We start from the raw sequence: 56,311 nt of genomic DNA, 5'->3' as shown, positions 1-56,311 counted from the left end.
CCAGGCGATTGCCACCCAGGTCGGCATCACCGAGGCCCATGGCGACCTGCTGCCCGAAGACAAGCTGAAGTTCATCGAGGGCAAGATCGGCCCCGATGGAGCCGTGGGCATGGTCGGCGACGGCATCAACGACGCTCCCGCCCTGGCCCGCGCCGACATCGGCTTCGCCATGGGCGCAGCGGGCAGCGGCACCGCGATTGAGACCGCCGACGTGGCCCTGATGGACGACGACCTGCGCAAACTCCCCCGCTTCATCCGCCTGTCGCGCGCCACCCACACGCTGCTGGTGCAAAACATCGTTCTCGCCCTGGGCATCAAGGCGGTGTTTCTGGTGCTCACGTTGATGGGCTCGGGAACCATGTGGATGGCCGTGTTTGCCGACGTGGGGGCCAGTTTGCTGGTGGTCGCCAATGGCCTGCGGCTGGTGCGGTTCCGCGCATGATGCCCGGCCACCAGCCCACGCCAATGGCGGTGGCTCTTCGCCTGCTGGATGCTGGCCCTGGTGTCCACCGCAGGCAGCCTATTCTTGAGCGAGGTGATGGACTACGTGCCCTGCGTGCTGTGCTGGTACCAGCGCATTCCCATGGTGGCCCTGGTCGTGGTGTTAGCGGTCGGCCTGCACGCCCAAGACCCGGGCGTGGTGCAGTACGCCAAACCGCTAGCTCTCATCGGCGCAGTGCTGGCGGCTTACCACTGCCTGCTGTACCTAGGCTTCATCCCCCAAAGCATCCAGCCCTGCGGCAAAGGCCCGTCCTGTGCCGAGGTGAAGCTGGAACTTTGGGGCTTTGTGACGATTCCATTGGTGTCGCTGCTGGCATTTATCGCCCTGTGGATGGGCTTGTTTTTAAGTGAAGAAAAGAGACCTGTATGGCGAAAGTGATGGGCCTGATCGGCGGTGCGGTAGCGGTGGCAGTGCTGTTTGTGGCCGGCATGCGGTTGCACCAACACCAACAGGCCGCAGAGAGCGCCGATGCACTGGTACAAAATCCGGGTTCGTTGGTGAAGTTCCACTCCCCCAGCACCGGCCCCAGCGATGCCGAGGTGACCATCGTGGAGTTCATGGACCCGTCCTGCAAGGCCTGCCGTGCGTTTTACCCGGTCGTCAAATCCGTATTGGACGACAACCCCGACACAGTGCGCCTGGTACTGCGCTACACCGCTTTTCACCCGGGCTCCGATACCGTGGTCAAGATGTTGGAGGCCACCAAGGCCCAAAGCTTGTACTGGCAAAGCCTGGACGCTGTTTTTAAATCGCAACCCTTATGGGCGGTACATGGCAATCCGCAAGTGGAGATGGTCTGGGCCTTTTTACAACCTATCGGCGTGGATACCGAGAAAGCCCGAACCGACATGCAAAGCCCCACCATTGCCGCCGTCCTGGTCCAGGACATGGCCGACGTGGTGGCGCTGAAAGTCGACAAAACCCCCTCCTTCTTCGTCAACGGCAAACCCCTGCTGGAGATCAGCGAACAAGGCCTGCGCGACCTGGTGGCACAAGAAGTCAAAGCCTCCTACCGCTGAAACAAGTGCATTTTTTGCTACGGTTCGTCAGGCATCCCGTCTCCGCCACGCCACTCGGAACACCCATACCATGCCCGTCACACCGTTTCACTTCGGCCTCGGAGCCGCTGTGCATGCTGCTGCCCCAAGGCGCGTGAGCTTCATCGCCTTTTGCGCCGCCAATGTACTGATCGACCTGGAGTCTGCGTACAACCTATGGTACGGCCGCTATCCCGTACACGCTTTTTTGCACACCTATGTGGGCGCCAGTTGCATCTTCGGGGCTACGGTGGGGCTGTTTCTGTGCCTGCGATGGCTGGCATCCCGCCGCCGACTGCCCAACCTGTTTGGCTGGCAAACGCTGTCAGCACGCCAGGTGGCAGCCGGAGCGGCACTGGGCGCGTATTCGCACATCGTGTTCGATAGTGTGATGCACGAGGACATCCGGCCCCTTGCCCCATTCAGCCAGGCGAATGCCCTGCTGGACACCATTCCACTGGGGTATTTACATCTGCTGTGCGTCGCGCTGGGGGGCGTTGGCCTGGCCGTGATGGGCTGGCGTGCGGTGCGGGCGCAACGCCATCGTGCAGATTAAATTGCCTGTGCTGGTGCAATAAGCACGCAAGCCGCTCTTGATACATACCACCGCCATCAAAACGCCGGCGCATCCTCTTCAACCGTGCCCACTTCCACTGGGAAATTCGAGAAGCTCTTTTTCACCAATAAGTAACCATCAAAAATATTTAGAAGGTTACAATTTAACGAGTTAAAACCAACAACCAGAAAGCCCCCATGCACGCGAAAATACTCGGAACGTGGGCGCACTTCCCCCCGCGCATCCGGCATTTGCTGTGGGGGCAGTTGTGCATGAACGCGTCGCACTTCATGACCGTGCCGCTACTGGCGGTGTTTTTGAGCCGGGATCTGGGGCTGGGCCCTGCGGCGTTGGCCACGGTGATGGGGGCCAACCTGCTGTGGGCCCAGTCGCTGCCGCTGCTGGCAGGCCCGCTGGTGGACCGGTACGGCGCCAAACCGGCTCTGGTGCTGGGCCTGTGCCTGCGGGGCTTGGGGTTGGCCGGGTTTGCCAGCCAAAGCGACACGGCGCTGCTGGTGCTGTCTGCATGCCTGTGCGGCGCAGGGGTGGCGGTGTACGAGTCGGCGTTGTTTGGGGTGTTGGGCCGCGAGCCGCCAGAGCGGCTGTCGGCGGTGTTTGCCGCCAACAACCAGATGCTGAACCTGGGGGTCATCGTCGGCCCCATCCTGGGGGCCGTGGGCAGCGCTTTCAGTGTGCGGGCCTGCTTTGCGGTCAGCGTCGTGCTGTTTGGCATGCTGTCGCTGCGGGCCTGGCGGCAACCGGCGATGGACAGCGCACACACCCCGGCATCGGGCGACTGGTGCGGCCTGCGCACCGCGCTGACCCACCGGCCCTTTCAGCTCCTGGTGTGCGCGGCGATGCCCTGGTATTTCTTGTTTCCCCAGCTGTATGTGGCGTTTCCGATTTACCTGAAGAACCTGTCGGAAAGCGGCAGCACGGCCCCCATTTACGTGGTCAACGGCATCGTCGGCGTGGGCTTCATGGTGCTGGCCCGGCAGTGGCTGGTGCACACGCCGCCCCGGCAGTTGCTGCTGCTGGCCTACGCCGCCGCCACCCTGCTGTTTGCCAGCGTGGCGCTGACCGACAGCCTGCTGTGGTTTTACCTGTTTGTGGTGAGCTACACCGTGGTGGAAACCACCATCCTGCCCGCGCTGAAAACCCTGACCTCGACCGTGGCACCCGACGGCAGCCAGGGCACGTTCTTCGGTGTGCTGAGTGTGGCGGGCGCAGTGGCCGGTACGGCGGGCTACTACGTGGGGAGCTGGCTGGTGGTGGATGGCGCGCGGGCTACGGCCTGGCTGGTGTTTGGCACGGTAGGGGCGCTGGGCGTGGTGTTGACCTTGGTTTTGCACGCCCACACAGCAGGCCCGCTACCAAGTGAAGCCGCCACGGCCTAAGCGCCCTTCTGCCGCTCCCTGAAACTGCGTACTTTGGCGATGGTGCCGCAGGCGCGCCCCTCGGGCCCGCCCTTGGACATGCCGCACCAGCGCTTGCTGCGGTTCTTGGAGCTGTCAAAAAAGCACCACTGGCAATCGGCGCAGCATTTCAGACGCACCCAATCGCCGCGCCCGATGGCCTCCATGGCGATCACCAAAATAGCGCCCTGCGCGCTGTGGCGGGGGTTGGTGGTGTGCAGCACCGGCAGCCCGTCCTGTACTTTCACTGCCATGCCCAGCGCAGCCTTCTGCAGCCAGGCATTGAGCGTGCCTTGCAGGCAGCTGGGGTCGGCAATGGTGGCACGCAAATCGTCCCGCAGCCGCAGCATCGCGGCATGGCTGTCTTGCGCACCCAGAGCGAAGGGGAAGAGCGCATTCCACGCAGCGGAATCGCCCAGCAAACCCGGCAGCACGTCGGTGACCACACGGGTGTCGTTGGGGATGGACCAGGTGTTGACGAATTGCTGCAAATGGCCGAGGTGGCCGAGATCGCCAGCAGTTTCTAGGGTTGGCATGGGCGGAGTCCTCTGCACGGTTTACTCTATTTTTAATAGCTACTAGCGCAGGTACGACGTGCGCTAGAGCCACTTTTTATGCAGAAGTGACCGCTAGCACCGCCGACAGCACGCTGGCTCCCAATTTTTTCGATCTAGCCCCGCTCCACCCGCTACGCGCATCCGGCAAATTCGCGTTGTCCTTGAACGGCATTTCGATCGTGAAGGCCAGGCAATTGAAGTTCTGCCCCACCCAGTTGGTCGCCAAACTCAAATTGGCTTGCCCTGGCGCGGCGCGGGGGTAACCGATGGCCGTCTGGAAATCCGGGCTGGCGGCGAGCCAGGCAGCTTTGAAAGTATCTTGCAGAGCCTCGATGCGCGGGCTGTAGCCGGGGGTGGCTTCAGTGCCGACGACGAAGTTATAGGGCAGGTTTTCGTCGCCGTGTGCATCTAAAAACAGGTCCAAACCCACCTGTTGCATCTTCTGGCGTACGTGAAAAACTTCGGGCGACTTCTCGACGCTGGGCTCTTGCCATTCGCGGTTCAGGTTGGTGCCAACGGCGTTGGTGCGCAGGTTGCCCAGGGCCGCGCCGTCAGGGTTCATATTGGGCACGACGAAGAATTCGCAGTGCTGCAGCAGGCTGCGGCTGGTGGGGTCGTCGCGGTCGAGCAGGCGCTGCAAGAAGCCTTCGGCAAACCATTCGGCCATGGTTTCGCCAGGGTGCTGGCGGGCGATGAGCCAGACCTTCTTTTTTGTACCGGTGGCAGCCACGTCGCGGATGTGCAGCAGGGTGATGTCGCGGCCCTGGTGGGTGGCGCCCAGGTGCTGCACGTCCACCAGGTCGGACAGGGAGGCGGTGCCCAGCAGGTCCAGGTGGCGCTCGTACGAGTAGGGTTCGAAGTAGGCGAAGTAGATGCGGTTGGCCGTGGGCGTGGTGCGCACGGTCATGACTTGGCCGTCATAGGTGCAAGGCACGCGGAACCAGCGGCGGCGATCGGTGCTGGCGACCATCTGGTAGCCGTCCCAGCCGGGGGGGTAAGCGCTTTGGCCAGCGTTCAAAAAGCGTAGCACTACCGGCACACCTGCTGCGCCTTGCAGGCAGAAATAGAACCACTGGGCGAAGGCGCTGGCGTTGTCAGGGCGGATCTGGAGCTGGATGTCTTGCGGGTCGGCCAGGCTGACCACGGTGATCGCGCCCGCATCGAACTGGCTGGAAATGTGCAGGGTGTTCATCCAGGGATTATGTGCGCGGAGCCGATAATCGCTAGCATGGACTCCCCTTCTCCCCGCCCCTCGATTCGCCGCCCGACTGTACGGTTTTTGCTGTCGCACCCGGCCCACTTCATCGCCCTGGGTTTCGGCTCGGGCCTAAGCCCGGTGGCCCCCGGCACGGCGGGCACGCTGTGGGCCTGGCTGGCGTTTTTGGTGATCCAGCCGCTGCTGACGCAGGGGCAGATGGCTTGGCTATTGGTGGCTTCGTTCTTTATCGGCTGGTGGGCCTGTACGGTGTGCGCACGGCACATGAATGTGGCCGACCCCGGGGCAATTGTGTGGGACGAGATCATCGCGTTCTGGCTGGTGCTGTGGCTGGTGATGCCCACCGGGCTGCTCGGCCAGGTGGTGGCGTTTGGGTTGTTCCGCTACTTTGATGCGGCCAAGCCGGGGCCAGTGGCCTGGGCCGACCAGGCGTTCAAGGGGCTGAACGCGCGCGGCGGCTTCGGGATCATTTTTGACGACCTGGTGGCGGCGTTTTGCACGCTGCTGGTGATCGCGCTGTGGCGCTCTCTATAAAACTACACTTTTGATAGCAGCTCATGCATACCTTACCTGCGCTAGTGGCCGATTTGATGCTCAAACGGGGTTTATTCCTGGCCACCGCCGAAAGCTGCACCGGTGGCATGATCGCCGCCGCCTGTACCGACCTGGCCGGGTCCAGCACCTGGTTTGACCGCGGCTTTGTGACCTATTCCAACGCCGCCAAAACCGAGATGCTGGGGGTGGATGCCACACTAATCGAGCAGCACGGTGCTGTCAGCGAAGCCGTAGTGCGTGCCATGGCGGCCGGGGCACTGGCCCATTCGCACGCCCAGGTAGCGGTGGCGGTGACCGGCGTGGCAGGCCCCGGCGGCGGCAGTGCCGACAAGCCGGTGGGCACGGTGTGGCTGGGGTTTGCGTTCGGTGGTGCGCTGGCCGGACAGGTGCATGCGGAATGCCAGCACTTCCCCGGCGACCGGGCCGCCGTGCGGGCAGCCACGGTGCAGCATGTGCTGCGGCGGCTGACGGAGCACCTTACTCCGCGTCCTTAGCCAGGTGGCTAATGCGTTCGATCGCGTCGGCCATCCAGTCTGGCGGCAGCGCCGCGGGTGCGCCACCAGACCGCAAATGCACTTCCAGGCCCGCCGGGTTGGCCCGCAATTGCACGCTACCGCCCCAGTACGACAACCACGCCAGCCACGCCACCAAGGGGGGGGATGGGGGTTCGTGCGAGGCGGCATCCAGCAGCCAGGTGAGTGCGCTGCGGTCGACCACGGTGGCGGTGCCGTCCAGCAGTTCGACCTGGCCCGGCAAGGCATCGGCCAGCGCCTGTAGGGCATCAGCGGCGCTGTGAATGGCGGCAAAGCGCGGCTGCCAGCCTGCCAGGGCCTGGCCGATGGCCACGCTGCGCTGGGCTTCGTACTGCATCAGCTCGGCGTGGTCCATGCTGCGCCAGTCGATGGGCGGCAGCGTGCAGCCACTGAGTTCGGCCGCCTGCAGGTAGGCCTGCAAGCCGCGCGCGTAGTCGGCATGCAAAAAACCCGCGCAGATGATGGCCAGTTGCGAGACGCGGCTGGCCAGCAGCTGCTGGCGCTGCACGGCCATTTTTTCGCGCAGCAGGTCGTCACGCTCGCAGCGGGTTTCGGCCAGCTCCAAGGCGTTGCGCATATCTGCGCGCAGCAGCTCCAGGTCCCAGGGCTTGGTGACGTAGCGGTAGATTTCACCGGTATTGATGGCCTCGATGGCCTCGCCCAGCTCGGAGTAGGCGGTGGTAAGCATGCGCACCATTTGGGGATGGTGGTCGCGGGCGTAGCGCAGTAACTCGTTGCCCAGGGCACCCGGCATGCGCTGGTCGGAGATCAGTACGGCGATTTCTGCGCCACGCGCGCGCAACACGGCCTTGCCTTCTTCCACCGACAAGGCGGTAAGCACCGGGGCCATGGGGTTGATCAAACGCTCAAAGTATTTGAGTGCCATCGGTTCATCATCGACGTACAGAATCTTGTCGGGTCTCATAGGGGGGCCTTGCCAGGGTTGTCAACAGAAAAAGACTAGAAATACAGGGCTACGCACGCCCCTTGTCCAGCGACGGAGGTAATCGCAATGCTGGCACCCATGGACTGCAGCACGCGGCGGCACAGCACCAGGCCCATGCCGTGGCGGCCGGTGTCGGCGCGCGGGGCCGTGGGTTGCAGGGTCAGGCGCTCCAGCAGCACGGGCGCAATGCCGGGGCCATTGTCGGCAAAGCGGATGCAGGTACGCTGGGTGTCTGCATCAAAGCCTAGCCAGATGAGCAGACGCGGCTGGGGCCAGCCACGCAGGGCTAGCAAGGCGTTTTTAGTCAGGGTGCACAGCACCAGGTACAGCAGGTCGCGGCGGCCCGGCAGCACGAAATCGGCCTCGACCTGGATGCTGACGCATGTGCGCTCATCACCGCTAAAGGGGTATTCGTCCAGCAAGGCCTTGAGCAGGCTACTGGCCATCAGAGGTTGGGGAGTACCAGAGGCATCGGGGTAGGCATCGCGGGCCGATTGCACGAAGCTGGATACCAGCGACTGGCAGTACAGGGCCTGGCGCTCGGCCGATAGCAGTGCCTTCATGATTTCGCCCGGCACCCCCTCGGCAAACAACGCCACGCCGGCCTTGTCTGCCGGGGTGAACTCAGGGGCCAGGTGCCGCTCTTTCAAGGCCGCAATGTAGCCCCGCACAGTGCCCAGCGGGGTATGGAGTTCGTGGGCCAAAAAACCCAGGGTGTCGCGCATGGCGGTGACGCGGCTGGCATGCACCAGGTGCTGCAGCGTCTGCTGGCGGTACAGGGCCAGTGCGTCGCGCAAGGCTTGGCGGGTGAACTCAATGGCCAGCGGTTTTTCCAAAATACGGAACACCTGCCCCTCGTTGACGGCAGTGATGGCCAGCGATTTGTCGGCATACCCGGTGGCCAGCATGCGCACCAGCGGCCGGTAGTCCCGCAGTACTACGCGCAGCAGGTCCATGCCGTCGCGCTGGGGCATGCGGTAGTCGGTGACCACCACGGCAATCTCAGACCCGTGGGCTTGCAGTATGGCCAGCGCGGCATCTACGCTGGTGGCGGTGAGTATGGTGAATTCGTCTGCCAGGCTGCGGGCAAACCATTTGCAAGACTGGGGCTCATCATCTACGTACAAGATGGTGGTGGCGGGTGGCACGAACGGGGCAAATTCAGACATTTTTATGGGCAAGTCCTAAGTCAAACGCAAATTCGGTCCACGCGCCAGGCTCGCTGCTGACACGCAGGGAGCCGCCGTGGCGCTGCACGATGGCATAGCTGACACTCAGGCCCAGGCCCAGGCCTTTGCCCACGTCGCGGGTGGTAAAAAACGGCTCGAACACGCGGGCGAGGTGCTCGGGCTGGATGCCGGTGCCGTTGTCGCGCACGGTGACTTCCAGCCGCTCACCCACGTGCACGGCCCGCACAACGATGCACGGCGCGGCGCGGCCGGCTTTGTGCAAGGCCAGCGCGGCATTGCCCAGCAGATTGATGAGCACGCCGATGAGTGCCGGCTCGTCGCCACGCACATGGGTGTCCAGGGGCAGGTCCACCGGCACGGCGATACCCTTGAGCTCAAAGCCGGTCAGGCGCAGGGCCGACTGCAGGGCTTTTTCAAACAGGAAGATGCGGCTGTTGCTGGTGTCACCAGGCTGCTGGTAGGCAAAGGTTTTGAGGTCGGAGACGATGCTTTGCACCCGCTGCATGCCCTCTTTGGCATCGCCCAGGCTTTCTTGCAGGTCGGCGCTTTTCAGCACCCCTGGGTCCATCAAGGACATGTTGAGCGCCATCAGGCTGTAGTTGACCGGGTTGTTGACCTCGTGCAGCAAACCGGCGGCCAGGGTGCCCAGAGCGGCCATTTTTTCCTGCTGCATCATGTGGCCCTTGATCTCGGCCAGAGCCCGGTTGGTTTGCTGCAGGGCGATATTTTTCTGCTCGATTTCTTTTTTGAGCCGATACGACAGCCAGCGCCAACGCTCGTTGTAAACGGCCAAAGACACTCCGATGATGGCGTAAAAAAGCATGAACAAGGCGTTGCCCCAAAAGGCGTGAAAGTCCTGGATACCGCCTTTGCGCCAAATACAGGCCGCACAGTAAGCCACCAGGGTCAAGGTGCCAAAAAAGGTAGCTTCCAGAAAAGAGATCGGTAAGAAAAACGCCATTCCACTCAAAACAAAGGTCAGACCCACGAAATAGATCGACTGCTCGCCATCGGTTTTGAAAATCATCCAGGACACCATGGCCTGGGGAATGCAAATCCAGAAATACGTCAACGCCTTGATGTGCTCGCGGCCCCAAGCCCCCCGGTAGCTCAGCAGTACCAGCCCGATCAACGCACAGACGGCGATGCGCAACACAAAAAACTCAGGGGCAAACTGGGGGTAAAAAATATGGTCCAGCGCCAGCCCGGCCAGCACCAGAGCCATGGTCATCAGGCAGGCCGCGCGGCTGTTAAAAATCAAATACCCGTGCAGCTCTTTACGGTAGGCTGCATTTTTGCGCGGCTGGATGAATCGCATCATGTGCCTAGTTCACCCACGGTGGACTCGACAAAAACATTCACCCCCGTGACATCGGTATAGACCTGGGTATCGCGCAGCCCAGGCGGCAGGATTTTTTGCACACCGGCCTCATCGCGGTACACCAGATGCCATTCTAAAAAATGCTCCATCCAGCGCCGCTCAGGGTTACTGGAATGCACATTGGTGATCAGTAGCTTGCCACCCACGCGCGACTGGCTGGCCATGTATTTGATGAGGCGGTTGCACACCTTGTCGGTCAAATAATCAAACAAACCCGCACAGTACACGTAATCAAACCGGTCGGCATCGGCCAGGGGCTGGGTCAGGGTGGCGCGCTTGAGCAACTGGTTGACCGACGCGTGCTGCATGGTGAGGCGCAGGGTTCTGCCCGTGCCCTGCTGCAGCCCCTCCAGCAGCTTGCGGGTGTAGTCCAGGGTTTCTTCGCTGAAATCCACCAGCACGAATTCCAGGCTATCAAAATGCGGATTTTTTTGCACCAGCCGCTGGATTTCCAGGGCCGGACCGCAGCCGATATTGAGCACCCGCATTGGTCGCCCAAGTTGCACTGCCTGCGCGGCGAGTTTTTCCAGCCGTTCCAGCAGGATATCAATGCGGTTGCGGTGGGCCTGGGCCACACCGGCCTGCAAAAACATGAAGTTCACCAACTGGAAATAGCTGGTGGGGCCCTGCCGGGGGTCCCCCACGATCTGGTTCACCATCTCGTAATCACCCGCGTAGCCCATGGGCTTGGAGAAGGTGCGGTGCACAAATGGGGCCCGCAATATCAGCGGATGGATGGCGGTTTGGGCAAAGCTGCGGTGCATGGGCACCAAGTCTTCCGGCACCAGGGCGGCTTCCCGGTCAAACCACAGCAGATATTCGCGGCCCTTGTGTAGCAGCGGGGTGCCCAGTTCGACAAACACCTCGGGCTGGATCCGCCCGTCGGCATCGCGCGGCAGGCTGCCAGCCACGTCGAGCTGGTCCACCCAGCGCGACACCTCGGAAAAATAGGCCCGCATTTCGCTCACCACCACCTGGTATTCGCGCCGTACATTGAAGCGGCTGCCCCAGTCCTGCACAAAGGCACTGGCGGCCTGGCCGACGGCGGCGGAGCCGGGCTGCATCAGCCCCACCTCGTTCCACTGGTCCATCAAATTTACAGATACCACCACCATCAGGCCGGTATTGACCAAGCTGACAACCACGGCCTTGCCCTGGTACACCGTCTGCTGGGCGGAGCGCACAGTGAGGTCGTGCAGCATTTCGCTGATCTGCACCAAGGCATCCGGGTTGTACACCTCCATGACCAAAGAGCCCCGCTGGTGGCTGACGAGGGTACCGCGAACGGCTTCATGCTTGCTGTTGCGAAAACTGATAACCGGATGGATGGAGCTTAAAGACTGCACAGGGATAGGGCACTCAAAAAGGATCGGCCTGCAGCGCTGCACAGGCTATCGGTTAACGTGGACCAACTTCCCATGGGCAAAACGCAGTACGTGCCGCGCATGGAGAGCCAGGATGGATATGGACGGTCTACCGATTGGCATACGCCCCCAATACGGCGCGTGCCACACGATTTACGCCCGTATTCTTTCAGTTCACGCATTCTGCAAAGCTCCAATCAAGCCCCCAAACTCCCCGCTTGTAACAGCTGCACACAGTGCGTAAGCAATGTGTAGTCTATACAAGGCCAGAGCACTCAGAATGTAATTATTTGAAACAATAAAAGGACGCCATGCACCCTAACCAACGAACGCTGGAACGTTTTTATGCGGCCTTTGCCCAGCTCGACGCCGACACCATGGCTGCCTGCTATGCAGAGGACGCGCAGTTTGACGATGAAGTATTTTCTTTGCATGGAAAGCGGGAGCTTGGCGGCATGTGGCGCATGCTGTGCGCCGCTACCCGCACCCAGGGCCGGGATGTATGGGAGCTGGAATCCAGTGGCCTACAGGCCGATGCCAGCACTGGTAAGGCCCACTGGGAGGCGCACTACCGGTTCAGCACGACGGGTCGACTGGTGCATAACCGGATTGACAGCGCCTTCAGCTTTAACCCGGCAGGGCTGATCGTGAACCACGTGGACCGGTTTGATTTTTGGCGCTGGTCGCGCCAGGCATTGGGCACTCCAGGGCTGCTACTGGGCTGGACCCCGCTTCTGCTCACCAAGGTACGCCGACAGGCCGCCGCTAATTTAAAGAAGTTTCTGGCGAGGCCGTGAGCCTGAACTTCTACCAAGTGCCGTAGAGGCTCACTCGTAGCTCACCCAACTTTCAGACAGGACGCGCGCTCCCAGGAGGCCGTGGAACTGGCTCTGCCAGGCCACCAGCATCGCCCCTGTATGTCGTATCGGTTTTTCAAACCGATACGAAGGAGTTAACGGAAAGCGCTTGCGCTGTAGCCTGGGGGTGTGCGATCAGGTCATGCCGTGGCACTTCTTGTACTTTTTCCCGCTGCCACAAGGGCATGCGTCATTACGACCTGGCGTGGCCTCGACGCGCACGGTTTCCACCCGCGGGCCAATGCTGCGCCAGAGTCCGCGCAGGTCGTACACCGCCCACATGGCCTCGCCAAAGGCCTCCATGCGGGCCATGGACATGCTGGGGGGTGGCTCTTCGCCACCTTCTTCATCCGGACCAAAGGCGGAGACTTCGGCCGGGCCGGTGTCGTCTTCGGTGAGTGCCACGATGGCATCCAGCGCCGCATCCAGCGCCTTCACGGCTTCTTTGTCTTTGGCCGGGGCCACCCATTCTTCGGGCCAGGATTCGACCGCGAACATGAAGCCCAAGGCCCACACCTGGCCGAACGCGGGCAGCGGGCCTTCGTCTTCTTCACCCAGCATGGCTTCGGCACGTTCTTCGGGGCTCAGCGACAGCATCATGGCGCGCACGTCCAGCACCTCAGGGGTGTAAGCTTTTTCGTCCGACAGGTTGCGCACATCCTCTTCGTCCAGCGCCGTGGTCACTTCCGCAAAGCGGCGCATCCACAGGGACATGAAGGCTTCTTTTTGGGCCTCGTCGGCAAAGCTGCCTTCGCCGTCTTCACCAATGTCGAGCAGCACCGACAGGTACTCGCTGGGGGCGATGGGCTTGCGGCCACAAATGACGGCGGCCATGAAGCCCTCACAAAACTCCCACTGCGGAGTTTCGTCATAGCGCTCACGCAGGTCTTCCAGGATCAGATCCAGGGCATCAAAGTCGTCGGGCTGCAGGGGGGGTAGGGAGGTCGAAGTCATGGTGATCACTGGTAGCAAACCCCCAGTTTAGCCAGTAGCATCGCGCCCAGGAGAAATGTCTATGCTGGAATACTTGAATACGGTCTACCCCATCCGCTACACCGCCATGGGGCTGTGCGTGATGGGCCTGTTGCTGAGCCTGTTCAGCCTAGTGGCCTTCCACACCGGGCTGCTGCCGCTGCTGGTGTTTGGGGGGCTGGTGGTGCTGGGGATTTTTGACCTGCGCCAGACCAAAAAGTCGGTGCTGCGCAACTACCCGGTGATCGGCCACATGCGCTACATACTGGAGTACGTGCGCCCCGAAATCCGCCAATACTTCATCGAAGCCGACAACGATGCCAACCCGTTTTCGCGCGCCCAGCGTTCGCTGGTGTACCAGCGCGCCAAGAGCGACATTGACAAGCGCCCGTTTGGCACCCAGCTGGACGTGCTGGCCGAGGGCTATGAGTGGATCAACCACTCGGTGGCCCCCACCGTCAGCCCCACACACGACTTTCGCACCACCATCGGGCTGGACAGCCGCACCGGGCTGCAGGCCGTCAGCTCCAGCTGCACCCAGCCCTACAGCGCCAGCGTGTTCAGCATCTCGGCGATGAGCTTTGGCGCGCTGTCGGCCAACGCCATCCTGGCACTGAACCAGGGGGCCAAGCAAGGCCACTTTGCGCACGACACGGGCGAAGGCTCGATCTCGGTACACCACAAAACCCATGGCGGGGACCTGGTGTGGGAGATCGGCTCGGGCTACTTCGGCTGCCGCAACGACGACGGCACATTCAACCCCGAGCGCTTTGCCGCCAACGCCGCCAACCCGCAGGTCAAGATGATTGAGCTCAAGCTCAGCCAGGGGGCCAAGCCCGGCCACGGTGGCGTGCTGCCCGGCCCCAAGGTGAGCGCCGAGATTGCCGAGGCCCGCGGCGTGCCCGAGGGGGTGGACTGCGTGTCGCCCTCCGCCCACAGCGCCTTCACGAACCCGGTGGAAATGATGCTGTTCATCGCCCGGCTGCGCGAACTGTCGGGCGGCAAGCCCACCGGCTTCAAGCTGTGCATCGGCCACCCCTGGGAATGGTTTGCCATGGTCAAGGCCATGCAGGTCACCGGCATCACGCCCGACTTCATCGTGGTGGACGGGGCCGAGGGTGGCACCGGCGCGGCACCGCTCGAATTCACCGACCACGTAGGCGCGCCGCTTCAAGAGGGCCTGCAGCTGGTGCACAACACCCTGCGCGGCGTGGGTTTGCGCAGCCGCATCCAACTGGGCTGCGCGGGCAAGGTGGTCAGCGCCTTCGACATCGCACGGATGATGGCGCTGGGGGCCGACTGGTGCAATTCGGCCCGGGGCTTCATGTTTGCGCTGGGCTGCCTGCAGGCCCAGGCCTGCCACACCGGCCACTGCCCCACAGGGGTGACCACCCAAGACCCCGTGCGCCAGCAGGCGCTGATCGTGCCCGACAAAGCGGTGCGGGTCTTCAACTTCCACCAGAACACGCTGAAGGCGCTGAAAGAGATGGTGCAGGCCGCCGGGCTGATGCACCCGGGCGACATCACCGCCCACCACATCGTGCGCCGGGTGAACGAAACCGGAGTCAAGCTGCTGGTCAGCCTGATGCCGCCACTGCCCATGGATGCCCTGCTGGACCGGGACATCAGCGCCCTGCCAAATGTCTACAAGTTCTACTGGCCACGCGCCAGCGCCGACAGCTTTACGCTACAAATAGAATAGCCACTTGTGTAGATACGCCCTGGGCTAGAAGCCTTTTTTTCATAGAAAGTACGGCTTTATCCTTGCTCAAGAGCAGCGCCTGGTGGGCCACGGCCAGGTCGATGAAGCACTGGTCGTCCGGGTCCTTGCAGATAGCGGTGGTGCGGGGGGCCACCTCCACCAGCGTGGCGTATCGGTCGAACTGGGCCAGCACATCGGCTTTGCTGGTTTGGTAAAAAGCCAGCTTGGGAATAAGGTGCGCGTAGTCCAGCACCCGCTCCAGCTCGTTGCGCATGTGCTGCGTGGCCAGCCAGCGCAGTTGGCCGCTGGCCAGCGCGGGCTGCAAGGGTTTGGAGATCTTGTCGTCGAAGATAAAAACATCCAGGACGATGTTGGTGTCGATCACCACCGTGTGCGGGCCTGCGCCCAGCTCCAGCGGCTTATGGGGCATCGGCACCGCGCCGCGCCGACCCGGCGACCATGTCGAAGCGGAACAAACGGCATTCAATGGGGCCGTTCCACATCGGCACGCGGCGCGATTCCTTCAGGCGCATCTTGCCGGGCAGTTTCAGGTCGGGGGTGAGGATCCAACCGGTCCAGCCGGCGTAGTTGCGCTTCCAGTGGGTGGCCAGCTGGGGGAAGAATTCGCTGTTACCGGCCTCGCCGTCCTCGGTTTTTGCGGCTTCGCGGCGACCGGCCACACCGGCCACCTCGATCCGCTCGCCGTAGGGCGGGTTCAGCAGCATCACGCCGGATGGCGCGGGCGGCATGCGCTGCAAGGCATCACCGCCGCGGAACTCGACCACGCCCGTGACCCCGGCGCGCTCGGCATTGCGGGTGGCAAAATCGACCATCCGGAAGGCCACGTCGCTGCCGAAAATCTGGGTCTGTGGCTCGTGCTCGGCCTCGGCTGCCTGGTCCTGGATGGCCGACCACACATGGGGCTGGAACGGCAGCAATTTCTCAAAACCAAAGCGGCGCAGGCTGCCCGGCGCGATATTACAGGCGATCTGCGCGGCCTCGATGGCGATGGTGCCGCTGCCGCAGCAGGGGTCGTAGAAGGGCGTGGTGCCGTCCCAGCCGCTAGCGGCAATCATGGCGGCGGCCAGGGTTTCCTTCAGCGGGGCATCGCCCTTGTCTTCACGCCAGCCGCGTTTGAACAGCGCGTCGCCCGAGGTGTCGATGTAAATGGTGGCGTGCTCGGTGGTCAGATGCAGGTAGATGCGTGCGTCGGGCCACTGCACGTTGACATCGGGGCGCACACCGGTTTTGAAGCGGAAGCGGTCGGCCACGGCATCCTTGACCTTCAGGGCGGCGAAGTTCAGCGAGGTCAGCGGGCTGTGCTGCGCGGTGACTTCGATCTTGAAGCTCTGTTTGGGCGTGAACCAGATCTCCCAAGCCACGTTGCTGGCGGCCTCGTACAGGTCTTGCTCATTGCGGTAGGGCGTGCTGGACAGCTCGATCAGCACCCGCTGCGCCAAGCGGCTGTGCAAATTGAGCCGCATCGCGTCGCGCCACGACGAGCGCACCAGCACACCACCCCGGTGCGAGCGCAAATCCTCGCCTTGCAGCCCGGTAATCGCGTGCACCTCTTCGGCCAGCAGCTCTTCCACGCCAGCGGCGCAGGGTAAAAATAATTGGAGTTGGTTCATGGAGTCGGTGCCAAAGTGGGGCGCGGAGCGGGTCCGCTGGGAGGCATGGAGTATCCCATAGGGGCACCTGGGCTTGCCAGCGCCCCTGGCCAGAGCCCGCACGGACCGGGGATCGGCCAGATGCCGGTTACAGGGCCTTGCGCAGATTCGTCGGTGCAATCCGCAGGGCTTCGCGGTACTTGGCCACCGTGCGGCGGGCGCATTCAATGCCCTGCTCTTTCAGCATGTCCGATAGCTGGCTGTCGCTGAGCGGCTTTTTCAGGTCTTCGGAGGCCACGAACTGCTTGATCAGCGCGCGTACCGCCGTGCTGGACGCATTGCCGCCGGTCTCGGTGCCCAAGGACGAACCAAAGAAGTATTTCAGCTCGAAGGTACCGTAGGGCGTGGCCATGTATTTGGCAGTGGTGACGCGGCTGATGGTGGACTCGTGCAAGCCCAACTCGTCGGCAATCTCGCGCAGCACCAGCGGGCGCATGGCCAGCGCGCCGTGGCTGAAGAAGTTCTTCTGCCGCTCCACGATCGCGTTGCTAACCCGCAAAATGGTGTCGAAGCGCTGTTGGATGTTCTTGATGAACCAGCGCGCCTCTTGCAGCCGCTGCTGCAGCGCCGCGTTGTTCGACGAATCCCTGCCGCCGCCCTTGTGCTGGCGCAGGGCGTTGGCGTAGATGTCGTGCACGCGCAGGCGCGGCATCACCTCGGGGTTCAGCACCACCCGGAACTTGGCACTGGTGCCGCGCCCGACCTTGGCGACGATCACGTCAGGCACCACGATGTTGCGCTCCACATCCACAAAGCGGCGACCAGGCTTGGGCTCCAGGCGGGCAATCAGCGCGATGGCCAGCTTGATGTCGGCATCGGTGGCGTGGCAAAGCTGCGCCAAGCGCTTTACGTCGCGCCGGGCCAGCAGATCCATGGGCTGGCGGCAGATGCGCAGCGCAGTTTTGCGTGCCGGGTCGTCGCCCATGGTGGCTTGCAGCGCCTTGAGCTGCAGCACCAGGCATTCGCCCAGATGGGTGGCACCGACGCCAGCGGGCTCCAGGCTTTGCAGCAGGCGCAGGGCCACGGTGAAGCGGTGCACCAGCTCCTCCTGGGCTTCCACATCGTCGCCAGCCAGGCCCTGGGCCAGGGTGGGCAGATCGTCTTCCAGGTAGCCGTCGTCGTTCAGTGATTCGATCAGGAAGCGCAGCGCCGCCTGGTCCACCTCGCCCAGGCGCAGCGCCAGGGCCTGGCGGTGCAGAAAGCTGGTCAACGATTCCTGGTTGCGGGCCAGCTCGGTGGCATCGGCCTCGCCGTCTTCGCCCAGGTTGTTCTGGCGCGCGGGTGCGTCGCCGCCCCACTCGCTGTCGTCGGGTTTCATTTCCGAGGTGCCGTCGCCGTCCCAACTGGTGTCGTCGCCGCCGGTGAGCGGCGTTTCAGAGTCATTTGAGGCCTCAGCGCTGGATTCACCTGCGTACTCAGCTACAGAAGTAGGAGCAGACTCGGTTTCACGATCGCCCGCACTGACGGGCGTGTCGGCTTGGGCCAGGCCGAACTCTTCGCGCGGCGCGTCGTCCAGGTTACGTTCCAGAAACGGGTTGTCGTCCAGCATCTGGTCCACTTCCTGGCTCAGTTCCAGGGTGGACAGCTGCAAGAGGCGGATGGACTGCTGCAGCTGGGGCGTGAGCGCCAGGTGCTGGGAGACGCGTAGGGAGAGGCCTTGCTTCATCTAAGCACTACATCCGGAAATGTTCGCCGAGGTAGACGCGCCGCACATCGGCGTTATCGACGATCTCGGACGGCGTGCCTTCGGCCAGCACGTTGCCGTCGCTGATGATGTAGGCGTGGTCGCAAATACCCAGGGTTTCGCGCACGTTGTGGTCGGTGATCAACACGCCGATGCCACGCGACTTCAAAAAGCCGATGATGCGCTGGATCTCGATCACGGCGATCGGGTCGATACCGGCAAACGGTTCGTCCAGCAGGATAAAGCGCGGCTGGGTGGCCAACGCACGGGCGATTTCGACCCGGCGGCGCTCGCCTCCAGACAAGGCCATGGCGCTGGACTGGCGCAGGTGCTCAACCCGCAGGTCTTCCAGCAAGGCGGTCAGGCGCTCCTCAATCATCGGCTTGGTCAACGATTTTCCCGCTGCGTCGTGCTGCAGCTCCAGCACGGCGCGCACGTTTTCTTCCACCGTGAGCTTGCGAAAAATCGAGGCCTCTTGCGGCAAATAGCTCAGGCCCAGGCGCGAGCGGCGGTGGATCGGCATGTGCTCGACCGGCTGGCCGTCAATGGAGATGCTGCCACCATCGGCCCGCACCAAGCCCACAATCATGTAAAACGAGGTGGTTTTGCCCGCGCCGTTAGGCCCCAGCAGCCCCACTACCTCGCCTTTTTTGACCGCCAGGGTCACGTCTTTGACGACTTTGCGGCTGCCATAGGTCTTTTGCAGATGGCGGGCCTCCAGGCGACTTTCTACGACTTCCGCCACGGCCGTCACTTCTGCGGCCCCTCAAGCGTGGTGGTGGACCGCAGTGCGGGGCTGGTGGTGCCCGCAGGGGCGGACTCGGTTGGCACCACCACCTTGGGGGTCAGCATGGCGCGGACCCGGCCGTTCTGGCCGCCCGGGTTGTTGGCGGGGGTGCCGTTGTCTACCGTGAAAACATCGGTAGTGTTGTCGTAGACGATGACACCGCCGGTGACTTCGTCGTTGACCTTGCTGCCCAGCAGGCGGCGCATCACGGCGCGCTTGATGAACCGCACGTTGTCCAGCTTGCTGCTGTACTCGATGGTTTCGCCCTCGCCTTCGATGTATTCATCGACGCCGTCGCGCTTTTGCTTGAAGTAAGCCAGTTTGCCCGGCTCGGCGGTGACCACACCAAACTGGTTGCCCTCGGCATCCTGGCGCACATCCACGCGGGCACCCCGGATGACGATAGTCCCCTTGGTCATGACCACGCGGCCGGTAAATACATTGGTTTGCTTCAGATCGTCGTAGCGCATGGCATCGGATTCGACGTTCATGGGCTTGAGGCGATCGGCTTTTTCAGCCCAGGCAGAGCCGCCCGCGCAAGCGCACAGCAACAAGAGTAGGAGAGTGTGGTAGGCGTTTTTCATAGAGGCACGAATCTTGCACATGATTGTAGCGGTCGATTCGGCCTGCCCAGAAAAAAGCCCGCAAGAGCGGGCCCGTAGATGCAGGAAACGCACAACCGGTCAGGTTTTCTGCTGCGACACCAGATAGTCCACCACGGTCAGGCCGCGCTCCATCGACTGGGCTTGCGTGCCGTCGGTGTAGAAGCGCCCGGCCACGCCCATGGCGGGCACACCGGCCACTTTGTAGGCCTCTTGCAGTTGCGCGGCTTTGCGCACCTTGGTGGCCACCGAAAACGAGTTGTAGGTCTCCACAAACTTGGCCTTGTCCAGACCCTGCTTGATAGCCCAGTCGATCACCAGACTGTCTTTGTCCAGCTTTTGGCGTTCGACGTGGATAGCGTTGAACACTTTTTCGTGTACCGCCTCCAGCTGGCCCATGGCTTCCAGCGTGTAGTAAAGCTTTTGCGGCGGAATGAAACTATCCTGGAACACCACCGGCACGCGGCGGAAAGCCACGTTCTTGGGCAGTTTCTTGAGCCAAGCGACCAGCGCGGGCTCAAAGGCAAAGCAATGCGGACAGGCGTACCAGAAAAACTCGATCACCTCTACCTTGCCTGCCGGGGCATCGGTGGGCACGGGCTTGTCCAACACTAGGTAGTCGGTGCCCGCCACAGGCGCTTTGCCCTGCGCGTGGGCGCTGCCGATGGGCGACAGAACCAGGGCCGAACCGGCCAAAACACTGGCTGAGGTCAGCGAAAACTCACGACGTTTCATTGCAAATCACTCCTTGTGGGGGGTCAGACGGGGCTGGATTCAAAAAGTTCAGCCCAGATAGCCAACAGTCGATGTAACGCCGGACTAGCGCTGTACGCGGACCAGGGTGGTGTCGCCACCGGCACTTTCCAGCTTGTCTTTGGCGCGCTCGGCATCGTCGCGCTTGGCGTAGGGGCCCATGCGCACGCGGTAGACCGTGCGGCCCGACTGCTCGCGCTCGGTGACCTTGGCTTCCATGCCCATCATGGCCAGCTTGGCGCGCTGGGCTTCGGCATCTTCGGTGGTCCGAAACGCTCCAGCCTGCACAAAGTATTCAAACGGCTCGGCGGTCGGGGCCAGTGCAGGCGCGGCGGTGGCCACGGTGCTCGGTGCCGCCTTGGCTTTGGCCTTGGCTAGGTCGCCCAGGGGGTCGGCGCTGGTGGCGGGTGCGCTGGCGGCAGGTTTGAGCTCCGGCTTGGCCACGGGTTTGGCCGCTACCGACACCGGCGGTGTCACAGGCACCGCGGCGGGAGGCGGCACGGCCGCAGTGGACTCGGGCGCGGGTTCGGGCGTGGCCGCAGGCACAACCGGACGCACCGGGTTTTTGCCGTGCAGCGGGGTATTGGGGTCCCAGTCCTTGTTTTTCTGGGTTTCGGCGGCATCGTGGTCGGCACCACTGATCTGGGTTTTGCCGCTCATGAACGGAATCGGCACCTTGGTGACGTACACCGCCACCGCCAGCGCTGACCCCAGGCCCACCACCACCCCGACGATGAAGCCGATGATGGTGCCGCCGCTTTGCTTTTGCTTTTTCATACGTGCTGTCATTTACATTTTTTCAGGGGCATCCACGCCCAATACCGCCAAACCATTGTGCAGCACCTGGGCACAGGCGGCGACCAGGGCCAGGCGGGCCAGTTTGAGGGCCTCGTCGTCTACCAGCACACGCTCTGCGTCGTAGTAGCTATGCAGGTTGGCGGCCAGTTCGCGCAGGTAGAAGGTCACGTCGTGCGGCGCAAAGGTCTCTGTGGCCGAACTCAGCATTTCGGGGTATTTGGCCAGTTGCAGCATCAGGGTTTGGGCCTGGGGCACCAGCAAGCTGGACAGGTCCGCGCCTTGCAGGCTGGCCACATCACCCGCCCAGTCGCGCAGCATCTTGCGGATGCGGGCATGGGCGTACTGCACGTAGTAAACCGGGTTGTCGTTGTTCTGCGAGCGCGCCAGGTCGATATCGAAGGTGTATTCGGTATCGGGCTTGCGGCTGAGCAGGAAGAAGCGCACTGCGTCCTTGCTGGTCCAGTCGATCACATCGCGCAGAGTGACGTAGCTGCCGGCGCGCTTGGAGATTTTGACCTCTTCGCCGCCGCGTACCACCCGCACCATGGTGTGCAGCACGTAGTCGGGGTAGCCCAGCGGGATGCCCACGTTGGCCGCCTGCAGCCCGGCGCGCACGCGGGCAATGGTGCCGTGGTGGTCAGTGCCCTGGATATTCACCACCTTAGTGAAGCCGCGCTGCCATTTGGCGATGTGGTAGGCCACGTCGGGCACAAAGTAGGTGTAGCTGCCGTCGGTCTTGCGCATCACGCGGTTTTTGTCGTCGCCGTAGTCGGTGGACTGCAGCCACAGCGCGCCGTCTTGTTCGTAGGTTTTGCCTGCGTCTTGCAGCAGTTGCACCGTGGTATCGACCTTGCCGCTGGTGTACAGGCTGGATTCGAGGTAGAAGTTGTCGAACTTCACCTGGAAAGCCTGCAAGTCCAGGTCTTGCTCGCGACGCAGATAGGCCACGGCGAATTCGCGGATCGAGTCCAGGTCGTCGATATTGCCGGAGGCGGTGACTTCGCGGTCGTCGGCCTTGACGGTCTTCTTGGCCAGGAAGTCCACCGCAATGTCACCGATGTAGTCGCCGTTATAGGCAGCTTCAGGCCACTCGGCATCGCCGGGCTTAAAGCCCTTGGCGCGCATCTGCGTGCTGGTGGCCAAGGTGCCAATCTGCACGCCTGCGTCGTTGTAATAAAACTCGCGGTACACGTCCCAGCCTTGGGTGGCGTACAGGTTGCAGATCGCGTCGCCCAGCGCGGCCTGGCGGCCATGGCCTACGTGCAGTGGCCCGGTGGGGTTGGCCGAGACAAATTCCACCAAGATGTGCTGGCCGTTGGCGGGCTGCACGCCGAAGCTGGCCCCGGCGGCCAGCACTTCGCGCACGATTTCCTGCTTAGCGGCAGGTTTTAGCTTGATGTTGATAAAACCCGGCCCGGCGATGTCGATGGCCTCAACCCATTTGCCAAACGCAGGGTGCTCCAGCAGGGCCGCGCGCAGGTTTTCACCCAGTTGGCGCGGGTTCAGCTTGAGCGGCTTGGCCAGTTGCATAGCGGCGGTGCAGGCGAAATCGCCGTGGGCAGCCACCTTGGGGGACTCGAACGCGGCTTTGGCACCAGCGCCGGGGGCAATTTTTTCCAGCCCGACGGCCAGCGCCGCGAGCAATTCATGTTTGACTGAGAGCATGCAGCGATTTTACGGGGGCCGTCATTCGACTTGCGGGATGCGCCGTTATAGGGTGCAATCCCCCTGTCCAGCCTCAGGTTGTACACAGGATTACTTCCACCCTCTTCTACTGGAGCTTGCATGAAACGACTCTTACCCCTGATCGCTGCCCTGGGCATGGCCTTTTCACTGGGCCTGGCCCACGCCGAAGACAAGCCCAAGACCGCCCAGCAAACCAAAATGACCACCTGTAACAAGGACGCTACCGGCAAAAAGGGCGATGAGCGCAAAGCTCTCATGAAAACCTGCCTGAGCGCCAAGGCCGACGCACCTGCCGCTGCCGCCGACGACGGCAAGACCGCCCAACAAACCAAAATGACCACCTGTAACAAGGATGCCACTGGCAAAAAGGGCGACGATCGCAAAGCCTTCATGAGCGACTGCCTGAAAAAGTAAGGTTTTCCCCCGCCTCTCAAAAACCCGGTCAGCCGGGTTTTTTTACGTCCGCCCCGGTCCAAAACCCCGGCCGGCTGTAGTGCAGCTTCAAAAAATCGATCCACAGCCGCACCCGCAGCGGCAGGTGCTTGCGCTGGGCAAACACGGCGTAGATGCCGTTGGGCGGCGCGGCAAACGCGTCCAGCACCGACACCAGTTGGCCGCTGGCGATCTCGGCCTCCACCTCCCAGGTGCTGCGCCAGGCGATGCCGTAGCCCGCCAGGCACCAGTCGTGCAGCACCTGGCCGTCAGAGCAGTTCAGCGGGCCGCTGGGCTTGGCGTAGAACACTTCGGTGCGGTCTTTGTCAGGTACGGCAAAGGCCCAACCCCGGGTTTGCGAGGCCTCACTGGACAAGGCCAGGCAGTCGAACCGGGCCAGATCACCCGGCTGCTGCGGCGTGCCATGGCGCTGCAGATAAGCCGGGGTGGCCACACACAGGCGGCGGTTGTCGGCCAGGCGCACGCTGACCAGGGACGAATCGGGCAAATCCCCCACCCGCACCGCGCAGTCGAAGCCCTCGCCCCCCAGATCCACCACGCGGTCGCTCAGGTTCAGGGTGACGGTCACATCCGGGTGCTGCTCGCGGAACCACGGTACCAGCGGGGCCACGTGGCGGCGGCCAAACCCGGCGGGCGCGGTGATGCGCAAGTGGCCGCTGGCCTGTACGCCCCCGGCAGACACGCTGGCTTCGGCATTCGCCAGGTCGGCCAGCACGCGCTGGCAGTCTTCCAGAAACGCACTGCCCTCATGGGTGAGGCTGATGCGCCGGGTGGTGCGCAGCAGCAGCTTCACGCCCAGGCGCTCCTCCAATGCGTCCAGCCGCCGCCCGATGATGGCCGGTGCCACGCCCTCGGCCTGGGCGGCAGCCGTCAAACTGCCGCGCGCCACCACGGCAACGAAGGATTCCAGGGTTTTCAAGCGGTCCATGTAAATTGATAAAAAATACGGCTCTGGCGCAGATTTCACCTGCGCTAGAAGCTATTTATTCAATAGCATCAAGGCCTGGATCTCGGCATCGCCGTAGCCCAGTTCGCGTAGCAGCTCGGCGCTGTGTTCGCCCAGGCGCGGCGGGTCCAGGCGCAGGCCGGGGCGCTGGCCATCCATGGTGAAGGGCAGCAGCACCGTCTGGGCGGGGCGGCCGTCGGGCAGGGTCATGGGGGCCAGGCCACCGGTGGCCAGCAGGTGCGGGTCGTGCAGCAGGTCGTGCGGGCGGGTGATGGGGGCAAAGGGCAGCGCGTGCGCCTCGAACACCGCCGCAATCTCGGCGGCGCTGAAGGCCGCCATGCGCTCCCGCAAGGCCGGCATCATCCAGTCGCGGGCGCGCACCCGGTCGTTGTTGCTTTGCAGGCGGGCATCGGCCAGCAGGTCGGCAAAACCGTACAGCCCGCAAAACAGCTTCCAGGCCGAGTCGCTGACAACGGCCAGAAAAATCTGCTCGCCGTCTTTGACCTGGAACACGTCGTAAATGCCCCAAGGCGAGATGCGCTCGGGCATGGGCGCGGCGGGCTGGCCGGTCACGGCGAACTGCAGCATGTGTTGGGCCACCAGGAACACATTGTTTTCGAACAGCGCGCTCTGCACCTCCTGGCCCAGGCCGGTTTTCTCGCGCTGGGCCAAGGCCGCCATGGCCCCGATCGCGCCAAACATGCCGCCCATGATGTCGTTCACGCTGGTGCCCGCGCGCAACGGGTCGCCCGGGCGGCCCGTCATGTAGGCCAGGCCGCCCATCATCTGCACTACCTCGTCCAGCGCGGTGCGGTGTTCGTAGGGGCCGGGCAGAAAACCTTTGTGGCTGACGTAGATCAGGCGCGGGTTCAGCTTCTTCAAGGTGGCGTAGTCCAGCCCCAGCTTGGCCATGGTGCCGGGCTTGAAGTTTTCGCTGACGATGTCGGCGGTGGCAATCAGGCGCAGCACCGCTTCCTTGCCCTCGGGGGTTTGCAGGTCCAGCGCCAGGCTTTTCTTGTTACGGTTGAACAGTGCAAAAAAGCCCGCCCCGGCCCCCAGCAACTGGCGCGTGGCATCGCCTTCGCGGCCGTGGCCGATGGACTCGACCTTGATGACTTCGGCCCCCAAGTCGCCCAGCACCAGGCCGCAGGTCGGCCCCATCACCATGTGGGTGAATTCGACGACGCGGATGTGGGCATAGGGCAATGCAGGCGGCGCGTCAGTCGTCATACAAAGTTCTTTCATGGCGTCAATTACCTTCAATTTTGTCACTTATAAATGCAATTTATCTAAATTAATACGCCATAAAGTATCGAATACAGTAGACCCATCGTTTGCTTTATTCTCTGTCTCACTCCATTCCAAGGCACTCCACCATGACCGCACGCACGATCCGCCACCAGCTCCAGGTTGCCACCGTTCTAGAACGCTTCATTGACGAAAAAGTGCTGCCCGGCACCGGCGTGGACAGCGCCCGGTTTTGGGCCGGTTTTGATGCCATCGTGGCCGATCTGGCCCCCAAGAATATCGCCTTGCTGGCCGAGCGCGACCGCCTGCAGATCGAGCTGGACACCTGGCACAAGGCCCACCCCGGCCCCATCGCCGACATGCCCGCCTACCGCGCGTTTTTGGAGTCTATCGGCTACCTGGTGCCCATGCCCCTGAATGTGGCAGCCACCACCTCCAATGTCGATGCCGAGCTGGCCCTGCAAGCAGGGCCGCAACTGGTGGTGCCGGTGCTGAACGCCCGCTACGCCCTGAACGCCGCCAACGCCCGCTGGGGTTCTTTGTACGACGCGCTGTACGGCACGGATGCGATATCGGAGGCCGGTGGCGCCGAAAAAGGCAAGGGCTACAACCCGGTGCGCGGCGCCAAGGTCATCGCCTTCGCCCGCAATGTGCTCGACCAGGCCGCCCCGCTGGCCAATGGCTCGCACAAGGAAGCCACGGGCTACAGCGTGCAGCACGGCCAGCTGGTCATTACCCTGCACAACAGCAGCACCAGCTTGGCCCACCCCGAAGCCTTCATCGGCTACCAGGGCGCGCCCGCCGCCCCCACATCCATCCTGTTGCAGCACAACGGCCTGCACATCGACATCCAGATCGACCGCAGCACAACGATTGGCAAAACCGACGCAGCCGGTATCAGCGACGTGGTACTAGAAGCCGCGCTGTCCACCATCCTGGACCTGGAGGACTCTGTCGCCGTGGTGGATGCCGAAGACAAGGTGCTGGCCTACAGCAACTGGCTGGGCATCCAGCTCGGCACGCTGACCGAAGAAGTGCAAAAAGGCAGCGGCAGCTTCACCCGCCGCCTGAACCCTGACCGCGTATACACCGCAGCCAACGGTGGCCAGGTCACGCTGCATGGCCGTTCGCTCATGTTTGTGCGCAACGTCGGCCATTTGATGACCAACCCGGCCATTCTGTACGGCAATGGCCAGGAAATCCCCGAAGGCATCCTGGACGCGATGGTCACCGTCACCATCGCCATGCACGACCTGCAACGCAAAGGCAACTCGCGCACAGGCTCGGTCTACATCGTCAAACCCAAGATGCACGGCCCGGCCGAAGTCGCCTTTGCCTGCGAGCTGTTTGGCCGCGTGGAAGCCGTACTGGGCCTACCGGAAAACACCGTCAAGCTGGGCATCATGGACGAAGAGCGCCGCACCAGCGTCAATCTGAAAGCCTGCATCGCCGCCGCCAGCGCCCGCGTAGCTTTCATTAACACCGGCTTTCTGGACCGCACCGGCGACGAGATGCACAGCGCCATGTACGCCGGCCCGATGATCCGCAAGGGCGACATGAAGTCCAGCGCCTGGATTGCCGCGTACGAGAAGAACAATGTACTGGTCGGCCTGAGCTGCGGCCTGCGCGGCAAGGCGCAAATCGGCAAGGGCATGTGGGCCATGCCCGATCTGATGCACGCCATGCTGGAGCAAAAAATTGCCCACCCCAAGGCCGGTGCCAATACCGCCTGGGTGCCCAGCCCCACCGGCGCGACGCTGCACGCCCTGCACTACCACCAGGTCAAGGTGTCGGACATCCAGATTCAACTGGAAAAAATCGATGCCAACGGCGAGCGCGACCACATCCTCAACGCCCTGCTGCAAATCCCGGTGACCGCCACGCCAAACTGGAGCGCCGCCGAGAAACAACAGGAGCTGGACAACAACGCCCAGGGCATCCTGGGCTACGTGGTGCGCTGGGTAGACCAGGGCGTGGGCTGCTCCAAGGTGCCCGATATCCACAACGTCGGCCTGATGGAAGACCGCGCCACCCTGCGCATCAGCAGCCAGCACATGGCCAACTGGTTGCTGCACGGTGTGGTCACCCAGGCCCAGATCACCGAAACCTTCGAGCGCATGGCCGCCGTGGTGGACGGCCAGAACGCAGGCGACGTGGCGTACAAAAACATGGCGGGCCACTTTGCTACGTCGGCAGCCTACAAGGCGGCGTGTGATTTGGTGTTCAAGGGCCTGGAGCAACCCAGCGGCTACACCGAGCCCCTGCTGCACGCCTGGCGCTTGAAGGTGAAGGCGGGAACGGCTTGAGGACAATGCTACTGAATTCGTAGCCACCAGCGCATATCGCATATGCGCTGAAATCCTATTTGGCATCTAAAAATGGCACCTGCGGGTGCCATTTTTTGTGGGAAAGAGAATTGAGCAACCCACTACATAAACCATAGCTATTAGCACATACGGAATAAGCGCTAGAGGCCGATTTTATCCCTAAAATACGAAACGGCAGCCTAGGCTGCCGTTGTACGGGGGTCTCACCGTGCCGGATCTACCGGATCATCGGGAAAAATCCCCCGAGTCTTTGAAAACCAGGTCGATCAGCGGGCGGGCATACGGCGGCGATCGCGGTCATCGGAAGGCCAGTTGTATTCGGTGGTGTAGTGCGTAGTGGTCATCGGGAATCTCCTTGTGCATCTACAACGAGGCACCCGGGGATTCGGTTGACAATTTTTTTAAGCTATCGCTTCCTCGAACACATGGGCCTGTCCCATCACCGTAATTTGCACGGTAGAGCCCAGCGGCGGAATGTGGATAGCCGGGCTGCGCACCAGCAGCGGGGCCGCGTGGCTTTGTGCATTCCCGAGCAGGCGGACCGTCAAGCCACACAGCGCACCGCCAAAATCAATGTCTTCAACCACGCCGTAGCAGGCCTCGGCATCGGTGTCCATCGGGTCGGCGGGCACGGGAGCCAGTTGCAACTGTTCGGGGCGCAGCATGATCTGCACCGGGCCTTTGCGCTGGCTGTCGTTGGCGGCGACCACGCCCAGGGCGCAGGTGGCCCAGCCTTGCGACAGTTGGGCGGGCAAAACGATGGTTTCACCTAAAAACTGTGCCGTGGCGGCATCAATGGGGCGCAGGTACAGGGCATGCGGCAGGCCGACCTGGGCCAGGCGGCCAGCGCGCATCACCGCCACCTGGTCGGCAAACGACAAGGCTTCGGCCTGGTCGTGGGTGACCAGAATAGTGGTGATACCCGCGGCACCCAGCAGTTGGGCCACGGCTTTGCGGGTGCTGGCGCGCAAGCCGGTGTCCAGGGCCGAAAAGGGCTCGTCCAGCAGCATCAGGCGCGGCCTTTGGGCCAGCGCGCGGGCCAGGGCCACGCGCTGCTGCTGGCCGCCAGAGAGTTCGTGCGGGCGGCGCGTCAGCATGGCGGGGTCAAGCGCCACCATCTGCATCAGCTCGGTGATGCGCTGGGCGCGGTCGGGGGCGTTGCGGGCCAAGCCGAAGCCGACGTTGTCAGCCACGCTCAAATGCGGAAACAGCGCACCTTCTTGCGGCACAAAGCCGATGCCGCGCCGGTGGGCAGGAATGGCGTTGGGGCCATCGGCCAGCGGCTGGCCGCCCAAGGTGACGCGGCCCACATCCGGAGCTTCAAAGCCCGCAATGATGCGCAGCAGCGTGGTTTTGCCCGAGCCGGACGGGCCGACGATGGCGGTGCGGCTGCCTGCGGTCACCTGCAGATCGACACCGGCCAGCGCCACTTGGGGGCCGTAGCTTTTACGGACTGCGTGTAGTTCTAGAAAGCCCATGTCAGATTAACGTCCAGCCGTTCGTTTGGATTGCACATATAAAAGCCAGGTCATGGGCATGGACAGCAGCACCATCATCAACGCGTAGGGGGCGGCGGCGGCGTAATCAATCTCGCTGCTAAAGGCCCAGAACGCGGTGGCGAGGGTTTGCGTGCCAGTGGGGGCCAGCAGCAAGGTGGCGGTGAGCTCGTTGGTGATGCCGAGTGCCACCATCGCCATGCCCGCCGCCGCGCCCGGCGCGGCCAGCCGCAGGGTGATGGACCACAGCGCCTGCGTAGGCGTACGGCCCAGGCTGCGGGCGGCGTATTCCAGCTCCACCGGAGCCTGGGAGATGCCTGCACGCAGGCTGACCAGCGCGCGCGGCAAAAACATCAGCATGTAGGCCAGCAGGATGGTAGCCACGGTCTGGTACAGCGGCAGCGCCACCCGCACGGTAATGGTGACCAGGGCCAGCGCCACCACCACGCCGGGCAGCGAGCCGACCATGTAGTTGCAGGCCTCCACCAGGCGTTGCAACTTGCCGGGTTTGCGGATGGACAGCCAGGCCATGGGGACCGACACCACTGTCGTCAGCACACCGCCCAACACCGCCCACACCAGGGTCTGGCCCAGCGCCGCACCGAGCACGTCCAGATGCCAGACGGCTGCGCCCCCGGCAATCAGCCAACGCACCAGGGTAAACAAGGGCACGCCCAGCGCCAGCAGGCTGGTGAAAAAAGGCAGTAGCCAGGCCAATACGGTCCAGCGGCCCAGGCGGCTGCGCACCGGCATGCGGGCGGCTCCGGTGCCGACGCGGGCATAGCGTTCGTGGCCGCGCAGGCGGGCCTCCAGCGCCAGCAAGCCAAAGCAGCACACCACCAGCACACCCGCCAGCATATTGGCCGCCGGGCCGTTGTAGGTGGACTGGAACTGGTCGACGATGGCCGTGGTGAAGGTATCGTAGCGGATCATCACGTACAGGCCGTACTCGGCCAGCAGGTGCAGGCCCACCAGCAACCCGCCGCCGCACAGGGCCAGGCGCAACTGCGGCAGCACCACGCGGAAAAACACAGCCCAGGGCCCCAGGCCCAGCGACGAGGCCGCGTCTTCCATGCCCGGGTCGAGCCGCCGCAGGGCCGCCGACAAAGGCAGATACATGAACGGGAAATAGGCGATGGTGGACACCAGCACCGCGCCCCAGAGACCGTGCAGGCTGGGGGTCACGGTCATCCAGGCATAGCTGTGCACAAACGCGGGTACGGCCAGCGGGGCCACCGCCAGCGCCGCCCAGGTGCGGGCACCGGGCAGGTCGCTGCGCTCGGTCAGCCAGGCCAGCGCCAAGGCCAACACCGCGCAAATCGGCACGGTGAGCAGCTCCAGCAGGGCGGTATTGACCAGTAACTCGCCCACGCGGGCGCGAAAAATCAGGGGTGCGGCGGTTTCCCAGCCGGTTTGCCAGGCCACCCAGACCACAAAGCCCAGCGGCAGCAGCGCAAACAAAGACACCAGTACCGCAGCCGCGCCCACCCACGACAGGCGCGTGCCGCCGAAGCGGCGCATGCCATGGTTGGGCGCGCCTACCAGGGCCGGCGCGCGGTGCAAATCAGACGGAACGGCAGACACTGCGTTTGTTTACAGCAGGCCCGCCTGGGTCATCAGATCCGAGACTTTTTTGCTGTTCAGTTTGGAGGGCTCGACCTTGGGCGCTTGCAAATCGGCCAGCGGCACCAGCTTGGGGTTGGACTGTGCGCCCACACCCACGGCGTATTCGTACGAGTCACCGGTTTTCAGAATCTCCTGGCCCAGCTTGCCTGTGACCCACTTCACGAAAGCCTGGGCTTCCTTGGCATGCTTGCTGGTCGCCAATACGCCGCCGCCGGAGATGCTGACGAAAGCACCCGGATCTTCATTGCGGAAGTAGTACAGCGCGGCGTTGTTGCTGTTTTCAGCGGTCTTGGCCTGGTCACCAAAATAGTAGTAGTGGTAGATCACGCCGCCGTCGATCTGGCCTGCGTTCACGGCCTTCATCACCGTGCTGTTGCCCTTGTAAGAGGTGAAGTTTTCTTTCATGCCCTTGAGCCAGGCGGCGGTAGCGGGTTCGCCCTTCATTTCCAGCATGGCGCTGACGATGGCCTGGAAGTCGGCACCGGCCTGCGATGCGGCCCAACGGCCCTTCCAGGTGGGGTTGGCCAGGTCCATCATCGACTTGGGCAGCTGCTCGGGCGTGAACTTCTTCTTGTTGTAGACAAACACCGTGCTGCGCGCGGCGACACCAATCCAGTGGCCGGTGGCGGGGCGGAAGTTGGCGGGCACCTGGGCCAGCGTGGCGGGGTCCAGCGGCGCAAACAGGCCAGCCGACTCCACCAGGGTCATGGCGGGAGAGTTTTCGGTCAGGAACACATCGGCGGGCGAGGCCTTGCCTTCTTGCACCAGCTGGTTGCCCAGCTCACTGTCGCCACCATTGCGCAAAACCACCTGGATACCGGTTTCCTTGGTGAAGCCGGCGGCCCAGGCCTGGGTCAGGCTGACGTGCTGTGCGTTATAGACCACCAGCGGCTCGGCGCTTTGGGCAGAAGCCCCCATGGACACAGCCAACACACCAGTAGCCAGCGCCACTGCACGAACCAGGAAAGGGATGGAAATTTTCATAAGAACACTTTGGATGGAGGTGGGCAGCGGGGGATAGTCCTCCCGGTGCCGCATGGCAAACAGTGCAAATAAGAATTAGTTGCATCTGAATTCTAACCGCGCACTCTCCACTGCCGGGGCTGCCCCTGCGGGCCAGGGGGCTATTTGTAGATCTTTACGGTGTCCGTGGTCACAGACGGGCGCTGCGCGAGGCACTGCTGGATTTGTGGTGCTTGCGTTTGCGCTCTGCCTGGCGGCGGCTAAAGACCAGCATCGCACGCAGACCCTGCAAACAGCCCAGCAACACCGCCGCGCCGATGGCCCAAGGCACTACCTCTCGCATCAGAGCCGATGCCAGAAAAGAAGCCTGCTCTTCGTCGAGCTTCATCTGCTCGGCAGAACGCGGCGGCGCATTGTTGGCGTTGTCTTCGCTGGCACCGCCGTTGGCGCGGCGGCGCAGCACATTGCTATCGGCATTGGTATCGGCGGCTCGGTCCATGCCGAATTCGGTACTCAGGTACTGCTTGGCCTCCAGGGCTCCGGTGTTGACCGCCATATCTTTGGCAGCGCCGTGCAGGGTCTCGCCCAAAGAGCTGGGAGCGGATTTGCTGGCAGAAGCCGGGCTGGCGGGCTTCTGCGCAGCGTCTGTACGGGCATCGGAGGTAGCGGTTTTGTCGGCCGTGGCCATGGCCTGCATGGCCGACAAGGCCCGCAGTACGGGTGAATCGGCGCTGGCATCGGCCAGGTCGGCCGCGTCCTGGGCATCGTGTGTCTGCACGGGCAACGGGCTGGTACTGCCCGCAGCGCTGGCGGACAAGCACCCGCCGAAACCGGCCACGGCACACAGTATGCGAACGACCGCCCGCTGGCTTACAACGCCCCACCATTCCATAGACTTGTCTCCAACGCCCAAAAACCAGTTCGCACCCACTATGCACGTAACAAATTGAATAAGTTAATTTTATTTGCAATATGCATTGTCAGGGGTGGCGCCCTACGCTGTTGCAGCAACCGCCGGTGAAATAGCAGCGCCCATCCATCGCTATTTATTTAATAGCTGCACACACATACTGCGACTGCGCAGGGTAGCGATTTTTTATATATTTTTCACCGCCAAACTGTTTCAATTCGTAAAGAAGGCCAGTACCATGGCCCATGCCTGTTGCCTCCAACCCGCCAGACCCGCGTAGCTGCCCGCTGTGTGGCCAGCCCAATCGCTGTGCCATGGAAATGGCGCGCAGTACCGGGCTGCCGCAGCCCCCATGCTGGTGCCTGGCAGTGCACATCCCCGCGGCCACGCTGGCGGCCATACCGGCACAGGCGCGGAATCTGGCCTGCATCTGCTCCGCCTGCGCGGCCCCAGCACCCGCCTCCTGACGGCCCACCCCGCAGACCCGCATGCCCTCCTGGACCACTGGACTGCTCCGCCCAGAACTACTGGCGCTGGCCCTGCTAACCGCCGTGCTGGCCGGGGTGCTGCGCTGGTTACGCCCCCTGCTGCAGCGCGGCCTGCGGCCCACCTGGGCCTTGCTCAACCTGGCCTGGTGCGCCCAGGTGCTGGCGCTGTTGGCGGCCAGCCAGGACCACAGCTTGCTGGTGGGCATCTTCCGCGACAGCGCCCACATGTTCACCGTGTGGGCCACGATCCAGATCGGCACGCTGCTGGTGTTTCGGGTGCTGCTGCCCAGCCTGCGCGTGCAGTTGCCGCAAATCGCCCAGGACCTGACCTTGACCGCCCTGTCGCTGGCCTGGGGTTTGGTGTGGCTGCGGCTGGCGGGCGTGGACCCGACCCAGCTGTTTGCCACCTCGGCCATCATGACGGCCGTGGTGGCCTTTGCCATGCAGGACACGCTGGGCAATGTGATGGGCGGCGTGGCGCTGCAGCTAGACAACTTGATGCGGGTCGGCGAATGGGTGCAGATCGACGAACTCAGTGGCCGGGTGGTGGATGTGCGCTGGCGCTACACAGAGATCGTCACCCGCAACCGCGAGACCGTGGTGGTACCCAATAGCTGGCTGATGAAAAACCGCTTCAAGGTACTGCGCAAGCAGCCTGGTGAGCCCCTGCTGTGGCGGCGCGTGCTGCACTTCCACATCGCCCAGAGCGCCCTGCCCAGTACGGTATTGCGCACGCTGGAGCTGGCCGTGTCCGATGCCAGCATCACCCACGTGGCCCCGCAGCCCGGGCCTAGCGCGGTGCTGATGGAGGTGTGCGCGGGCTACCACCACTACGCCCTGCGCTACTGGCTGACCGACCCGCAGTTTGACGACCCTACCGACTCCGCCGTGCGCGTGCACGCCCTTACCGCCCTGGCCCGCGAAGGCATCCGCCTGGGTGTGCCGCTGGCCGAGCGGCTGATGACCCACGAAGACGAGCACTCGCGCAACGCCCGCGACCAGCGCGAACTGGCCCGGCGCACCGCCGCCATCCGCAGCATCGCCCTGTTTGCCAGCCTGCCCGATGCCGAGCAGCAGACCCTGGCCGCGCATCTGGTGCACGCGCCGTTTGTGGCGGGCAGCACCATCACCCGCCAGGGCGCGGTGGCGCATTGGCTGTATTTGATCTTGCATGGCGAGGCCGAGGTGGTGGTGGACAGCAGCGCGGGCCGCACCGCCGTGGCCCGGCTGCACGACGGCGAATTCTTCGGCGAAATGGGCCTGCTCACAGGCGAACCACGCAGCGCCACCGTGCGGGCGGTGACCGATGTGGAATGCTACTGGCTGGACAAGGAGGGCTTTGGCCTGGTGCTGGCCGCCCGCCCGGCACTGGCCGAAGACATCGCCGCCCTGCTGGCCCAGCGCCGCGCCGAATTCACCGCCCGGCTGCAACAAACGGCCGCCGCCCCCCCGCTGGTGCGCAGCAAAGACCTGCTGGCGCGGATGCAGGCGTTCTTCGGAGTTCATTGAGCTCACCCCCAGGCTACAGCGCAAGCGCTTTTCGCCAACCCCCCTCGTATCGGTTTGAAAAACCGATACGACATGCAGGGGGCAACACCAGCAGCCTGGCGAAGCCAGTTCTGCGGTGTTTCTGGGGGGGGGTGCATTCTGCGTTACGACTGCCGAGCAATCCTCCAACCCAGTCCGAGTACAGTCCCTCCATGTGCCAACTATTAGGAATGAACTGCAACACCCCCACCGACGTGGTGTTCAGCTTTAGCGGCTTTGCCGAGCGCGGTGGCCGCACCGACCACCACAGCGATGGCTGGGGGATTGCTTTTTTTGAAGGCCTGGGCCTGCGCCATTTTGTGGACTACCAGCCCGCCTGCGAGTCACCGGTGGCCGCGCTGATCCGCAACTACCCCATCAAAAGCCGCAACGTCATTGCCCACATCCGCAAAGCCACCCAAGGCGTGGTGGCGCTGGAGAACTGCCACCCGTTCGTGCGCGAACTGTGGGGCCGCTACTGGGTGTTTGCCCACAACGGCGACCTGAAAGACTTCCACCCGCGCCTGCACAGCAGCTTTCGCCCGGTGGGCAGCACCGACAGCGAACGGGCGTTTTGCTGGGTCATGCAAGAGCTGGCCAAATCCCACGCCGGGGTGCCCAGCGTGGCCGAACTAACGCTGACCCTGCGCGAACTCAGCGAACGCATCGCCCGCCACGGCACCTTCAACTTCTTGCTCAGCAACGGCGAGGCGCTGTGGGCGCACGCCTCCACCAGCCTGCACTACATCGAGCGCCAGCACCCGTTTGCCCAAGCCACGCTCAAAGACGACGACCTGAGCATCAACTTTGCCGAACACACCAGCGCGCACGACCGCGTGGCCATGGTCGCCACCACGCCACTGACCACCAACGAGGCCTGGACCGCGTTTCAACCCGGCGAGCTCAAAGTCTTTGTGGGTGGCGCACTGGTCGGCTGAACCCAAAGCGCTACAGTTTCAGTAGCTGCTTGTGTAGGTTGAATATGCGCCAGCAGCCTTTTATATTCAAAAATCTCCCCCACTCGGCTCCAGGGCGGGGTGCGCGTGGTATGCGCACAACAAATTGTGCGATTCATACGGGATACACATTTAGACACCAGAATATGTGGTGCTACCCGCCCCCTTCCCTCTGGCCTCTGTCGGTCGGCCTTTGAACTCTCTTTTGCTGCCTGCACCGATCATGAAAAGCACCTCCCCCCAACTGGCTGTAGACAACAACCAAACCGGCTTTACCTGGGTGGATGGCCTGGTACTGCTGACCCTGTTTGGGCTGCTATGGAGCGTGATGCACTTCGGCCACGGCATGCTGGTCGCGTTCGACCCCAGCCACGTGCCCGAGCCGGAATTCTCCACCAGCCAGATTCCCTACTACGCCGGGCGCACCCTACTGCGCATGTGGATTGCCTTTTGCTTCTCGCTGTTTTTTGCGATTTCGCTGGGCTACCTGGCTGCCAAGAACCGCACGGCACGCGCGGTGATCTTGCCCGCGCTGGATGTGCTGCAGTCGGTGCCGGTGCTGGGTTTTCTGTCGGCCACTGTGGCCGGCTTCATGGCGCTGTTTCCGGGCAGCCTGCTGGGCGTGGAGTGCGCGGCCATCTTCGCTATCTTCACCGGCCAAGTGTGGAACATGGCGTTTGGTTTTTACCATTCCATGGTCACCATCCCCGCCGACATGCAAGAGGCCGCGTCCACCTACGGCCTGAGCCGCTGGCAGCGATTTCGCACGGTGGAACTGCCCGCCTCGGCACACAGCCTGATCTGGAACTCGATGATGTCGTTTGGCGGCGGCTGGTTCTTTGTGGCGCAAAGTGAGGCCATCAGCGTGATGAACAAAGACATCAAGCTGCCCGGCCTGGGCTCCTACATGGCCACGGCCATCGAAAAAGGCGACAACCAGGCCGCCTTGTGGGCCGTGGTGGCCATGCTGGTGCTGATTTTGGCCAGCGACCAGCTGGTCTGGCGGCCCCTGCTGGTGTGGGCCGACAAGTTCAAGATCGAACTCACCGAATCCGGCCTGGTGCCCACCTCGTGGGTCTACAACCTGCTGCGCGGCAGCTATGTTTTTACCTGGCTGACGCTGCACGTCTGGCAGCCGCTGGAAGATGGGCTGGGCCGGTTCCTGCGGCGCAACCTGCCGCCCACCAAACGGGCGCGGCCCGAGGCGGTGGGCTGGCCCGTGCGCGTAGCGGGCTGGGCACTGGCGGCCTGGCTGGGCTTTGAAGCCATCGTGGGGGTGTTTGCGGCCATTGCCGCCTTGCACGGTGCGCTCAACTGGAGCCTGTTTGGGCACATCCTCTGGCTGGGTTTTCTGACCCTGCTGCGGGTGCTGGCCATGACGGTGCTGGCCACGCTGGTCTGGACACCGATTGGCGTGTGGATCGGTTTCCACCCCAAGGTGGCGCGCTATGCCCAGCCGCTGGCGCAGATCGGGGCCTCGTTCCCGGTCAACATGACCTTCCCCATCATGGTCGGCTTCTTTGTGGCCACTCGCACGCCGATGAACTGGGGCAGCATCTTGCTGATCGCCATGGGCACGCAGTGGTACATCCTGTTCAACGTGATCGCCGGGGCCATGGCGATTCCGAACGAGATGAAAGAAGTCGCCCAAATCTACGGCCTGCGCCAGTGGAAGCTGTGGCGCACGCTGATCCTGCCGGCCATCTTTCCGTTCTGGGTCACCGGCGCCTGCACCGCTGCCGGGGGTGCCTGGAATGCCAGCATCGTGGCCGAGCTGGCCACCTGGGGTGACACCACCCTCAAGGCCGACGGCCTGGGTGCCTACATTGCCGAAGTCACCAAAAGCGGTGACACCGCCCTCATCATCGCCAGCATTGGCGTGATGTCACTTTTCGTCGTCGCCATGAACAAGCTGGTCTGGCGGCGTTTATACGGTTTTGCAGAACGCCGCTTCCGGCTGGATTGATCCTTCCCATGACTACCCACATCACTTCCACCAGCCCCCAAGCACCGATTGCCGAGCTGCGCGCCGTCACCAAGCTGTTCACCACCAGCGGCGGGCACGAACTCAAGGTGCTGGACCAGATCGACGTGGCCGTGCACGAGGGCGAGCTGCTGGCCTTGCTGGGCCAGTCGGGCTCGGGCAAGTCCACCATCCTGCGCTGCCTGACCGGGCTGATCGAGCCCACCTCGGGCCGGGTCTTGCACAAGGGCGAAACCCTGCGCGGCATCAACGACGAAGCCTCGGTGGTGTTCCAGACTTTCGCGCTGTACCCCTGGTTGACGGTGGAGCAAAACGTGGCCGTGGGCCTGATGGCACGCCCCATCAGCCGCGCTGACCGCGACATCGCTGTGGACCGCGCCATCGAGCTGATCGGCCTGGGCAACTACCACGGGGCCTATCCGCGCGAACTGTCGGGTGGCATGCGCCAGCGCGTCGGCATTGCCCGCGCCCTGGTGTCGCAGCCCCGGCTGCTGTGCCTGGACGAAGCCTTCAGCGCCCTGGACGTGCTGACCGCCGAGAACCTGCGCCAGGAGCTGATCAACCTGTGGCGCACGCCGGGCACGGGGCTGAGCTCGATCTTCATGGTGACGCACAACATCGAGGAAGCAGTAGAAATGGCCACCCGCATAGTGGTGCTGTTCCCGCGCCCCGGCCGCCTGGGCCTGGTGCTGGAGAACCCCTTGCCGTATCCGCGCGACACCAAGAGCCCGGAATTCCAGCGGCTGGTCAGCCTGATCCACGAATGCATCACCACCACCACCTTGCCGGATACGCCCGCCGAAGTGCAGCTGGCCGGCCAGCCCATCTCGCGCGCCCGCACCCGCATGGAGTCGATTCCGCTGGTGCCGGTGGGGCAGATTCTGGGCCTGCTGAGCATCTTGAACGACTCGCCCGAACTGTCCAACATCTACGACATCTCGGACGAGATCGGCAAGGAGTTTGGCGAGACGATTGCGCTGGTAAAGGCCGCAGAAATCCTGGAGCTGATCGACACGCCGAAAGACCAGGTGGTGTTTACCGAACTGGGCCGCCGCTTTGTGGCCGCTGACCCCGCCACCCGCCGCGCCATTTTTGCCGAACAGGTGTTCAAGCTGCGGCTGTTCCACATCATCATCGCCCTGCTGCACGAGTACGAAGAAGTGGAAGCCGACCGCGTCATCAAGGACATCGGCAGCGCCCTGCCCTACGACAACCCCGAACGCATCTTCCAGACCATGATTGCCTGGGGCCGCTACGCCGGGCTGATGGACTGCAACGCCAAGACGCGGATGGTGTTTGTGCCGAAAAACGAAACCGCCGACGAGGCCGCGTAAAACGGCTACCAAGTAGGATTGCTACAAAATAAATAGCCACTAGCGCAGGCACTGTCTACGCTAGTGACCTATTTTGTTTAAATTTTCAGGGCAGCTTCCAGCGCGTCGATAAACAGCGCCGCCACGTCGCAGCCGGTCTGGTCGAAGATTTCCTGGAAGCAGGTGGGGCTGGTCACGTTGATTTCGGTGACGCAGTCGCCGATCACATCCACGCCCACCAGCAGCAGGCCGCGCGCCGCCAGGATGGGGCCCAGGGTTTCGCCGATCTCGCGGTCGCGCTCTGACAGCGGCTGCGCAACGCCCTTGCCGCCCACCGCCAGATTGCCACGCACCTCCCCGCCCTGCGGAATGCGCGCTAGGCAGAACGGCACCGGCTTGCCGCCGATCACCAGCACGCGCTTGTCGCCCAGGACGATTTCGGGCAGAAACTTTTGCACCATCACGCTTTGGGCACCGTCTTTATTCAGCGTCTCGATGATGCCGCCCAGGTTCAAGCCGTCGTCCTTCACCCGGAAGATACCCATGCCGCCCATGCCGTCCAGCGGCTTCAAGATGATGTCGCGGTGCGTGGCGTGGAAGGCCTTGATGGCCTCGGCGCTGCGCGTCACCAGCGTGGGGCCGCTGAACTGCGGGAACTCCATGATGGCCAGCTTTTCCGGGTGGTCGCGCAGCGCGCGCGGCTTGTTGAACACCCGGGCACCCTCGCGCTCGGCCTGCTCCAGCAGGTGGGTGGCGTAGAAGAATTCCGAATCAAACGGCGGGTCCTTGCGCATGATGATCGCGCCAAAGTCTCTCAAAGCACGCGGGCTGCCCGCAAACAACGGCTGGGCCACGCTGAACCAGGCGGCCTTGTCCCCGGTGAGATGGATATCCCGCACCTGCGCCGTCACCACCCCGCCGGTTTGCCACTGCAAATCCTGCGGCTCGCAGGCTGAAATGGTGTGCCCGCGCCGCTGCGCCTCGCGCATCATTACAAAGGTAGTGTCCTTGTGGATTTTGAAAGATTCAAGGGGATCGGCGACGAAGAGGATGTTCATGGAAACCTTCAAACAATGGAACGGCGGTACTGTTGCACAAACAGGGCGATGGCCCCGGCCACCACACCCCAAAAGGCCGAGCCCACACCGGCTATCACCACGCCGCTGAGCGTGACCAGGAAAGTGATGGTAGCGGCCTCGCGGTGCTGTGGGTCGTGCAGGGCGGTGGACAGCGCACCGCCAATCGTGCCCAGCAGCGCCAGCCCGGCGATGGCGGCAATCAGCTCGCGCGGAAAGGCCGTCAGCACGCCGGTGATGGCCGCGCCAAAGATGCCGATCAGCACGTAGAAGATGCCGCAGGCGGCGGCGGCGGTGTAGCGCTTGGCCTTGTCGCTATGCGCCTCGGGGCCCATGCAGATGGCGGCGGTGATGGAGCTCAGGCACAGCGCAAACGCGCCGAACGGGGCCAGCACCAGCGTGGCCAGGCCGGTGATGGTGATGAGTTTGGAGATCGGCATGGCATAGCCCGCCGCCCGGATGGCCGCCACGCCAGGCAGGTTTTGCGAGGCCATGGTCACCACGAACAGCGGCAGCGCCATGCTGACCATCGCGCTCCAGGTAAACGTGGGCACCACCAGCACCGGTTTTGCCAAGGAAAACACGATGCCAGCGCTGATGAACTCTCCACGAGCAGCTACGAAAGCAATAGCAACCAGCAAAGTCAGCACCACCGCAAAACGCGGCAGCCAGCGCCGGGCCAGCAAATAGGTGGCCAGCATCAGCAACACCAGCGGCAGGGCCGACTGGGCGGCGGCAAAGCCGTTCAGCCCAAAGCGCGCCAGTACCCCGGCTAGCAGAGCGGCGGCAATCGCCACCGGAATGCGGCCCATCACCCGCTCGAACAGACCGGTGATGCCGCACAGCGCAATCAGCGCGCCGCTGGCCATGAAGGCACCAATCGCCTCGGACATGCTGAAGCCGCCCGCCAATGCCGCCGTGGCCACCACTGCCGCGCCGGGCGTGGACCAGGCAATCATCACCGGCTGGCGCAGCCACAGCGAGGGCAGCAGCGTGCACAGCCCCATGCCCAGGCCCAGCGCCCACATCCACGAGGTGAGCTGCTCCGGCGTGGCGTGCAGGGCCTGCGCGGCCTGGAAAACGATGGCCACCGAGCTGGTGAAGCCGACCAGTACCGCCACGAAACCGGCGGTGGTGGCGGAAAGGTTTATGTCTTTAAAAAACGTCATGCATCCATTGTCCATGACAGAAAATGCGTTCTCCTCTAAAATAGGTAGCAAGCTAACTAATTTAAATGTACACATGCCCTCCCACCCCACTCCGGCCGAACGGGCCGCCTCGCTGATGGCCTTGTCGGTCTCTCTGGCCAGCCTGCAGCGCGGCTACCGTGCGGCGGTGGACAGCACCGTGGCCCACGCCGGTCTGTCGCAGGCACTGGCCTTGCCGCTGGTGATGATTGGCCGCCACGGCGACGGCCTGCGCCCCGGTGTGCTGGCGAATCTGCTGGGGATCGAGGGGCCGTCCCTGGTGCGCTCCATCGCCCAGCTGGAAAAGCTCGGGCTCATCGCCTGCGTGGAAGACCCGCTGGACCGGCGCGCCAAAACACTGCACCTCACCCCCACGGGTGCCGAGGTCCGCGCCCACATCGAGGCCGCCCTCACCGATCTGCGCACCACCTTGTACGAGGGCGTAAGCGATGCCGACGTGGCCGCCTGCCTGCGCGTATTCGCCACGCTGGAGCAGCGCCTGGGCCGCAAACCCAGTGTGGAGCTGCGTTCAGCTCCGTCGGCACCATGAAACTCCCGCACTTCAGCCGGGCCGACCTGCTGTTTTCGGCCAAAAGCTTTGCTGCGGGCATGCTGGCCATGTACCTGGCCAGCCGGGCCGGGCTGCCGCGCCCGTTCTGGTCGCTGCTGACGGCCTACGTGGTGGCCAACCCGCTGGCGGGGGCCGTGCGCTCCAAGGCGCTGTTCCGGTTTCTGGGCACATTGGTGGGCAGCACGGCTGCGGTGCTGCTGGTGCCCTCGCTGTCCAACGCGCCCGAGCTGCTGACCCTAGCGCTGGCGCTGTGGGTCGGGCTGTGCCTGTTTGTCTCGCTGCTAGACCGCACGCCGCGGGCCTACATCTTTCTGCTGGCCGGGTACACGGCGGCGCTGATCGGATTTCCGTTGGTGCAGGCCCCGCTGCTGATTTTTGACACCGCCGTGGCCCGGGTGGAAGAAATCGGCCTGGCAATTTTGTGCGCCACCCTGGTCCACAGCATCGTGCTGCCCGTGGGGCTGGCCCCCACCGTACTGGGCCTGCTGGACCGCACGCTGGGCGATGCCCGCCAGTGGCTGGCCAAGCTGCTGCAACCCGGCCCACGCCAGGGCACAGACGACCCGCATGCCCTGCAGGCAGGCCGCCGCAAGCTGGCCGCCGACATCACGCAGCTGCGCCTGCTGTCCACCCACGTGCCGTTTGACACCACCCACCTGCGCTGGACTGCCGGGGCCATCCGCGCCATGCAAGACCGCGTGGCCGCGTTGACGCCCACCCTGTCGTCGGTGGAAGACCGGCTGGCCGCGCTGGAGCGGGCCCAGGGCACGCTGGCCCCCGACGTGACCGCCCTGCTCGACCGCATCGGCCAGTGGCTGCAAGCCCCCACCGCCCAGCAAACCGCCGACCTGCCCGCGTTGCAGGAAGCCATTTAGGCCGCAGCCCGCCCTGCGGACACCCACGCGCCGTGGGAACAGGGCCTGCGCGTCGGCCTGGCCACCGGGCTGCAAGATCTGGTGGAGGGCTGGCGCGCCTGCGCCGCCCTGCGCCGCGACATCGACGCGGGCATGACCGGCGCAGCCATGCCTCGGCACACGGCCTCCAGCAACCAGGTGCTGCACCGCGACTACGGCATGGCGCTGCTGTCGTCGCTGGCGGCCATTCTGGCGATTTGCCTGTGTAGCGCTTTCTGGATCGCCACCGGCTGGTCCAGCGGGTCCGCAGCGGCCATGATGGCGGCGGTGTTCTGTAGCTTTTTTGCATCCATGGACGACCCGGTGCCCGCCATCCACGGCTTCCTGAAATTCACCCTGTGGTCGGTGCCGATCTCGTGCGTCTACGTGCTGTTGCTGATGCCATTGGTGCACGACTTCGGCATGCTGGTACTGGTGTGTGCCCCGGTGTTTTTGCTGGCCGGGTGCTTCATGGCCCAGCCCGCCACCACGCCGGGAGCCCTGGCCCTGCTGTTTGGCGTGGCCGGCACCCTGGCCCTGCACGACACAGCCAACGACGACCTGGCCAGCTTTGTCAACGGGCTGCTGGGCCAGGTGGCTGGCATTGTGGTGGCGGCCCGGGTGACGCGGCTGGTGCGCTCGGTGGGGGCCGAATGGAGCGCCCGGCGCATCCAGCTCGCCATCTGGCGCGAGCTAGGCGAGATGGCCGGATCGCGCGGCACGCCCACCACCTCCCCGGCCTACACCGTGCGCATGCTGGACCGCATTGGCCTGCTGGCCCCGCGGATCGCCATGGCCAGCGCCGACGACCCCAGCCTGGTGGCGAATGACGCGCTACGCGACCTGCGCGTGGGCGTAGACATTGTGGGTTTGCAGCAGGGCCGCGCCGCGCTGCCACCCCAGGCCGTGGGCGGTCTGCTGGCCAACATCGCCCAGTTTTTCCACCAGCGCGGGGCCGGGCGCAGCGCCGTGTGGTCCCCCAGTCTGCTGGCCGACATTGACCACAGCCTGCAAACCGTGCTGGCCACCCGGGGTACCAGCCCCGCCTGGCACAGCGCCGTGACCGCCCTGGTCGGCCTGCGCCGCAATATTTTTCCCGAGGCCACCGACCTCACACCCATCCCAGGAGCCACCGCATGATTGGCCAAATCTCTGTCTACGGCCTGTACCTGCCCTGGTTGATGGTGCTGGCCTTTGGCGCGCTCATCGCCCTGTGGGCTGTGCGCCGCCTGCTGGCGGCTACTGGCCTGTACCGCTGGGTTTGGCACCCAGCCCTGTTCGACCTGGCGCTGTACGTGCTGCTGCTCTACGGGCTCAGCCTCATCCATACCCCTTCTTTGCATTGACCGCCCCATGACCACTTCGCCTGTCAAATCCTGGGCCCAGCCCCTCGCCCGCATCCTCGTTACCCTGCTGGTGGTGGCCGCCGCCGTGTGGGCCGCCCTGCGCCTGTGGGACCACTACGAACTCGCCCCCTGGACGCGCGACGGCCGGGTGCGGGCCAACGTGGTGCAAATCAGCGCCGACGTGTCCGGCCTGGTCACCACCGTGGCCGTGCACGACAACCAGCAGGTCAAAGCCGGCGACCTGCTGTTCGAGGTAGACCGCGCCCGCTACGCCCTGGCCTTGCGCCAGGCCCAGGCGGCTTTGGGTGCCCAGCGCATCGCCCTGGCCCAGGCACAGCGCGAAAGCGCCCGCGATGCCGGGCTGGGGGCGCTCGTATCGCAAGAGCTGCGGGAACAGGCCGGGGTGCGCGCCGACCAGGCCCGGGCCCTAGTGGCCCAGGGCGAGGTGGCGCTGGACACCGCCAAACTCAACCTCGACCGCGCCCAGGTGCGCGCCCCCAGCGACGGCTGGATCACCAACCTGGACCTGCACACCGGCAGCTACGCGGCGGCGGGCCACGCGGTGCTGGCGCTGGTAGATGCCCGCTCGTTCTACGTGGAGGGCTACTTTGAAGAAACCAAGCTGGCGCGCATCCACATCGGCGACCGGGTAGACGTGACCCCGATGGGCGACGGCACGGTGCTGCCCGGCGTGGTGGAAAGCCTGGCCGCAGGCATTGCCGACCATGACCGCAGCCCCAGCGCCAGCCTGCTGCCCAATGTGAACCCCACCTTCAACTGGGTGCGACTGCCGCAGCGCATCCCGGTGCGCGTCAAACTCGACGCCCTGCCCGCCAGCGCCCGCCTGGTGGCTGGCCAGACCGTGACGGTGCAGGTGCGCGAAGCCGCCGCACCGAAAGGCTGAACATGCGCACGTCCCTTTTTTACCTGCTGCCCCTGGTAGCTGCGCTGGCCGCCTGCGGCACCGCCCCTGTCGGCCCCAACTACCAGCAGCCACCTGAGGCCCTGGCCAGCCAACCCGCCGCAGGCAAGCCGTTTGCCCAGGTGGACGGCCACGCGCCGTTCTCGGCCCAGCCGCTGCCCGACCACTGGTGGCGGCTGTACCAGGATGCGCGGCTGGACGCGCTAGTCGAAAAAGCGCTGGCGCACAACACCGACCTGCGCCAGGCCGTGGCCAACCTGGAACGGGTGCAGGCCCTGCAAACCGAAGTCTCGGGGGCGCAAAAACCCACCCTGGCCATCGAAGGCGGGCCGCAGTACGGCCATGTGTCCGGCATCTCGCTGCTACAAGAAGGCTACACGCCGCCCAACAGCGTGCTCTACAGCGCCGGTGCCGGGCTGTCCTACCAGCTGGACCTGTTTGGCCAGATCCACCGTGCCATCGAAGCCGCCGATGCCAGCAGCCAGGCCGCCCAGGCCGCGGTAGACCTAGTGCGCGTCAACGTCGCCGCAAGCACCGCGCGGGCCTATGCCCAGGTCTGCTCCAGCGGCCTGCGCATTGCCGCGGCACAAAAGTCGCAGGGCCTGCAACGCGAGGCGGTGGATGTATCTGAGCGCCTGCAGCAGGCGGGGCGAGCGGGCCTGATCGACGCGGCCCGCGCGCGCGGACAGTTGCAGCAGCTCAACGCCACCCTGCCGCCCCTGCAGGCCGAGCGCCAGGGCGCGCTGTACCGGCTGGCCACGCTGACCGGCGCGCTGCCGCAAGATTTCCCGCGCGAAGTCGCTAGCTGCACCACGCCGCCGCAGGTGGCTGGTGTGCTGCCGGTGGGCGACGGGGCCGCGCTGTTGCGCCGCCGCCCCGACATCCGCCAGGCCGAACGCCGCTTGGCCGAGGCCACGGCCCGCATCGGCGTAGCCACCGCCGACCTGTACCCCAAGATCAGCCTGGGCCTGAGCGCCGCATCGGCGGGCGAGTGGGCCGATCGGGGCCACCGCGACACCCTGAGCTGGGGCATTGGCCCGCTGATCAGCTGGAGCATCCCGATCAACGGCGCAGTACACGCCCGCATCGCCCAAGCCGAGGCCAGCACCCGGGGCGCGCTGGCCCAGTTCGACGGCACCGTGCTCACCTCCCTGCGCGAGACCGAAACCGCGCTGGACACCTACGCCCGCGAACTCGACCGCCACACCGCCCTGCAGGCCGCCCGCGCCGAGAACGCCGCCGTGGCCCAACAGGCCCGCCAGCTCTACCGCAACGGTAAAACCGGCTACCTCGATTCGCTGGATGCCGAGCGCGCCCTGGCCAGCAGCGAAGCCGCCCTGGCCGCGTCCGACGCGCAGCTGGCGGACGACCAGGTGGGGGTATTTTTGGCGCTGGGCGGTGGCTGGGAATGAATTGCACACCCCCAGGCTGCCGTGCTGCGCATCTTTATCTTTGGAGGGGGTGGCTATGGAGTGGATTGATGGCGTTTTAGGTTGCTAGCGCTCATTTTTCCTACGTGGGCCGCGATATACAAAGCAGCGATTTTGCAGCGTGTTACCGCCGCCAAAAGGGCGCTACCGGCCTAGTGTTCCAGGTCTCGCGTGCATGCGGGTCTGCTTTACGGCTTGGCGTTGGCCGAGGCGGCGGTCGGCCTGCTTTTGGGCGCGGCGCTCGACACCTTGCAACGCATATTTTTCTTTGGCCTCGGCATGCGCCCGCAGCGCCATGATCTGGGACTGGGTCTGCGCGTCATAGGGCGACTTTTCCCGGCGGCCCATAAAGACCATGTACACAATGGCAATCCCCACTATGGCAACTGCGCCACCAGAAAACATACTTTCCATTCTTCCTCCCCGTTTTTCGTGAATTATTTCCGTTTTGCAGGGTACGACAAGCATGCCAAGAGGCAAATTTGCAAGCACTTGTAATGCATGCATTTTTAGATTCAGCTTAATCGGTATGCAGGTTGCATGCCGATACCGCAATCAAATAAAACAAGTCAAATAGGCACCTAGCGCATACACCACAAATGCTTTAAGCTCTTATTTAAATAGCAAAACCTCAGTGCCTTCGGCCCAGCCAGCGCAGCAGCTTCTGGATGCGCGGCGTGTACGGCGGATACACCAAGCCACCGCCCGACCAGCGCGATTGCTGGAACACCGGCTTCTCATGGCTGAACCGGCGAAAGCCCCATTCGCCGTGGTAGTGCCCCTGGCCCGACGGCCCCACGCCGCCAAACGGCAGACCGTCTTGCGCCAGGTGCACCAGGGTGTCGTTGGTGCTTACCCCACCGGATTGGGTCTGCGCCAGCACCTGGTCGCGGTGGGCGGTGTTGCGGCCAAACCAGTACAGGGCCAGCGGCTTGTCGCGGGCGTTGATAAAGGCAATGGCCTCTTCCAGCGTGTCATAGGGCACGATGGGCAGCACCGGGCCGAAGATTTCTTCTTGCAGCACGCGCATGCCGTCGTGCACGTCCAGCAATAGCACCGGGGGCATCTGGCGACTACCGTTTGACGGCTCCAGTTCCACCACCGTTGCCCCCTGCGCCCGCGCATCGGCCACCAGGGCCTGCAGGCGCGCCCAGTGCCGGTCGCTGGCGATGCTGGTGTAGTCGGGGTTGCCCTGGAAGCGGGGGTACAGCCGCAGCATGCTGGCGCGCAGGGCTTTCACGAAGGCCCCCAGCATGGGCCGCGGCACTAGAGCGTAATCGGGGGCGATGCAGGTCTGGCCTGCGTTGATCAGCTTGCCCCAAGCCAGCCGGTCCAGCGTCTTGCCCAGGTCGCAGGATGTGTCCACCAGCACGGGCGACTTGCCGCCCAGCTCCAGCGTCACCGGGGTCAGATTTTTGGCGGCCGCCTGCGCCACCAGGCGGCCCACGGCGGTGGAGCCGGTGAACACCAAGTGGTCGAAAGGCTGGGCGCAAAACGCCTGGCCCAGCGCGGCATCGCCGGTGAGCACCGCCACCTCATCGGCGGAAAAGAATTCGGCCACCGCCAGCCGCAGCCCCTCGGCAAAGCGCGGCGTGAGCTCCGACGGCTTGAGCAGCGCCCGGTTGCCCGCCGCCAGCACATCCACCAGCGGCGACAAGGCCAGCAGCAGCGGATAGTTCCAGGGGCTGACGATACCCACCACGCCCAGCGGCTGGCGCAGCAGCAGGCTGCGGCCCGGCAAAAACATCCACCCGGTGGCGACCTGCCGGGGGTGCATCCACGCCCGCAGGTGCTGGCGCGCGTGGCGGATGGCACTGCGCACCGGTACGATTTCGGTCAGGGTGATCTCGGCGGCGGCGCGGGTGCCGAAGTCCTGGCCGATCTGGGCGGTGAAGGCCTCCGCATGCTGGTCCAGCAGCGCGCCCAGGCGCTGCAGCCGGTCCCGGCGGGTGGCCTCGCGCGGCGCGGGGTCGGCGGCATGGGCCTGGCGCTGCAGGGCCAGCAGGCGGGAAAGGTCGGATTCGGGAGTTTGCATAACCCCCATGGTGCCAGTACGCCCCGGCTGCGGGGAAAATACCCTGCCACAGATGTGACACACTTCGAGCCCCCGCCTGAGACACACAAAACCATGCCTCCGTTTTTTGACTTTTCCCCCGCCAGCATCGCCACCCTGGCCGCGGCCGATGTAGCCCGTGCCCTGCTTGAAGACGTTGGCCCCGGCGACCTGACCGCCGCGCTGATCGACCCCGCCCGCCACACCCGGGCCCGCATTCTGGCCCGCGAAGCTGCGGTGCTGTGCGGCACGCCTTGGGTGGAAGCGACGCTGCGCCAAATCGCCCCCACCGCCACCTGGACCTGGCTGGTAAATGAGGGCAAAACCTGCGCCGCCGACCAGGTGGTGTTGGAGCTGCAGGGCCCGGCCCAGGCCCTGCTGACCGCCGAGCGCACCGCCCTCAATTTCCTGCAACTGCTCAGCGCCGTCGCTAGCCGCACGGCGTTGCACGTGCAGGCGGTGGCCGGCACCGGCACCCACATCGTGGACACCCGCAAAACCCTGCCCGGCCTGCGCCTGGCGCAAAAGTACGCGGTGCGCATAGGCGGCGGCACCAACCACCGCATCGGCCTGTATGACGCAGTGCTGATCAAAGAGAACCACATCGCCGCTGCCGGGGGCGTGACCGCCGTGCTGCAACGCGCCGCCGCCCTGGCCCAGCAGGCGAGTTTCATCGAGATTGAGGTGGAGACGCTGGCCCAGCTCGACGAGGCCCTGAATGCCGGTGCCCGCATGGTGCTGCTGGACAACATGGACCTGCCCACCTTGCACGAGGCCGTGCGCCGCAACACTGCGCGCGGTGCCAACAAAGCCGTGCTGGAAATCTCCGGCGGCGTGACGCTGCAAGGCTTGCGCACCCTGGCCGAAACCGGCGTAGACCGGATCTCCATCGGTGGCCTGACCAAGGACGTGAAGGCCACCGATTACTCCATGCGTTTCCAGGACCTGTGAGGAAAAATCCATGACCACCACCATGATGGAAGTTGAATATGAGCAGCCCGTAGAGGGTGCCGTCTGCGCGCCACGCCACGCCTGGGCCCGCGTACCGGTGGAGCCCAGCCCCAGCGAACGCCTGGCGCTGAAAGACCGCATCCGCCGCCTGCTCAAAGAGCGCAATGCGGTGATGGTGTCGCACTATTACGTGCACCCCGACTTGCAAGATTTGGCCGAAGAAACCGGCGGCTTGGTCAGTGATTCGCTGGAGATGGCCCGCTTTGGCCGCGACCATGCGGCGCAGACCCTGGTGGTATCGGGCGTGCGCTTCATGGGCGAAACCGCCAAGATCCTGTCGCCCGAGAAGCGCATCCTCATGCCCGACCTGGATGCCACCTGCTCGCTCGACCTGGGCTGCCCCAGCGCCGAGTTCAACGCCTTTTGCGATGCCCACCCGGACCGCACCGTGGTGGTCTACGCCAACACCAGCGCCGAGGTGAAAGCCCGCGCCGACTGGCTGGTCACCTCCGGCTGCGCGCTGGACGTGGTGCGGGCTCTCAAAGACCAGGGCCACAAAATCCTGTGGGCCCCCGACAAACACCTGGGCAACTACATCCAGAAGGAAACAGGGGCCGACATGGTGTTCTGGAACGGGGCCTGCATCGTGCACGACGAGTTCAAGGCCTTCGAGCTGGAAGCCTTGAAGGCCGAGCACCCCGAAGCCAAGGTGCTGGTGCACCCCGAGTCGTCCGCCGACGTGATCGCCCTGGCCGATGCCGTGGGCTCCACCTCGGCCATCCTGGCGGCAGCCCGCACCATGGATGCCAGCACCTTCATCGTCGCCACCGACAACGGCATGCTGCACAAACTGCGCACGCAGAACCCCGGCAAATTGTTCATCGAGGCCCCCACTGCCGGCAACAGCGCCACCTGCAAGAGCTGCGCGCACTGCCCCTGGATGGCCATGAACGGCCTGGCCGGGCTGGCCCAGGTGCTGGAGCTGGGCACCAACGAGGTCCACATCAACCCCGCCCTGGGCCTGCGCGCCCGCCTGCCCATCGACCGCATGCTGGCCTTTACGGCGGCCCTCAAAAACGGCCTACCCACCACCGGCCTGGTGCCAAACATCGGCGCGGCCTGATGGAGGGAATCACCGCGCTGATCGACTTTGCCGACCCGCGCGGAGGCCCCCGTGTGCGCCATGCGTTTGGCACGCCGCTGCAGACCCTGCTGGCGCACACGCTGGCGCAAGTCAAGCCGCTGCTGGATGCAATGCAGGCCGCGTCGGCACAGGGGCAGTGGTGCGTGGGCTATCTGCGCTACGAGGCTGCGCCCGCGTTCGATGCGGCGTTGACGGTCCATCCTGCCGACGGCCCACTGGCCTGGTTTGCAGTGTTTGACGCACCCCTGCCTTGGCCAGAACCCGCCACCGCCAGCGCGCAAATCGACTGGCACAGCTTCATTTCCCGGCCCGATTTCGATGCAGCTATGGACAAGCTTCACCAAGCGATCAGTGCAGGCGATCTGTACCAGGTGAATCTGACAGCGCAGATGGCAGGCGACTTCCAGGGCGACCCGCAGGCTCTGTTTGCGGCCCTGCAGCGCGCCCAGCCAGGGGGCTATGCGGCGCTGCTGGATACCGGAGACGCGCAGATTTTTTCCGTCTCGCCCGAGCTGTTTTTCGACTGGCGGGATGGCCACATCCTGGCCCGCCCCATGAAAGGCACGGCCCGCCGCGGCGCGGATGCGCAAGAGGATGCGGCCCTGGCGGCATCGCTGCGCACGTCGCCCAAGGAGCGCGCCGAGAACGTGATGGTGGTGGACTTGCTGCGCAACGACATCTCGCGCATTGCCGAACCCTTCAGCGTGCAGGTGCCGCGCCTGTTCCACACCGAGGCCCTGCCCACGGTGTGGCAGATGACCTCCGACGTAACCGCCCGCACCCGGCCCGGCTGCACGCTGGCCGAGGTGTTCACCGCGCTATTCCCCTGCGGCTCGGTCACCGGCGCGCCCAAGGTGCAGGCGATGCGCATGATCCACAGCTTGGAGCCCACGGCGCGCGGCGTGTACTGCGGTGCCATCGGCGTGGTGCAGCCCGGTGGGGCCACCACCTTCAACGTGCCCATTCGCACCGTCACCCTGAGCGGCGCAGAGGCCCGCTGCGGCATCGGCAGCGGCATCACCTCTGACGCGCAAGCCGAGGGCGAGTGGCAGGAATGGGCCGCCAAGCAGGCCTTTGTGCAGCGCGCCAGCGCCCCGTTTGCGCTGCTGGAGACGCTGGCCATGGTGGGCGGCAGCCTGCGCCACCGTGAGGCCCACCTGGCCCGCATGCAGGCGGCGGCAGCGCATTTCGGTACGCCGTGGAATCTGGAACACGTCCACCAAACCCTGCAAGCCATCGCCCGTCCCCAAGGCGCATGGCGCGTACGCCTGCTGCTGGATGCGCAGGGCCAGGCCACGGCCGAGGCCTATTCGCTGGAAGCCAACCCGGAGCGCGTACGCCTGCAACTGGCCGACCATCCGCTGGCCGAGGCGCACAGCGAATTCGTCCGCTTTAAAACCACCCGCCGCGGCCACTACGATGCCTTTGCGCCAACGGAGCCAGGCGTGTTCGACACCCTGCTGTGGAACACGGCCGGTGAAATCACCGAGTGCACGCGCGGCAACATCGCCCTGCGGCTGGACGGCCGCTGGGTCACTCCGCCGCTGGCCTGCGGACTGCTGGGCGGCATCGGACGTGACAACGCCCTGCAAGCAGGGCGTATGGTGGAAGCGGTGGTGCGGGTAAGCGACCTGCCGCGTGTGGAAGCGCTGGCCTTCGTCAATAGCCTGCGCGGCTGGCTGGCGGCAGATCTGGCCACACCAACCTGAATGCTATATTTAATATAGCTACTGACACATATAAGTTCTACGCCAAAGGCCAATTTTATGTATAAATTAACCGATGGCTTAGCTTAGCGCTCGTAGGCCTGGAACGACAGGTTATTGCCGCCACTGGCGGTCACGATCCAGTTGGTATCGTCAAAAGGGTTGACCGTGGCCCAACCGCTGGTCACGACGGGCAGGGTGTAGCGGCTGCGGGGCAGCAACCAGGTCACATCGGTCAAAGACTGGGGGTTGCTGGCGGTAAAGCGGGTCGCGCCGTAATAGCCGGTGGTGGTGCTCCAGGTGGTCTGGATCCGGCGCTGAGAGAAGTCGGCGATCTGCGCCATGGTGTACCAGTTGAAGCGGCCCCAGTTCTTTAGGCCTTCGGCCCGCTGTACAAAGGTTTTTACCACGTTCAAATGGTTCCGTGCACCGGGTGGGTGGTTGTAGAACAGGCGGTTAGTGCGGTTGTTGACCACAAAGCTTTGCAGGTCCAGCAGCCACTGGGCCGAAGCGCCATCCGTCACACCGGTTTCTTCGAACTCCTCAAACGTGGCGGAGGTGCCCATGGGCGATACGGGCATGGCCCACAGTTTGTTGGTTACCCGCGCACCGCTGCGCCATTCGCGCGTGGCAGAGGTACCGGTGTTGCTGGCGGTGTACATGCCCACAATGCCATAGGCCTCCAGCCATTGGGTCGCCCACAGGGGGTTATTGCCTTGGGGGGCCGAATATTCGCGGCTCTTTTTACCCATGACGTTCTGGATCACGCCGACGTTGGCCTGCACCCAGGGCAGATAGGTACTGGCATTGGTTTCGTTGGCGTTCAAGCCAAAGATGTTGTGGTCCCAGCCGCCATGGGCACCGATCTCGTTCGTCAGGCTGCCGCGCTGCGCGCCAGCCGCCCGCACCACGGCTTGTCCTGCGGGATTGTTGGCCAGGTTCATGCCCAAGCCATCGCCAACCACATTCACATCGGGGCCCGCGGTGAATTGCACCGAGAACGGTCCCTTGCCCTGCATGAACCACTGCCCCATGACGAAGCCGTAGTCCGGAGTCAGGGCCTGCCCATCGTCCACATGCCAGTCGTAAATCAGGCCGCCCACACCTTTAGGCTGCACAGATATTTGTGGCATCACGACCTGGTCGCGGGCGAAGTGGTTCAAGAAGCCGTGCAGCAGCATGCCGTCGGTACCGATGGCGGTGAAGAAGCCCAGGGGGATGTTCACAAACAAGACCTTGCCGTTGCCGTAGGTGCGTTCACCCGCGACCAGACCGTGGTCTGGCGATGACAGGAACACATTACCCGGGAAGGTACCCGTGGTCACAAACGAGTAGTAGCCCAGCGCAGGAAAGCCATAGCCGCTGATGGTCTGCAAGGATTTGTCGTCTGCGCTCAACTGAGTCGAGACCCAACCGATGGGCTTTTCTTGCCAGTAGGCACCGGTGCTATCGACCGTGGCGCTGACATCATCCGAGTAGCGGAACGGGTAGCTGCCGGGCAGGCGCAACGCGGGGGTGGCCGTAGGCACGCACTGATCGTAACGCAGCGGGTTGAATGCCTGAGACCAGCCCTTGCGGAACCGTGCTTCCACCATGGGGCGCATCGCATCCGCACCGCCCGGATCTAACCGGCTGGTTGGCACGAAGGCAGTTGTGGCCGCTACCGCCGTCGGCGTGACGTAAGGCAGGAACTTGCCGGGAGGTACCGACAGGTTGTTCATCCGAGCCTTGCTGCCCACGATGGGGCCAAAGCCCACCACGCGGTCGCGCAGGGCTTCGTACTGCACATAGTCCACCCCGACCAGGTCGAAAAAGCGCGACTTGCCTGACGCATCATAAAAACCCAAGTCGTTCAAAGCGCCCGCATCGTAGGTCAGTAGCAGTCTGCCGCCCCCTGATACGTACAGTTTGACGGCGGCCACCAGCGCATTGCTGGCCTGGATGTGTGCGCTGTCAGGCAGCACCAGCCCGGCGATCTTGGAGGCCGCGGTGGTGCCCAGTGCGAGGAACGCCGAGTCGGTGATGGTTTTGATCTGGATGCCTTCCTCTACCGCAGCATCGGTCCAGACCTGAACTTGCCAGCTATTGAGCGCGGCGTTGTCGGGAATCAGCAGGGTCAGGTTGTCGCGCGAGGGCGTGGCCCAGGCCGTTGTACTGGCGGCCACAAAGGCGAGCAGGGTCAGAAATACGGCGACAAGGTGCCGCCGGGCGAAAAGATTCAGGTGCATAGGACATCCAAAGTGAAGTGAAAACAAAAAACCAACGCTTACAAAATCGGGTGGGCACCGGGGCTTACTGGCACGGGATCGGCCAGCCAAAACAACCACTGCAGGTCACCGACCTGGAACGGCTAGGCAAATAGCGCGTCGGGGCGCATCCAGGCACTGCGGGCCCGGGCCACCCACGTCGAGGCGGCGAGGTCATCGCCCACACAGTGCGCGGCAACCGCAACGGCCGGCCACCAAAACCCCTCTGGGTCCACGTTGCGCTGCGGCCAACCTGCCGCCTTTTACCAGGGCGCAATCGTTTGCTGCCATACAGCATGGGCACGTGCCACACCGGCAGCGCCATCGGGCTGCGCGGCATCCATCCACAGCAGCGGCCAAGCCTGGGCCACGGTATCGGGATACCAATGGGTGAAGTCGGATTTGCCGGCATCCACACTGACCAGCCAGGTGCGACTGGGGGCGTGCCAGAGGTGCTTTTGCACCGCCGCATCGGTACGCTGCGCCATCGCCATGCTGTTTTTGGCGGCTTGGGGGATGCCGTACACCTCGCGCTGTAGCTGTGCCCAGGCGCGCCAGCCCGCTGACACCTCAACCGCGTCCATCAAATACGCCACCTGGTGGTCGGGCTTGGCCCACGGCAGGCCGTTGGACTGGGTCAGCCGCGCCAAGATGGCGGCAGCTTCTTCCAAGGCCCGGCGCAAGCTGGGCTCCCGCAGCAACGGGCTCGCGGGTGCCGCCCGGGCATAGGCCTGGGCCATCAGCAACAGCGCTGCGGCAGTGCTGTCATAGGCATCCACCTGGGGGCAAGAACGCGGACTTTTGCCGGGTGGACAGGTGGATTCCTGCAGATCACTGGCCCGCACCCAGTGGTCAAATACCACGCTTTCGGATGGCCCGGTGGAGGTGGTGTGGGCCGCCTGCCAGCGTAACCACTGGGCGGCGGTGGGCGCCAGCCCAGGGGCCACCCGCAAAGCCCCGATCAGTCCCAGATTGACCTGGTAGGTCGATACGTAGTGCCACACTCCGCCCTGCGGATCCAGGTGCGCAGGCGAGTGGTGCACTTTGATGGCACCGTCGGCACTGTGGCCGGGAGCGTGTACCACCAGGCGGCCTAAAGCCTGCAACGCAGCATCCCGAAATGCGGCATCCACCAGTACGCCCGGGGGGCATGCCGCCGAGGTAAGAGGCGCATCTACAGCACCCACAGCGGCCGCGCATAGCGCTACCGCTGCAGCAAAGAGCTGGCGCACTTTGTATTTACGCATGGGTCACCTCGGCCATTTTCCAGCCCATCGCCCAGCCATACAGGGCCACAAAGCCAATGATGTCCAGCATGACGCCAAACAGCAGGTGCAGCAGCGGCATGACCACCAGCCCCATATGCTGGACCAACGCCACATGCAAGGCATATTGCAGCGGGGTCAGTACAAACAAAAAGAGCCAGCTCAGCACGGTCACCAAGCCGCGCTGCCACAGCGCAAACGGAAACAGGTAGTAGGTGGCAAGGTGGATCCACGGTGCCAACAGCATCAGGTGCCAAGCCTGGCGCAGCCCGCTGCCGGTGTGCAAGTCCACCGAATGCGGAAAACTGGCGGGCCAGAAGATGAAAAAGATCACCGATGCGCCATGGACCAGCACTGCAAAGCGCAGCAAATAGGCCACCGGCTTGGCGGCATCCGACATGCGGCCTGCGGCCCACCACACGCACAAAGCAGCCACCCCATGCCACACGGGAATCCATCCATCGGGGGCATCTAACTGCAAGTCGATAAACGGTACAGCCAGCACGTCCTCGCCACCCCGC

50 protein-coding genes and 2 pseudogenes (2 of these 52 only partly in view) are annotated in these 56,311 nt (G+C 64.1%); 24 read left to right on the top strand and 28 right to left on the bottom strand.

Translation table 11 applies throughout. The features are described 5' to 3' along the window. The 5 genes and pseudogenes from Q0T48_RS18445 to Q0T48_RS18425 all read left to right on the top strand — a co-directional run. A protein-coding gene (locus Q0T48_RS18445; protein ID WP_295959341.1) for a heavy metal translocating P-type ATPase crosses the window boundary here: on the top strand, positions 1-442 show its 3' portion. It extends 1,796 nt beyond the left edge of the window; only the last 442 of its 2,238 coding nucleotides appear in the window; its start codon lies beyond the left edge, outside the window; it ends in the stop codon at positions 440-442. Positions 443-472: 30 nt separating this feature from the next. After that, a pseudogene (locus tag Q0T48_RS18440) lies at positions 473-880 on the top strand (disulfide bond formation protein B); the annotation flags it as partial. Continuing rightward, positions 868-1,521, top strand: coding sequence for a thioredoxin domain-containing protein (locus tag Q0T48_RS18435; RefSeq protein ID WP_295959339.1), 654 nt, complete (start codon positions 868-870; stop codon positions 1,519-1,521). The pseudogene Q0T48_RS18440 and the gene Q0T48_RS18435, both read left to right, overlap by 13 nt. A gap of 109 nt (positions 1,522-1,630) precedes the next feature. Continuing rightward, entirely contained in the window at positions 1,631-2,095 is a 465-nt protein-coding gene (locus Q0T48_RS18430; RefSeq protein WP_295959336.1) for a hypothetical protein, read from the top strand. A gap of 197 nt (positions 2,096-2,292) precedes the next feature. Continuing rightward, positions 2,293-3,492, top strand: coding sequence for an MFS transporter (locus Q0T48_RS18425; RefSeq protein ID WP_295959333.1), 1,200 nt, complete (start codon positions 2,293-2,295; stop codon positions 3,490-3,492). Here Q0T48_RS18425 and Q0T48_RS18420 read toward each other — a convergent pair. Beyond that, a complete protein-coding gene (locus Q0T48_RS18420; protein ID WP_295959330.1) occupies positions 3,489-4,046 on the bottom strand; it encodes a CGNR zinc finger domain-containing protein in 558 nt (185 codons plus the stop codon). The two genes, Q0T48_RS18425 and Q0T48_RS18420, sit on opposite strands and share 4 nt — an antisense overlap. 76 nt (positions 4,047-4,122) lie before the next feature. After that, positions 4,123-5,259 carry a M14-type cytosolic carboxypeptidase gene (locus tag Q0T48_RS18415; RefSeq protein ID WP_295959327.1) on the bottom strand — a complete coding sequence of 379 codons (1,137 nt, stop codon included), beginning with the start codon at positions 5,257-5,259 and terminating at the stop codon, positions 4,123-4,125. Between the two features lie 36 nt (positions 5,260-5,295). Between Q0T48_RS18415 and Q0T48_RS18410 the strand changes: the two genes are divergently transcribed. Beyond that, on the top strand, positions 5,296-5,817 hold the full coding sequence (locus Q0T48_RS18410; RefSeq protein ID WP_295959324.1) for a phosphatidylglycerophosphatase A: 522 nt from the start codon (positions 5,296-5,298) through the stop codon (positions 5,815-5,817). 23 nt (positions 5,818-5,840) lie between these two features. Next, on the top strand, positions 5,841-6,332 hold the full coding sequence (locus Q0T48_RS18405) for a CinA family protein (RefSeq protein ID WP_295959322.1): 492 nt from the start codon (positions 5,841-5,843) through the stop codon (positions 6,330-6,332). On the opposite strand, the gene Q0T48_RS18400 is transcribed toward Q0T48_RS18405, so the two are convergent. From Q0T48_RS18400 to Q0T48_RS18385, 4 genes are read right to left on the bottom strand one after another with little or no spacing between them, the layout of a single operon-like run. Next, entirely contained in the window at positions 6,316-7,296 is a 981-nt protein-coding gene (locus Q0T48_RS18400) for a response regulator (RefSeq protein WP_295959319.1), read from the bottom strand. The genes Q0T48_RS18405 and Q0T48_RS18400 overlap by 17 nt on opposite strands. Before the next feature lie 35 nt (positions 7,297-7,331). Beyond that, positions 7,332-8,486: a hybrid sensor histidine kinase/response regulator gene (locus Q0T48_RS18395; protein WP_295959316.1), complete on the bottom strand. Its 1,155-nt coding sequence runs from the start codon at positions 8,484-8,486 to the stop codon at positions 7,332-7,334. Next, entirely contained in the window at positions 8,479-9,828 is a 1,350-nt protein-coding gene (locus Q0T48_RS18390; RefSeq protein ID WP_295959313.1) for an ATP-binding protein, read from the bottom strand. The genes Q0T48_RS18395 and Q0T48_RS18390 overlap by 8 nt, the downstream gene beginning before the upstream one ends. Then, entirely contained in the window at positions 9,825-11,234 is a 1,410-nt protein-coding gene (locus Q0T48_RS18385) for a class I SAM-dependent methyltransferase (RefSeq protein WP_295959311.1), read from the bottom strand. Before Q0T48_RS18385 ends, Q0T48_RS18390 begins: the two co-directional genes overlap by 4 nt. Positions 11,235-11,563: 329 nt before the next feature. Here Q0T48_RS18385 and Q0T48_RS18380 point away from each other — a divergent pair, with 329 nt between their 5' ends. Then, entirely contained in the window at positions 11,564-12,049 is a 486-nt protein-coding gene (locus Q0T48_RS18380; protein WP_295959309.1) for a nuclear transport factor 2 family protein, read from the top strand. A 195-nt stretch (positions 12,050-12,244) separates the two neighbouring features. Here the strand turns inward: Q0T48_RS18380 and Q0T48_RS18375 are convergent, their stop codons facing one another. Further along, complete coding sequence (locus Q0T48_RS18375) at positions 12,245-13,063, bottom strand: UPF0149 family protein (protein ID WP_295959307.1); 819 nt, start codon at positions 13,061-13,063, stop codon at positions 12,245-12,247. 61 nt (positions 13,064-13,124) lie between these two features. On the opposite strand from Q0T48_RS18375, the gene Q0T48_RS18370 reads away from it, so the two are divergent. Continuing rightward, positions 13,125-14,783: an FMN-binding glutamate synthase family protein gene (locus Q0T48_RS18370; RefSeq protein WP_295959304.1), complete on the top strand. Its 1,659-nt coding sequence runs from the start codon at positions 13,125-13,127 to the stop codon at positions 14,781-14,783. On the opposite strand, the gene Q0T48_RS18365 is transcribed toward Q0T48_RS18370, so the two are convergent. The 8 genes from Q0T48_RS18365 to argS form a co-directional block, all read right to left on the bottom strand. Further along, positions 14,764-15,213, bottom strand: a complete 450-nt coding sequence (locus Q0T48_RS18365; RefSeq protein ID WP_295959302.1) for a putative toxin-antitoxin system toxin component, PIN family — start codon at positions 15,211-15,213, stop codon at positions 14,764-14,766. The two genes, Q0T48_RS18370 and Q0T48_RS18365, sit on opposite strands and share 20 nt — an antisense overlap. Beyond that, complete coding sequence (locus Q0T48_RS18360) at positions 15,203-16,414, bottom strand: class I SAM-dependent RNA methyltransferase (protein ID WP_295959300.1); 1,212 nt, start codon at positions 16,412-16,414, stop codon at positions 15,203-15,205. Before Q0T48_RS18360 ends, Q0T48_RS18365 begins: the two co-directional genes overlap by 11 nt. 127 nt (positions 16,415-16,541) lie before the next feature. Next, positions 16,542-18,119: an RNA polymerase factor sigma-54 gene (locus Q0T48_RS18355; protein ID WP_295959298.1), complete on the bottom strand. Its 1,578-nt coding sequence runs from the start codon at positions 18,117-18,119 to the stop codon at positions 16,542-16,544. A gap of 7 nt (positions 18,120-18,126) precedes the next feature. Continuing rightward, the gene (gene lptB, locus Q0T48_RS18350) at positions 18,127-18,882 is read right to left on the bottom strand and encodes an LPS export ABC transporter ATP-binding protein (protein WP_295959295.1); all 756 of its coding nucleotides are present in this window, start codon (positions 18,880-18,882) and stop codon (positions 18,127-18,129) included. A gap of 5 nt (positions 18,883-18,887) precedes the next feature. Next, positions 18,888-19,508, bottom strand: a complete 621-nt coding sequence (gene lptA, locus Q0T48_RS18345; RefSeq protein WP_295959292.1) for a lipopolysaccharide transport periplasmic protein LptA — start codon at positions 19,506-19,508, stop codon at positions 18,888-18,890. 99 nt (positions 19,509-19,607) lie between these two features. Beyond that, the gene (locus tag Q0T48_RS18340) at positions 19,608-20,261 is read right to left on the bottom strand and encodes a thiol:disulfide interchange protein DsbA/DsbL (protein WP_295959289.1); all 654 of its coding nucleotides are present in this window, start codon (positions 20,259-20,261) and stop codon (positions 19,608-19,610) included. An 84-nt stretch (positions 20,262-20,345) separates the two neighbouring features. Continuing rightward, positions 20,346-21,056 (bottom strand): SPOR domain-containing protein, encoded by a 711-nt coding sequence (locus Q0T48_RS18335; protein WP_295959286.1) that lies wholly within the window; start codon positions 21,054-21,056, stop codon positions 20,346-20,348. A 12-nt stretch (positions 21,057-21,068) separates the two neighbouring features. Continuing rightward, positions 21,069-22,742, bottom strand: coding sequence for an arginine--tRNA ligase (gene argS, locus Q0T48_RS18330; protein WP_295959283.1), 1,674 nt, complete (start codon positions 22,740-22,742; stop codon positions 21,069-21,071). 120 nt (positions 22,743-22,862) lie between these two features. Between argS and Q0T48_RS18325 the strand changes: the two genes are divergently transcribed. Next, positions 22,863-23,177 carry a PsiF family protein gene (locus Q0T48_RS18325; RefSeq protein WP_295959281.1) on the top strand — a complete coding sequence of 105 codons (315 nt, stop codon included), beginning with the start codon at positions 22,863-22,865 and terminating at the stop codon, positions 23,175-23,177. A gap of 28 nt (positions 23,178-23,205) precedes the next feature. On the opposite strand, the gene Q0T48_RS18320 is transcribed toward Q0T48_RS18325, so the two are convergent. Both Q0T48_RS18320 and Q0T48_RS18315 read right to left on the bottom strand, forming a co-directional pair. Continuing rightward, entirely contained in the window at positions 23,206-24,144 is a 939-nt protein-coding gene (locus Q0T48_RS18320; RefSeq protein WP_295959278.1) for a LysR family transcriptional regulator, read from the bottom strand. Between the two features lie 51 nt (positions 24,145-24,195). Next, positions 24,196-25,392: a CaiB/BaiF CoA-transferase family protein gene (locus Q0T48_RS18315; protein WP_295959275.1), complete on the bottom strand. Its 1,197-nt coding sequence runs from the start codon at positions 25,390-25,392 to the stop codon at positions 24,196-24,198. Positions 25,393-25,538: 146 nt separating this feature from the next. On the opposite strand from Q0T48_RS18315, the gene Q0T48_RS18310 reads away from it, so the two are divergent. After that, on the top strand, positions 25,539-27,716 hold the full coding sequence (locus Q0T48_RS18310) for a malate synthase G (RefSeq protein WP_295959273.1): 2,178 nt from the start codon (positions 25,539-25,541) through the stop codon (positions 27,714-27,716). A 422-nt stretch (positions 27,717-28,138) separates the two neighbouring features. Here Q0T48_RS18310 and Q0T48_RS18305 read toward each other — a convergent pair whose 3' ends face one another. From Q0T48_RS18305 to Q0T48_RS18290, 4 genes are all read right to left on the bottom strand, one after another. Continuing rightward, positions 28,139-29,215: an ABC transporter ATP-binding protein gene (locus Q0T48_RS18305; protein WP_295959268.1), complete on the bottom strand. Its 1,077-nt coding sequence runs from the start codon at positions 29,213-29,215 to the stop codon at positions 28,139-28,141. Positions 29,216-29,221: 6 nt separating this feature from the next. Further along, positions 29,222-30,817 carry an iron ABC transporter permease gene (locus Q0T48_RS18300; RefSeq protein WP_295959266.1) on the bottom strand — a complete coding sequence of 532 codons (1,596 nt, stop codon included), beginning with the start codon at positions 30,815-30,817 and terminating at the stop codon, positions 29,222-29,224. A 9-nt stretch (positions 30,818-30,826) separates the two neighbouring features. Beyond that, positions 30,827-31,843: an iron ABC transporter substrate-binding protein gene (locus Q0T48_RS18295; protein WP_295959265.1), complete on the bottom strand. Its 1,017-nt coding sequence runs from the start codon at positions 31,841-31,843 to the stop codon at positions 30,827-30,829. Between the two features lie 169 nt (positions 31,844-32,012). Then, a complete protein-coding gene (locus Q0T48_RS18290) occupies positions 32,013-32,639 on the bottom strand; it encodes a hypothetical protein (RefSeq protein ID WP_295959262.1) in 627 nt (208 codons plus the stop codon). Between the two features lie 338 nt (positions 32,640-32,977). Between Q0T48_RS18290 and Q0T48_RS18285 the strand changes: the two genes are divergently transcribed. The 5 genes from Q0T48_RS18285 to Q0T48_RS18265 all read left to right on the top strand — a co-directional run bounded on the left by Q0T48_RS18285 (position 32,978) and on the right by Q0T48_RS18265 (position 39,021). Next, complete coding sequence (locus Q0T48_RS18285; RefSeq protein WP_295959259.1) at positions 32,978-33,199, top strand: cysteine-rich CWC family protein; 222 nt, start codon at positions 32,978-32,980, stop codon at positions 33,197-33,199. A 21-nt stretch (positions 33,200-33,220) separates the two neighbouring features. Continuing rightward, positions 33,221-34,729 carry a mechanosensitive ion channel family protein gene (locus Q0T48_RS18280; protein WP_295959257.1) on the top strand — a complete coding sequence of 503 codons (1,509 nt, stop codon included), beginning with the start codon at positions 33,221-33,223 and terminating at the stop codon, positions 34,727-34,729. Between the two features lie 191 nt (positions 34,730-34,920). Beyond that, on the top strand, positions 34,921-35,685 hold the full coding sequence (locus Q0T48_RS18275; RefSeq protein WP_295959254.1) for a class II glutamine amidotransferase: 765 nt from the start codon (positions 34,921-34,923) through the stop codon (positions 35,683-35,685). 241 nt (positions 35,686-35,926) lie between these two features. Next, entirely contained in the window at positions 35,927-37,669 is a 1,743-nt protein-coding gene (locus tag Q0T48_RS18270; RefSeq protein ID WP_295959251.1) for an ABC transporter permease subunit, read from the top strand. Between the two features lie 8 nt (positions 37,670-37,677). Beyond that, positions 37,678-39,021, top strand: coding sequence for a nitrate/sulfonate/bicarbonate ABC transporter ATP-binding protein (locus Q0T48_RS18265; RefSeq protein WP_295959249.1), 1,344 nt, complete (start codon positions 37,678-37,680; stop codon positions 39,019-39,021). 77 nt (positions 39,022-39,098) lie between these two features. On the opposite strand, the gene gshB is transcribed toward Q0T48_RS18265, so the two are convergent. Both gshB and Q0T48_RS18255 read right to left on the bottom strand, forming a co-directional pair. Further along, positions 39,099-40,058 (bottom strand): glutathione synthase, encoded by a 960-nt coding sequence (gshB, locus tag Q0T48_RS18260; protein WP_295959247.1) that lies wholly within the window; start codon positions 40,056-40,058, stop codon positions 39,099-39,101. Between the two features lie 8 nt (positions 40,059-40,066). Then, positions 40,067-41,245 carry a benzoate/H(+) symporter BenE family transporter gene (locus tag Q0T48_RS18255; RefSeq protein WP_295959243.1) on the bottom strand — a complete coding sequence of 393 codons (1,179 nt, stop codon included), beginning with the start codon at positions 41,243-41,245 and terminating at the stop codon, positions 40,067-40,069. 73 nt (positions 41,246-41,318) lie between these two features. Between Q0T48_RS18255 and Q0T48_RS18250 the strand changes: the two genes are divergently transcribed. From Q0T48_RS18250 to Q0T48_RS18230, 5 genes and pseudogenes are all read left to right on the top strand, one after another. Then, positions 41,319-41,813: a MarR family transcriptional regulator gene (locus tag Q0T48_RS18250; protein WP_295959241.1), complete on the top strand. Its 495-nt coding sequence runs from the start codon at positions 41,319-41,321 to the stop codon at positions 41,811-41,813. Next, positions 41,810-43,867: pseudogene (locus Q0T48_RS18245) on the top strand (FUSC family protein). Before Q0T48_RS18250 ends, Q0T48_RS18245 begins: the two are co-directional and overlap by 4 nt. Continuing rightward, a complete protein-coding gene (locus tag Q0T48_RS18240) occupies positions 43,864-44,073 on the top strand; it encodes a DUF1656 domain-containing protein (protein WP_295959238.1) in 210 nt (69 codons plus the stop codon). Before Q0T48_RS18245 ends, Q0T48_RS18240 begins: the two are co-directional and overlap by 4 nt. 7 nt (positions 44,074-44,080) lie before the next feature. Beyond that, positions 44,081-44,977: an efflux RND transporter periplasmic adaptor subunit gene (locus Q0T48_RS18235; protein WP_295959236.1), complete on the top strand. Its 897-nt coding sequence runs from the start codon at positions 44,081-44,083 to the stop codon at positions 44,975-44,977. Between the two features lie 2 nt (positions 44,978-44,979). Next, complete coding sequence (locus Q0T48_RS18230) at positions 44,980-46,407, top strand: efflux transporter outer membrane subunit (protein ID WP_295959234.1); 1,428 nt, start codon at positions 44,980-44,982, stop codon at positions 46,405-46,407. Between the two features lie 162 nt (positions 46,408-46,569). Here the strand turns inward: Q0T48_RS18230 and Q0T48_RS18225 are convergent, their stop codons facing one another. Together Q0T48_RS18225 and Q0T48_RS18220 are read right to left on the bottom strand one after the other, a co-directional pair. Next, positions 46,570-46,932, bottom strand: a complete 363-nt coding sequence (locus Q0T48_RS18225) for a hypothetical protein (RefSeq protein WP_295959232.1) — start codon at positions 46,930-46,932, stop codon at positions 46,570-46,572. Positions 46,933-47,056: 124 nt separating this feature from the next. After that, on the bottom strand, positions 47,057-48,460 hold the full coding sequence (locus Q0T48_RS18220; protein ID WP_295959229.1) for a coniferyl aldehyde dehydrogenase: 1,404 nt from the start codon (positions 48,458-48,460) through the stop codon (positions 47,057-47,059). 93 nt (positions 48,461-48,553) lie between these two features. On the opposite strand from Q0T48_RS18220, the gene nadC reads away from it, so the two are divergent. Genes nadC through pabB form a run of 3 tightly spaced genes read left to right on the top strand, consistent with a single transcriptional unit; the run spans position 48,554 to position 52,282 of the window. After that, a complete protein-coding gene (gene nadC / locus Q0T48_RS18215) occupies positions 48,554-49,429 on the top strand; it encodes a carboxylating nicotinate-nucleotide diphosphorylase (protein ID WP_295959227.1) in 876 nt (291 codons plus the stop codon). 10 nt (positions 49,430-49,439) lie between these two features. Continuing rightward, positions 49,440-50,552, top strand: a complete 1,113-nt coding sequence (gene nadA / locus Q0T48_RS18210; RefSeq protein ID WP_295959225.1) for a quinolinate synthase NadA — start codon at positions 49,440-49,442, stop codon at positions 50,550-50,552. After that, positions 50,552-52,282, top strand: coding sequence for an aminodeoxychorismate synthase component I (pabB, locus tag Q0T48_RS18205; protein ID WP_295959223.1), 1,731 nt, complete (start codon positions 50,552-50,554; stop codon positions 52,280-52,282). Before nadA ends, pabB begins: the two co-directional genes overlap by 1 nt. A gap of 83 nt (positions 52,283-52,365) precedes the next feature. Here the strand turns inward: pabB and Q0T48_RS18200 are convergent, their stop codons facing one another. The 3 genes from Q0T48_RS18200 to Q0T48_RS18190 all read right to left on the bottom strand — a co-directional run. After that, the gene (locus tag Q0T48_RS18200) at positions 52,366-54,507 is read right to left on the bottom strand and encodes a hypothetical protein (RefSeq protein ID WP_295959220.1); all 2,142 of its coding nucleotides are present in this window, start codon (positions 54,505-54,507) and stop codon (positions 52,366-52,368) included. A 281-nt stretch (positions 54,508-54,788) separates the two neighbouring features. Further along, on the bottom strand, positions 54,789-55,772 hold the full coding sequence (locus Q0T48_RS18195; RefSeq protein WP_295959217.1) for a hypothetical protein: 984 nt from the start codon (positions 55,770-55,772) through the stop codon (positions 54,789-54,791). Further along, positions 55,765-56,311, bottom strand: partial view of a hypothetical protein gene (locus tag Q0T48_RS18190; protein WP_295959214.1) — the 3' portion only. It continues 263 nt past the right edge of the window; only the last 547 of its 810 coding nucleotides appear in the window; the start codon falls outside the window, past its right edge; the stop codon is at positions 55,765-55,767. Before Q0T48_RS18190 ends, Q0T48_RS18195 begins: the two co-directional genes overlap by 8 nt.

The organism is Rhodoferax sp. (assembly GCF_025354435.1).
Lineage (GTDB): Bacteria > Pseudomonadota > Gammaproteobacteria > Burkholderiales > Burkholderiaceae_C > Rhodoferax_B.
Note: the sequence above shows the minus strand (reverse complement) of the source record. Positions and strands in the feature narration are given on the sequence as shown.

What these genes read in the sequence shown, in the direction of transcription:
- Q0T48_RS18435 (WP_295959339.1), top strand. Translation starts at nt 868, where the DNA reads ATGGCGAAAGTGATGGGCCTGATCGGCGGTGCGGTAGCGGTGGCAGTG.
- Q0T48_RS18425 (WP_295959333.1), top strand. Translation starts at nt 2,293, where the DNA reads ATGCACGCGAAAATACTCGGAACGTGGGCGCACTTCCCCCCGCGCATC.
- Q0T48_RS18420 (WP_295959330.1), bottom strand. Translation starts at nt 4,046, where the DNA reads ATGCCAACCCTAGAAACTGCTGGCGATCTCGGCCACCTCGGCCATTTG.
- Q0T48_RS18415 (WP_295959327.1), bottom strand. Translation starts at nt 5,259, where the DNA reads ATGAACACCCTGCACATTTCCAGCCAGTTCGATGCGGGCGCGATCACC.
- Q0T48_RS18410 (WP_295959324.1), top strand. Translation starts at nt 5,296, where the DNA reads ATGGACTCCCCTTCTCCCCGCCCCTCGATTCGCCGCCCGACTGTACGG.
- Q0T48_RS18405 (WP_295959322.1), top strand. Translation starts at nt 5,841, where the DNA reads ATGCATACCTTACCTGCGCTAGTGGCCGATTTGATGCTCAAACGGGGT.
- Q0T48_RS18400 (WP_295959319.1), bottom strand. Translation starts at nt 7,296, where the DNA reads ATGAGACCCGACAAGATTCTGTACGTCGATGATGAACCGATGGCACTC.
- Q0T48_RS18395 (WP_295959316.1), bottom strand. Translation starts at nt 8,486, where the DNA reads ATGTCTGAATTTGCCCCGTTCGTGCCACCCGCCACCACCATCTTGTAC.
- Q0T48_RS18390 (WP_295959313.1), bottom strand. Translation starts at nt 9,828, where the DNA reads ATGATGCGATTCATCCAGCCGCGCAAAAATGCAGCCTACCGTAAAGAG.
- Q0T48_RS18380 (WP_295959309.1), top strand. Translation starts at nt 11,564, where the DNA reads ATGCACCCTAACCAACGAACGCTGGAACGTTTTTATGCGGCCTTTGCC.
- Q0T48_RS18375 (WP_295959307.1), bottom strand. Translation starts at nt 13,063, where the DNA reads ATGACTTCGACCTCCCTACCCCCCCTGCAGCCCGACGACTTTGATGCC.
- Q0T48_RS18370 (WP_295959304.1), top strand. Translation starts at nt 13,125, where the DNA reads ATGCTGGAATACTTGAATACGGTCTACCCCATCCGCTACACCGCCATG.
- Q0T48_RS18365 (WP_295959302.1), bottom strand. Translation starts at nt 15,213, where the DNA reads ATGCCCCATAAGCCGCTGGAGCTGGGCGCAGGCCCGCACACGGTGGTG.
- Q0T48_RS18360 (WP_295959300.1), bottom strand. Translation starts at nt 16,414, where the DNA reads ATGAACCAACTCCAATTATTTTTACCCTGCGCCGCTGGCGTGGAAGAG.
- Q0T48_RS18355 (WP_295959298.1), bottom strand. Translation starts at nt 18,119, where the DNA reads ATGAAGCAAGGCCTCTCCCTACGCGTCTCCCAGCACCTGGCGCTCACG.
- lptA (WP_295959292.1), bottom strand. Translation starts at nt 19,508, where the DNA reads ATGAAAAACGCCTACCACACTCTCCTACTCTTGTTGCTGTGCGCTTGC.
- Q0T48_RS18340 (WP_295959289.1), bottom strand. Translation starts at nt 20,261, where the DNA reads ATGAAACGTCGTGAGTTTTCGCTGACCTCAGCCAGTGTTTTGGCCGGT.
- Q0T48_RS18335 (WP_295959286.1), bottom strand. Translation starts at nt 21,056, where the DNA reads ATGAAAAAGCAAAAGCAAAGCGGCGGCACCATCATCGGCTTCATCGTC.
- argS (WP_295959283.1), bottom strand. Translation starts at nt 22,742, where the DNA reads ATGCTCTCAGTCAAACATGAATTGCTCGCGGCGCTGGCCGTCGGGCTG.
- Q0T48_RS18325 (WP_295959281.1), top strand. Translation starts at nt 22,863, where the DNA reads ATGAAACGACTCTTACCCCTGATCGCTGCCCTGGGCATGGCCTTTTCA.
- Q0T48_RS18320 (WP_295959278.1), bottom strand. Translation starts at nt 24,144, where the DNA reads ATGGACCGCTTGAAAACCCTGGAATCCTTCGTTGCCGTGGTGGCGCGC.
- Q0T48_RS18315 (WP_295959275.1), bottom strand. Translation starts at nt 25,392, where the DNA reads ATGACGACTGACGCGCCGCCTGCATTGCCCTATGCCCACATCCGCGTC.
- Q0T48_RS18310 (WP_295959273.1), top strand. Translation starts at nt 25,539, where the DNA reads ATGACCGCACGCACGATCCGCCACCAGCTCCAGGTTGCCACCGTTCTA.
- Q0T48_RS18305 (WP_295959268.1), bottom strand. Translation starts at nt 29,215, where the DNA reads ATGGGCTTTCTAGAACTACACGCAGTCCGTAAAAGCTACGGCCCCCAA.
- Q0T48_RS18295 (WP_295959265.1), bottom strand. Translation starts at nt 31,843, where the DNA reads ATGAAAATTTCCATCCCTTTCCTGGTTCGTGCAGTGGCGCTGGCTACT.
- Q0T48_RS18285 (WP_295959259.1), top strand. Translation starts at nt 32,978, where the DNA reads ATGCCTGTTGCCTCCAACCCGCCAGACCCGCGTAGCTGCCCGCTGTGT.
- Q0T48_RS18280 (WP_295959257.1), top strand. Translation starts at nt 33,221, where the DNA reads ATGCCCTCCTGGACCACTGGACTGCTCCGCCCAGAACTACTGGCGCTG.
- Q0T48_RS18275 (WP_295959254.1), top strand. Translation starts at nt 34,921, where the DNA reads ATGTGCCAACTATTAGGAATGAACTGCAACACCCCCACCGACGTGGTG.
- Q0T48_RS18270 (WP_295959251.1), top strand. Translation starts at nt 35,927, where the DNA reads ATGAAAAGCACCTCCCCCCAACTGGCTGTAGACAACAACCAAACCGGC.
- Q0T48_RS18265 (WP_295959249.1), top strand. Translation starts at nt 37,678, where the DNA reads ATGACTACCCACATCACTTCCACCAGCCCCCAAGCACCGATTGCCGAG.
- gshB (WP_295959247.1), bottom strand. Translation starts at nt 40,058, where the DNA reads ATGAACATCCTCTTCGTCGCCGATCCCCTTGAATCTTTCAAAATCCAC.
- Q0T48_RS18255 (WP_295959243.1), bottom strand. Translation starts at nt 41,245, where the DNA reads ATGACGTTTTTTAAAGACATAAACCTTTCCGCCACCACCGCCGGTTTC.
- Q0T48_RS18250 (WP_295959241.1), top strand. Translation starts at nt 41,319, where the DNA reads ATGCCCTCCCACCCCACTCCGGCCGAACGGGCCGCCTCGCTGATGGCC.
- Q0T48_RS18240 (WP_295959238.1), top strand. Translation starts at nt 43,864, where the DNA reads ATGATTGGCCAAATCTCTGTCTACGGCCTGTACCTGCCCTGGTTGATG.
- Q0T48_RS18235 (WP_295959236.1), top strand. Translation starts at nt 44,081, where the DNA reads ATGACCACTTCGCCTGTCAAATCCTGGGCCCAGCCCCTCGCCCGCATC.
- Q0T48_RS18230 (WP_295959234.1), top strand. Translation starts at nt 44,980, where the DNA reads ATGCGCACGTCCCTTTTTTACCTGCTGCCCCTGGTAGCTGCGCTGGCC.
- Q0T48_RS18225 (WP_295959232.1), bottom strand. Translation starts at nt 46,932, where the DNA reads ATGCATGCATTACAAGTGCTTGCAAATTTGCCTCTTGGCATGCTTGTC.
- Q0T48_RS18220 (WP_295959229.1), bottom strand. Translation starts at nt 48,460, where the DNA reads ATGCAAACTCCCGAATCCGACCTTTCCCGCCTGCTGGCCCTGCAGCGC.
- nadC (WP_295959227.1), top strand. Translation starts at nt 48,554, where the DNA reads ATGCCTCCGTTTTTTGACTTTTCCCCCGCCAGCATCGCCACCCTGGCC.
- nadA (WP_295959225.1), top strand. Translation starts at nt 49,440, where the DNA reads ATGACCACCACCATGATGGAAGTTGAATATGAGCAGCCCGTAGAGGGT.
- pabB (WP_295959223.1), top strand. Translation starts at nt 50,552, where the DNA reads ATGGAGGGAATCACCGCGCTGATCGACTTTGCCGACCCGCGCGGAGGC.
- Q0T48_RS18200 (WP_295959220.1), bottom strand. Translation starts at nt 54,507, where the DNA reads ATGCACCTGAATCTTTTCGCCCGGCGGCACCTTGTCGCCGTATTTCTG.
- Q0T48_RS18195 (WP_295959217.1), bottom strand. Translation starts at nt 55,772, where the DNA reads ATGCGTAAATACAAAGTGCGCCAGCTCTTTGCTGCAGCGGTAGCGCTA.